46 protein-coding genes, 1 tRNA gene and 1 pseudogene are annotated in these 57671 nt (G+C 67.8%); 21 read left to right on the top strand and 27 right to left on the bottom strand.

Translation table 11 applies throughout. The features are described from left to right. Nucleotides 1-147: 147 nt before the first annotated feature. Nucleotides 148-951: a SapC family protein gene (locus tag MHA02_RS06080; RefSeq protein ID WP_147077585.1), complete on the bottom strand. Its 804-nt coding sequence runs from the start codon at nucleotides 949-951 to the stop codon at nucleotides 148-150. Nucleotides 952-1312: 361 nt separating this feature from the next. Further along, nucleotides 1313-1483: a hypothetical protein gene (locus MHA02_RS22050; RefSeq protein ID WP_170249052.1), complete on the bottom strand. Its 171-nt coding sequence runs from the start codon at nucleotides 1481-1483 to the stop codon at nucleotides 1313-1315. A gap of 350 nt (nucleotides 1484-1833) precedes the next feature. Between MHA02_RS22050 and MHA02_RS06075 the strand changes: the two genes are divergently transcribed. Then, nucleotides 1834-2841, top strand: coding sequence for a helix-turn-helix domain-containing protein (locus MHA02_RS06075; protein ID WP_174804651.1), 1008 nt, complete (start codon nucleotides 1834-1836; stop codon nucleotides 2839-2841). Nucleotides 2842-2853: 12 nt separating this feature from the next. Here the strand turns inward: MHA02_RS06075 and MHA02_RS06070 are convergent, their stop codons facing one another. The 5 genes from MHA02_RS06070 to MHA02_RS06050 form a co-directional block, all read right to left on the bottom strand. Beyond that, entirely contained in the window at nucleotides 2854-3774 is a 921-nt protein-coding gene (locus MHA02_RS06070; RefSeq protein ID WP_147077583.1) for a radical SAM protein, read from the bottom strand. Between the two features lie 80 nt (nucleotides 3775-3854). After that, on the bottom strand, nucleotides 3855-4730 hold the full coding sequence (locus tag MHA02_RS06065; RefSeq protein WP_147077581.1) for a hypothetical protein: 876 nt from the start codon (nucleotides 4728-4730) through the stop codon (nucleotides 3855-3857). Next, nucleotides 4727-7105 (bottom strand): tryptophan 7-halogenase, encoded by a 2379-nt coding sequence (locus MHA02_RS06060; protein ID WP_147077579.1) that lies wholly within the window; start codon nucleotides 7103-7105, stop codon nucleotides 4727-4729. Before MHA02_RS06060 ends, MHA02_RS06065 begins: the two co-directional genes overlap by 4 nt. Next, complete coding sequence (locus tag MHA02_RS06055; RefSeq protein WP_238180371.1) at nucleotides 7105-7764, bottom strand: AAA family ATPase; 660 nt, start codon at nucleotides 7762-7764, stop codon at nucleotides 7105-7107. The genes MHA02_RS06060 and MHA02_RS06055 overlap by 1 nt, the downstream gene beginning before the upstream one ends. Beyond that, on the bottom strand, nucleotides 7761-8813 hold the full coding sequence (locus tag MHA02_RS06050) for a methyltransferase (RefSeq protein ID WP_147077577.1): 1053 nt from the start codon (nucleotides 8811-8813) through the stop codon (nucleotides 7761-7763). The genes MHA02_RS06055 and MHA02_RS06050 overlap by 4 nt, the downstream gene beginning before the upstream one ends. A gap of 382 nt (nucleotides 8814-9195) precedes the next feature. Here MHA02_RS06050 and MHA02_RS06045 point away from each other — a divergent pair, with 382 nt between their 5' ends. From MHA02_RS06045 to MHA02_RS06025, 5 genes are read left to right on the top strand one after another with little or no spacing between them, the layout of a single operon-like run. After that, a complete protein-coding gene (locus MHA02_RS06045) occupies nucleotides 9196-9498 on the top strand; it encodes a DUF3467 domain-containing protein (RefSeq protein ID WP_147077575.1) in 303 nt (100 codons plus the stop codon). A 41-nt stretch (nucleotides 9499-9539) separates the two neighbouring features. After that, nucleotides 9540-11399 carry an efflux RND transporter periplasmic adaptor subunit gene (locus MHA02_RS06040; RefSeq protein ID WP_147077573.1) on the top strand — a complete coding sequence of 620 codons (1860 nt, stop codon included), beginning with the start codon at nucleotides 9540-9542 and terminating at the stop codon, nucleotides 11397-11399. 11 nt (nucleotides 11400-11410) lie between these two features. After that, complete coding sequence (locus MHA02_RS06035; RefSeq protein WP_147077571.1) at nucleotides 11411-13558, top strand: PqqD family peptide modification chaperone; 2148 nt, start codon at nucleotides 11411-11413, stop codon at nucleotides 13556-13558. Beyond that, on the top strand, nucleotides 13551-15578 hold the full coding sequence (locus MHA02_RS06030; protein WP_238180372.1) for a preprotein translocase subunit SecA: 2028 nt from the start codon (nucleotides 13551-13553) through the stop codon (nucleotides 15576-15578). Before MHA02_RS06035 ends, MHA02_RS06030 begins: the two co-directional genes overlap by 8 nt. Nucleotides 15579-15603: 25 nt before the next feature. Then, a complete protein-coding gene (locus tag MHA02_RS06025; protein WP_147077569.1) occupies nucleotides 15604-16479 on the top strand; it encodes an efflux RND transporter periplasmic adaptor subunit in 876 nt (291 codons plus the stop codon). Between the two features lie 73 nt (nucleotides 16480-16552). Here MHA02_RS06025 and MHA02_RS06020 read toward each other — a convergent pair. Then, a tRNA-His gene (locus tag MHA02_RS06020) sits at nucleotides 16553-16629 on the bottom strand. Nucleotides 16630-16789: 160 nt separating this feature from the next. On the opposite strand from MHA02_RS06020, the gene MHA02_RS06015 reads away from it, so the two are divergent. Genes MHA02_RS06015 through MHA02_RS06005 form a run of 3 tightly spaced genes read left to right on the top strand, consistent with a single transcriptional unit; the run spans nucleotide 16790 to nucleotide 20581 of the window. Next, the gene (locus MHA02_RS06015; RefSeq protein WP_147077567.1) at nucleotides 16790-18607 is read left to right on the top strand and encodes a chloride channel protein; all 1818 of its coding nucleotides are present in this window, start codon (nucleotides 16790-16792) and stop codon (nucleotides 18605-18607) included. Between the two features lie 58 nt (nucleotides 18608-18665). After that, a complete protein-coding gene (locus tag MHA02_RS06010; protein ID WP_147077565.1) occupies nucleotides 18666-19745 on the top strand; it encodes a tartrate dehydrogenase in 1080 nt (359 codons plus the stop codon). 11 nt (nucleotides 19746-19756) lie between these two features. Continuing rightward, a complete protein-coding gene (locus MHA02_RS06005) occupies nucleotides 19757-20581 on the top strand; it encodes a 3-oxoadipate:acetyl-CoA acetyltransferase (protein WP_147077564.1) in 825 nt (274 codons plus the stop codon). Nucleotides 20582-20609: 28 nt separating this feature from the next. Here the strand turns inward: MHA02_RS06005 and MHA02_RS06000 are convergent, their stop codons facing one another. Both MHA02_RS06000 and MHA02_RS05995 read right to left on the bottom strand, forming a co-directional pair. Further along, the gene (locus tag MHA02_RS06000; protein WP_147077562.1) at nucleotides 20610-21536 is read right to left on the bottom strand and encodes an oxidoreductase; all 927 of its coding nucleotides are present in this window, start codon (nucleotides 21534-21536) and stop codon (nucleotides 20610-20612) included. 48 nt (nucleotides 21537-21584) lie between these two features. Further along, nucleotides 21585-23042, bottom strand: coding sequence for a serine protease (locus tag MHA02_RS05995; RefSeq protein ID WP_147077560.1), 1458 nt, complete (start codon nucleotides 23040-23042; stop codon nucleotides 21585-21587). A gap of 269 nt (nucleotides 23043-23311) precedes the next feature. Between MHA02_RS05995 and MHA02_RS05990 the strand changes: the two genes are divergently transcribed. The 3 genes from MHA02_RS05990 to MHA02_RS05980 all read left to right on the top strand — a co-directional run bounded on the left by MHA02_RS05990 (nucleotide 23312) and on the right by MHA02_RS05980 (nucleotide 31587). After that, nucleotides 23312-28624 carry an alpha-2-macroglobulin family protein gene (locus MHA02_RS05990; protein ID WP_147077558.1) on the top strand — a complete coding sequence of 1771 codons (5313 nt, stop codon included), beginning with the start codon at nucleotides 23312-23314 and terminating at the stop codon, nucleotides 28622-28624. Nucleotides 28625-28789: 165 nt separating this feature from the next. Continuing rightward, the gene (pbpC, locus tag MHA02_RS05985) at nucleotides 28790-30919 is read left to right on the top strand and encodes a penicillin-binding protein 1C (protein ID WP_238180373.1); all 2130 of its coding nucleotides are present in this window, start codon (nucleotides 28790-28792) and stop codon (nucleotides 30917-30919) included. Between the two features lie 74 nt (nucleotides 30920-30993). Then, nucleotides 30994-31587, top strand: a complete 594-nt coding sequence (locus MHA02_RS05980) for a histidine phosphatase family protein (RefSeq protein WP_147077554.1) — start codon at nucleotides 30994-30996, stop codon at nucleotides 31585-31587. Nucleotides 31588-31594: 7 nt separating this feature from the next. Here the strand turns inward: MHA02_RS05980 and MHA02_RS05975 are convergent, their stop codons facing one another. Beyond that, a complete protein-coding gene (locus MHA02_RS05975; RefSeq protein WP_147077552.1) occupies nucleotides 31595-32308 on the bottom strand; it encodes a hypothetical protein in 714 nt (237 codons plus the stop codon). Nucleotides 32309-32668: 360 nt separating this feature from the next. Here MHA02_RS05975 and MHA02_RS05970 point away from each other — a divergent pair, with 360 nt between their 5' ends. Then, nucleotides 32669-33823 carry a hypothetical protein gene (locus tag MHA02_RS05970; RefSeq protein ID WP_147077551.1) on the top strand — a complete coding sequence of 385 codons (1155 nt, stop codon included), beginning with the start codon at nucleotides 32669-32671 and terminating at the stop codon, nucleotides 33821-33823. 6 nt (nucleotides 33824-33829) lie between these two features. Here the strand turns inward: MHA02_RS05970 and MHA02_RS22045 are convergent, their stop codons facing one another. The 11 genes from MHA02_RS22045 to MHA02_RS22040 all read right to left on the bottom strand — a co-directional run bounded on the left by MHA02_RS22045 (nucleotide 33830) and on the right by MHA02_RS22040 (nucleotide 43483). Next, a complete protein-coding gene (locus MHA02_RS22045; RefSeq protein ID WP_170249050.1) occupies nucleotides 33830-34003 on the bottom strand; it encodes a hypothetical protein in 174 nt (57 codons plus the stop codon). A 78-nt stretch (nucleotides 34004-34081) separates the two neighbouring features. After that, on the bottom strand, nucleotides 34082-34321 hold the full coding sequence (locus MHA02_RS05965; protein WP_147077550.1) for a hypothetical protein: 240 nt from the start codon (nucleotides 34319-34321) through the stop codon (nucleotides 34082-34084). A gap of 371 nt (nucleotides 34322-34692) precedes the next feature. Further along, nucleotides 34693-34947, bottom strand: a complete 255-nt coding sequence (locus MHA02_RS05960; protein WP_147077549.1) for a hypothetical protein — start codon at nucleotides 34945-34947, stop codon at nucleotides 34693-34695. 41 nt (nucleotides 34948-34988) lie between these two features. Beyond that, nucleotides 34989-35699, bottom strand: a complete 711-nt coding sequence (locus tag MHA02_RS05955; RefSeq protein ID WP_147077548.1) for a response regulator — start codon at nucleotides 35697-35699, stop codon at nucleotides 34989-34991. Beyond that, nucleotides 35696-38416 (bottom strand): DUF4118 domain-containing protein, encoded by a 2721-nt coding sequence (locus tag MHA02_RS05950; RefSeq protein ID WP_147077547.1) that lies wholly within the window; start codon nucleotides 38414-38416, stop codon nucleotides 35696-35698. The genes MHA02_RS05955 and MHA02_RS05950 overlap by 4 nt, the downstream gene beginning before the upstream one ends. A gap of 106 nt (nucleotides 38417-38522) precedes the next feature. After that, nucleotides 38523-39128, bottom strand: a complete 606-nt coding sequence (locus tag MHA02_RS05945) for a K(+)-transporting ATPase subunit C (protein WP_147077546.1) — start codon at nucleotides 39126-39128, stop codon at nucleotides 38523-38525. A 17-nt stretch (nucleotides 39129-39145) separates the two neighbouring features. Continuing rightward, entirely contained in the window at nucleotides 39146-41233 is a 2088-nt protein-coding gene (gene kdpB, locus MHA02_RS05940) for a potassium-transporting ATPase subunit KdpB (RefSeq protein WP_147077545.1), read from the bottom strand. Between the two features lie 61 nt (nucleotides 41234-41294). Further along, nucleotides 41295-41489, bottom strand: a complete 195-nt coding sequence (locus tag MHA02_RS05935) for a hypothetical protein (RefSeq protein ID WP_147077544.1) — start codon at nucleotides 41487-41489, stop codon at nucleotides 41295-41297. 1 nt (nucleotide 41490) lies between these two features. Further along, entirely contained in the window at nucleotides 41491-43206 is a 1716-nt protein-coding gene (kdpA, locus tag MHA02_RS05930) for a potassium-transporting ATPase subunit KdpA (protein ID WP_147077542.1), read from the bottom strand. A gap of 11 nt (nucleotides 43207-43217) precedes the next feature. Continuing rightward, nucleotides 43218-43307 (bottom strand): K(+)-transporting ATPase subunit F, encoded by a 90-nt coding sequence (locus MHA02_RS05925; RefSeq protein WP_147077540.1) that lies wholly within the window; start codon nucleotides 43305-43307, stop codon nucleotides 43218-43220. A gap of 11 nt (nucleotides 43308-43318) precedes the next feature. Further along, a complete protein-coding gene (locus tag MHA02_RS22040) occupies nucleotides 43319-43483 on the bottom strand; it encodes a hypothetical protein (RefSeq protein WP_170249048.1) in 165 nt (54 codons plus the stop codon). Between the two features lie 361 nt (nucleotides 43484-43844). Between MHA02_RS22040 and MHA02_RS05920 the strand changes: the two genes are divergently transcribed. From MHA02_RS05920 to MHA02_RS05905, 4 genes are read left to right on the top strand one after another with little or no spacing between them, the layout of a single operon-like run. Continuing rightward, the gene (locus MHA02_RS05920) at nucleotides 43845-44531 is read left to right on the top strand and encodes a hypothetical protein (RefSeq protein ID WP_147077538.1); all 687 of its coding nucleotides are present in this window, start codon (nucleotides 43845-43847) and stop codon (nucleotides 44529-44531) included. 10 nt (nucleotides 44532-44541) lie between these two features. Next, a complete protein-coding gene (locus tag MHA02_RS05915) occupies nucleotides 44542-45570 on the top strand; it encodes a hypothetical protein (protein ID WP_147077536.1) in 1029 nt (342 codons plus the stop codon). A gap of 19 nt (nucleotides 45571-45589) precedes the next feature. After that, entirely contained in the window at nucleotides 45590-47233 is a 1644-nt protein-coding gene (locus MHA02_RS05910) for a Dyp-type peroxidase (RefSeq protein ID WP_147077534.1), read from the top strand. Nucleotides 47234-47248: 15 nt separating this feature from the next. Further along, on the top strand, nucleotides 47249-48637 hold the full coding sequence (locus MHA02_RS05905) for a cytochrome P450 (protein WP_147077532.1): 1389 nt from the start codon (nucleotides 47249-47251) through the stop codon (nucleotides 48635-48637). A gap of 20 nt (nucleotides 48638-48657) precedes the next feature. Here MHA02_RS05905 and MHA02_RS05900 read toward each other — a convergent pair whose 3' ends face one another. After that, nucleotides 48658-49194: a type II secretion system F family protein gene (locus MHA02_RS05900; protein WP_280177961.1), complete on the bottom strand. Its 537-nt coding sequence runs from the start codon at nucleotides 49192-49194 to the stop codon at nucleotides 48658-48660. Nucleotides 49195-49252: 58 nt separating this feature from the next. Then, nucleotides 49253-50404, bottom strand: coding sequence for a GGDEF domain-containing protein (locus MHA02_RS05895; protein WP_147077530.1), 1152 nt, complete (start codon nucleotides 50402-50404; stop codon nucleotides 49253-49255). A 358-nt stretch (nucleotides 50405-50762) separates the two neighbouring features. On the opposite strand from MHA02_RS05895, the gene MHA02_RS05890 reads away from it, so the two are divergent. After that, the gene (locus MHA02_RS05890) at nucleotides 50763-51458 is read left to right on the top strand and encodes an OmpW/AlkL family protein (RefSeq protein ID WP_147077528.1); all 696 of its coding nucleotides are present in this window, start codon (nucleotides 50763-50765) and stop codon (nucleotides 51456-51458) included. Nucleotides 51459-51778: 320 nt separating this feature from the next. Here MHA02_RS05890 and MHA02_RS05885 read toward each other — a convergent pair whose 3' ends face one another. Together MHA02_RS05885 and MHA02_RS05880 are read right to left on the bottom strand one after the other, a co-directional pair. Beyond that, nucleotides 51779-53257: a methyl-accepting chemotaxis protein gene (locus tag MHA02_RS05885; protein ID WP_147077526.1), complete on the bottom strand. Its 1479-nt coding sequence runs from the start codon at nucleotides 53255-53257 to the stop codon at nucleotides 51779-51781. 251 nt (nucleotides 53258-53508) lie between these two features. After that, nucleotides 53509-54522, bottom strand: coding sequence for an HD-GYP domain-containing protein (locus MHA02_RS05880; RefSeq protein WP_244612403.1), 1014 nt, complete (start codon nucleotides 54520-54522; stop codon nucleotides 53509-53511). Nucleotides 54523-55514: 992 nt separating this feature from the next. Here MHA02_RS05880 and MHA02_RS05875 point away from each other — a divergent pair. Together MHA02_RS05875 and MHA02_RS22950 are read left to right on the top strand one after the other, a co-directional pair. Further along, nucleotides 55515-56513 carry a helix-turn-helix transcriptional regulator gene (locus tag MHA02_RS05875; RefSeq protein ID WP_170249046.1) on the top strand — a complete coding sequence of 333 codons (999 nt, stop codon included), beginning with the start codon at nucleotides 55515-55517 and terminating at the stop codon, nucleotides 56511-56513. A gap of 44 nt (nucleotides 56514-56557) precedes the next feature. Then, nucleotides 56558-56809 (top strand): DUF6894 family protein, encoded by a 252-nt coding sequence (locus MHA02_RS22950; protein WP_373866680.1) that lies wholly within the window; start codon nucleotides 56558-56560, stop codon nucleotides 56807-56809. Between the two features lie 103 nt (nucleotides 56810-56912). On the opposite strand, the pseudogene MHA02_RS05870 reads toward MHA02_RS22950, so the two are convergent. After that, nucleotides 56913-57314 (bottom strand): annotated as a pseudogene (locus MHA02_RS05870) (IS630 family transposase); the annotation flags it as partial. 50 nt (nucleotides 57315-57364) lie between these two features. Between MHA02_RS05870 and MHA02_RS05865 the strand changes: the two are divergent. Then, a partial coding sequence (locus MHA02_RS05865; protein WP_147077522.1) for a transposase occupies nucleotides 57365-57671 on the top strand: 307 nt, incomplete at its 3' end.

Genomic DNA, 57671 nt, shown 5'->3' with positions numbered 1-57671 from the left:
TTCGGCGCGCGCACATCAAGTGACCCGGCCGCCGTGGCACGGCCGGGTCGTCAAAGGTGGTCTGGAAGATCCGATCGGCGCCCGCTCGCGCGCGCCGATCGCCGTGGCGAGCTTCGCCCCCGTGTCGAGGACGAGGCCGACGCCGGATCAGGCGTTGCCGGTCGTCTCGAAATCGGCCGGAGAAGCCGGAGCCGTCTCGGCCTCCTGCGCAGCCGTTTCGACCGGCACGCCGATGCGCTCGGCGATCGGCGTGAGGTTCCGAAGCGAGGCGAGGTGCTGGTAGATCAGCTCCATCTCGTCGGCCTGCATCAGCTCCGCGAGCTTCTCGGCGGACAGCGCCTTGAGCCGGTCGCGGTTGACCACGCTGAATCCCGACAGCGTCGAGCGTTGGCCCGTGCGCAGGGTGAATTGCGCCTGCATGGATTCCAGCAGGTCGAACTCCTGCAGACGCTTCACGAACAGCTTGGTGCGCTGAAACTGCGTCTGGTAGGCCTGAAGGAAGCCGAGGACGTTCTGCAGATACTGCGTGCGGTCACCGTCGGCATCGAACAGGCGCTCGCCGCGGCCATCGTCGTTGCAGCCGGAAAAATCCTCGTCCACGCACAGCGTGAAGGTGGCGTCGGGGTCGTTCGCGTTGTCGCTGGAGAACACGAACGGATAGCGGCGCAGGAACGCCGGAACATAGGCGCCGGACCAAGAGCCCGCCTCGCTCACGTACAGGTTCTCGCCGTCCCGGATCCCGAGGAGCGCCACCGGGATGATCTCGTCGTCGGCGCCGCCGAACACGATCGTGTACTCGGCCCCGGCATTCGGGAACTCGGCGACCATCAGGGGCACGGAGTTGACGCCGCGGGCAAATTCGAAAGTCGCACCGGCCTTGACCGACCAGGAGCCGTGCCGCTGCCGGGTCACCGGTACTGCACGCTCGTAGATGAGAAGCTGCTTACTCATTCCAACCCCACGTTGCCACGCAAGTGCGCTTCCCGCATCTTTGCGATCCGCTGCATACCAGCAAGGGCCTGATTTGCGGAGAGATTGCACGCCTTTTCGATTGATCGAGCGTCTCAGTTTTCAGGTGGCGGAGTACGGACGATCGCGACCGCGTCCCGCCTGCAACAGCTGCCGAAAATGACCCGGCACAACCCACGCCCGACCACCTGAGCAAAGCCGCCGGCCACCGGCAGTCCTTCCAAAATACAGACGATTTTCCCGTACATCGACGGCACTTTTGGACGCCATCGGATCGCGCGCAATAGGCTTGAGACCGCTCAAATGACTCGATTTTCTCAGTCAAATTCAGTTAATCGATAATTCAATAAGCATTCACGTTTTTATCGAAAATCTGCGCCAGCTGAATGAACATCGCGCTGCGCTGAACATGAAATTTCAGCAATTTCCATTGAATATTTGCTTTTTCAAAAACAAAAAATGATCCCGCCATGGGGGCTGATTGAGGAAATTCATCGTCTTCGTGCGCCGACAATATCAAATCATGCCACTGATCGGGCGCATCTCATTCGATGTACATCGGAGATCATCGACTTTGCATAAAAGAGATTCTGAGCCTCTTGAAACCTGCAACGGTACCTTTAGCTTGATCGTCGATTCTGTCGTCAAGGCGTTGCATACGATCGATAAAACAGGGTCGGCCTCCATACTAAAGCTATCTTACAGTCCGGGGCAGCGGATGGTTCGGGCCGGCAAGTCGATCGACTGTGTTCCGACGTCACGCATCCTGCGGCGCGGGCACGGCGTGCCCGGCATCTGACCTTTCGAGACGCTGGCCGAGACGCCGAAGCATCCCCGTCGTACTTTTTTTAGAAGCCTCTTCGCGTGTCGATCCTCCAGCGCCTGGACTACCTTTCGACAGGTCTGCCGAACGAGAAAGCGTTCGAGATCTGGAAGGGCGTCGTCGGCGCCTTGTTCGAGCCGCGCGTCGTCCATCCGAACCAGCGCCTGCCGACCGGCTCCGCCAGCGGCGTCGTCATGGGTGATCTCATCGTCGCGCGCGTCGTCTTCGGGGCACAAAGTTTCCGGCGCGATCGCGACCTCATCGCCCGGACGCCGGACCACATCCTGTTCCACCTCTACAACGTCGGCGGCTTCAACGGCCTGATCAGCGGCCACCAAACCACGCTCTGGTCTTCGCAGGTGGCGATCATCGACCTCGGCTTCGAGGTGGACACGTTCGCCACCTCCTCGGATACGATCTCGCTCATCGTGCCGCGTGCGCTCCTGCCCGGCATCGCCGGCAGCCCCCTGCCGCCACGGCTCGATCCGGTGCGCAACCGGCTGCTGGCGGCGCATCTCACGGCTCTGCGTGAACGCAGCCTGTTCCTCGAAGAGCCGCAGGTCGAGGGCGTCGTCGCGCACACGGCCGACTTCCTGCAGGCGCTCCTCGATCCGGCGCGGGCGAAGGATCTCGTGGAGGAGCAGGAGTTCGAGACCTGCTACGTCGCCCTCGCCGAGCAGGCGATCCGCAACCATCTCGCCTCGCCCGACTTGTCGCCCGAACTGATCGCCAGCGAGATCGGCGTGTCGCGGGCCACCCTCTACCGGATGTTCGCTCCCCATGGCGGCATCATGCGCTCGGTCCAGGAGCGCCGCCTGCTTGGCGTCCGCGCGGCGCTGAGCGACCCGCTGGAGACGCGCCGCCTCTCCCGGCTCGCGACCGATTTCGGCTTTCGCGGCAAGGTCCATTTCAGTCGCAGCTTCCGCGCGCAGTTCGGCGTCACCGCGAGCGAGTTCCGGGCCGAGCAGGTGGCCTCGGCCCAGAACTCGGAGCGGACGGGCCTCGACGTTCTCAACTGGTGGTGGGACCGGCTCGGCGCCGCGCGCTGACGCAGGATGCGTTCAGGCGGACGTTCGCTGCCAGCGGCGGGAGATGGGACTCAGCAGGTCGGCTTCGAGGCCGAATTTTTCGATGTAGGCCGTGTTGAGCCCGAGGCATTCGCGGGAGGCGCAGGCGTCCCGATGCACGCATTGGTAGAAGCCGTTGCGTGCGAATTCCGTCCAGAAATCCGGATCGATGTGCAGCTCCGGCTGGCCGTTGACGAGGGCGTCGCCGAGGTCGCCGAGCAGGCATTCCGGAAAGTTCTTGACCTCGACCGCGCGTCCCTGCGCACGGGCGCGGGAAATGGCCTCTCGCAGGTACGGCAGCACGTCGCCGTGGCGCGGGACGAGACCCTTCTCGTCCCGCTCGGACATCGGGAAATAGACCCAGAACTCCATCTGGGTGAGGCGCCGGAGATGGCTCAGGCGATCGACGAGGTCTGGCAGGAGACGGTAACTCCGCTCCGTCACGACGGTGTTGGTGAGCGTCGCCACGCCCTCCATCGCATCGAGCGTCTCGAGGCCCCGCAGCGCCCGCTCGAACGATCCCGGCACCAGGGTCAGCGCATCGTGGGTCGCGGCGTCGCTGCCGGCGATCGAGACGAAGAACTCGTCGACACCGGCCTCGACGAGGCGGCGGCAATAGCTCGCCTGACCGAGATGCATGCCGTGGGTCTGGATGCGGACGTGCCGGAAGCCGCTCGCCCGCGCCCGGCGCGCCAGATCCGGCAGGTCGCGCCGCAGGGTGATCTCCGAGCCCGTGAGGATCAGCCCGATCCAGCGCTTCTCCCGCGCGTTGCGGGCCAGCAGTTCCTCGAAATGAGCATCCGATTCCGGCGCGAGCCGGTCCATCGTCCCCTCGATCATGCAGTGGACGCATTTGAGATTGCAGCGGAATTCCATCGTCAGGGAGACGTAGGCTGCGTGGTCGTAGCGTCCCATGACGTCTTTCGCTGCGAAGATGTTTTGCGCGGCGCTCGCCGGGAGCCGGGCGACGCTACCGATATCGCGGCCGGAAGGTCTCAAAGAAGGCCGTAATAGGCACTCTTCGTGACCGTCAGCTTTCCGTCGACAACGGCATAGTCGATTCCGAGATCGAAGAGCAGATGCGACAGGCGCCGGCGCTCCGCACGCACGAAGTCGCGGATCGCCGCCGGATAGGCGAGCCGGTCGAGGAAATACAGCAATCCGTCGACGTCGATCCGTGAGAAGTAGACGCCGTCGCAGAAGCGCTTGTTGGCGACGACGACGACACCGCAGCGCATCAGCTCGGGCCAGAGGATCGCGTCGAGGTCGAGGCCCGGCAGGTCGAGATGCGCCGAGCAGGCGGCCTTGGCCACGATGGCCTCGCGCTCGGTCGCCGTCTCGAAGAAGCTGTAGAGGTTGTCGAGGACGAGGCCCTGGGCGGTGAGGCCGTAGCACAAGCCGGAGGAGACGCTGCTGCCGGGATTGCCGAGATAGACGTTGAGCCGGTCGAGGCCGCGCTCGCCGCGCGCCAGGGCGTCGTCGAGGTCCAGCGAGAACATGAAGTAGGGGCGCGCGCCGGCATAATGCAGGCCGCAGGGGGCGAAGGGCGCGAGGATCGCGAGCACGCGCTCGATCGAGACGCTGCGCTCGAGCCGGGCATAGTCGTAGAAGTAGAACTCCCAGGTCGTGACGCCGCCGCGGAGCTTGGCGCCCCAGACGCTGTGGCCGGGACCGAGGCCGGCCCGCAGCGCGTCGCAGATCGCGAAGAGACGCGGGTGTGCGCCCGCCGCAGCCAGGGAGTGCCAGAGGAGGGTGGACTGGCGCAGGCGGCCGGCCGTGGGGCCGAGGGGTTCGTAGTCCCACAGGCAGTAATCGGCGTAGCGGTCGCCCGGCGCGGCGAATTCGAGGCGTGCCGGGTCGAGGCGGGTCATGAGCCCGCCATGCCGGAATAGACGGTAAGGAAGGGCTGTCCGTCGCGCCCGACGCCGCCGGCGACGTGCCCCAGGGCCTCGTCGCGGCGCTCGGCCAGGACCGTCGCGACCGCCTGGGGGGCGATGCCGAGATCGGCGAAGGCCGCCGCGAGCAGCGCCTCGGCGTCGGCCACGGCGAGGCCGCAGGCATAGAGGTTGAGGTCATACGACAGGCGCGGCCCCGGCTCCTCGCGAGCTTCGAGATAATGGACGGCGCCCCGCCCCTGATCCTGCGCCAGCCAGAGCAGGGTGCGGGCGAGGCCGACCACGCCCGAGCCCGCCCCGCCCCAATCCGCGCCCATCCGCTTCAGCCGGGCCTCGATCGCGTCGGGCTCGCGCACGCGCGGCCAATGGTAGAGCGTCACGACCGGAGGCGCCGCGTCGCGCGGGCTCCACTTGTAGGCGCGGTGGACGAGGAGCGGCTCGCCCTCGGTCTCGTCCTGGCGCCAGGCCGCATCGGAGCGGACCGACCATTCGACGTAGAGCTTGTAGAGGGCGCCGGAAGGACCCTCCTCGTAGCCGAGATGCAGCACGTCGGCCTCGCCGATCAGGCCGGCGGCCTCGGTGCGCTCCCGCTCCGGCAGGCCGAGCTTGGCCGCGAGCGTGTCCAGCGTCTGCCCGGGCTGCGGTCCGAGGCTCGTGCAGTGCAGGCTCACCAGGAAGCGCTCGACCTGGAGCCCGGCCGGCGTCGCCTTGACCGAGCGCTCGTAGCCGTAGGGCTGGCCGAGGCCGGCGACGAGGTCGGCCAGCCGCGCGCCGTCCGGCGTCCGGCGCAGGCTCGCCGGCCCGGAGGCGGTGCCGGCGGCCGCCGGCGCCACGCGGGCGGTCGGCTCGGGGGCCGGTACGGTCCCATGCAACGGTTCGAGGAGACGGCCATGCGGCGCCATCGCCTCGGCGACCTGCGCGGCGCGTGCCCGGATCTCGGCGAGGTAGCCGCCGAGTGCGCGCCCATCCGCGACGTCGACCGGGGCGAAGGCCCGGCGCGGCAGGAAGTCGGCCCCGGTGAAGAGCAGGTAGTAGTCGGTCTCGCCGAAGACCGCGTCCTCGCGCGGCACGACATGGCCGGCGACTTCGTAGAGGTCGAGACGGTCGGCGAGCCCCTCGGGAAGCATGGCGGCGCGGGCGGCAGCCCAGAGCGGCTCGGGCCGGCGGCCGAGCACGTAATGCGCGGCCAGCGCCTCGAGCGCGTCGTCGTGCAGGCGGTTCATCCGGGCGATGTAGGACCGGCGCAGGATTTCCGCCCCCTCCCCGCGCGGCAGGTGCTCGACGAAGGCTTCGAGGGCTACGAGGTCGAGATCGAGGCCGAAGCCCGCCAGCGGCTCGACGGCGCGGGCCGCCGCGCCGAGGGCGACGACGTTGCGCAGCCAGGGATTGCGGCGGCCGCTGCGCAGGCTGCGATGGACGATGCTCTCTCCCGGGCCGATCGCCGCCGTCAGGGCCGCATGCGCAGCCTCCGGCGTGGTCGCGTTGCCGTCATAGGCCAGCATGGCCTCGGTGCGGCCGGCGAGCGACAGGGACACGGTCCAGCCCTCGGGCCGCCCCACGTAGGTCGTGAAGGGCGAAGGATCCCGCGCGGGCGGCAGAGACAGGCTGACGAGGCTGTTGCAGGCAGCATCGCCCGCGATCCAGGCTTCGCCGAGCGTCCCGCCGATCAGCAGGGCCGCCGCGCCGGTGCAATCGAGGAAGACATCGCCCTCGACGCTGCCGCCGCCTTCGAGATCGAGGGCGCGGATGTTGCCGGAGAAGTCGCGGCTCGCCCCGAGTACACGTGCGGGCACGGCCCGAACGCCTTCCGAGAGCGCGATCTCGCGCAGGAAGCGAATCAGGGCGGTGCGGTCGAGATGATAGCCGTAGCTGCCGGCTTCGACGGTCGAGGATATGCCCGTCTCGGGCCGCGGACCACGTCCCGTCGCAGCCATCAGCGCCTGGGGCGAATAGTCGGCGTAGGCTCCTCCCGAGCCGCCCTCGTGGCGGTGCTTGAGCCAATAATGGAACAGGTCGCGCCCGTTCACGCGCGGGCCGCAGGGTCCGAACGGATGCCAGTGGCCCTGCCCCACCTCGAACCAGTCGTCGAAGCGGCTGGCGACCCGATAGGTCGCCGCGCAGCGGCGCATGAAGATCGCCTCGTCGATGCCGAGGCCGCGCAGGAAGCGGGTCAGGATGGGGCGCGTCGCCAGGCCGATGGGCGGCCCGGCCGGCGGAACCGGCCCGACCACCGTCACCGTCCAGCCGACCCGCCGCAGCATGCGCCGCAGGTAGGCGGCGGCGGTCCAGGCCGCGAGGCCGCCGCCGGCGATCACGAGGCGCGGCGGCGCGGTGCGCGATGGTCCCAGCATCAATGCGGCTCCGAAGGCGAGGCGGCCGGCGCCACGAGCGCTGTCAGGGCACCGAGGGCTTCCGCGAGGTGGTCGGCCAGCGTCCCGAGGCCGAGGATCTTGTCGGCCCCCGGCCGCACCCGGTCGCGCTGAAGCAGGTAGGTCGGGTGGAGCAGGGCGTCGTAGCGGCAGAGATAGGCGTCGAGGGCGTGCAGCAAGCCGGGGGCTCCCGACGGGTCGCGGCGCGCCTCTCCGGTGAAGCTGCGGAGCTTGCGCGCGAGCGCCACGTCGAGGGGCAGGTCGAGCCAGATCAGGTGGTCGATGAGCGGCCCGGTCCCGGCATGGGCGCGGCCGAGCAGGGTGTCGAACACGATGACGGGGCGGCCGGCGACCGTCCCGTTCAGGCGCAGCATGCGGCCGCCTTCGCGGTCCCGAACCGGCTCGCCGTTCCGGAGCCGCGCAAGGTCGGCGGCGAGGCCCGGCACCGGGATCTCGTCGAGGGGCGCGCCGCGCGCCATCCAGGCCGAGACACGCTCCGGCGGCCAGCCGGTGATTTCCTCGTAGGCATCGTAGGAGAGCACGGGCGCGCCGAGCCGTTCCGCCAGGGCGCGGGACAGCGTCGTCTTTCCGCTTCCCGGCGGCCCCGCGACGGCCACGACCAGCGCCGGCCTCGCGCTCACGATTCGCCCCCCGGCTTGCGGGCCACGATCAGGTGGAACGGCGTCTCGAGCCGGATGCGGTCGACGGCGATCTCGGGAAAGCCCTGCGCTCGTAGAATTTCGGTGTAGAGGCCGGCCTCGCGGAAAAACGGCTGGAAGACGAGGTCGGCGGCCTGGACGTAGCCGGCCGGGCGGTCGCGGAGCGGCACGGGCGTGCGTTCGTAGACGACGAGGCGTCCCCCCGGCGCCAGCGCCTGCGCGGCGCGGGCGAGGAGAGCGCAGGCTTCCTCCGGCGGCCAATCGTGCAGCACCGACTTGAAGGTGACGAGATCATGCCCTTCGGGCAGGGGATCGCGCCGCATGTCCCCCGGCTGGAACCTCACCCGCGCGGCTTCCGGCCGTCCCGACAGGTTCTCGCGGCCGAGGGCGCAGACCACCGGCAGGTCGAACACCGTGGCGGAGAGCCCCGTAGCGCGCCGGCAGGCCTGCGCGGCGAACTCGCCGCTGTTGCCGCCGAGATCGAGCAGGCGCCGGTGACCCGCGAGGTCGATCCGCTCGAGGCAGGGGCCGGCCTCGTAGCGCGTCAGGCAGGTCGTGTACGAAACCCAGCGCCGGGTGGCGGCCAGGTTGTCCGGGGTGACCTCGAAGCAGCGGTCGTAGCGGAACAGTTCGAAGGTGCGTGAGGCCGCCATGAAGGCCGGAAGATCCGCGATGAAGGCGGGAAAGCAGCGGCGCAGGTCCTCGGCGGCCGCCGCGGCGAAGCCGAGCTTCGCCGCGATCAGGTCGCGGTACGGCAGCACGGCGCGAAAAGCCGGGGTGAGCGCCAGCAGGCCGGGACCGGGCTCCTCCACGATGCCGCCCCCGACGAGAAGTCCGGCGAGGCAGTCGAACCGCGCGCGATCGAGACGAAGCCCGGCGGCCAGCGGATCGGCGGGGACCGTCGCCTGCCGGTCGAGACGGTCGATCAGACCTCTCTCGAACGCGAAGGTCAGGGCGTGGGCGACGACTTCGCTTTCGAGGAAGCGGTCGACCCGGGGAAAATTGGCCTGGTCCACGTGCGGTTCTGACATCTCGTCGGTCGATCCGCCGACCCCAGCGGCCGGCATCAGCGTGCGGAGAGACCGCTCGCACAGGAGCGCGGTCGCGGGCATGGCCTTCGCGACGGAACGCGAATTCTGAGACGCTGGATCAACGCAAAATCCTTGGAGACCACCACCCCTGCCACAATCCATTCGTGATCGAATCGCACAGAGCGTGCATGAGCTCCTACTGTGCTGTCTCGCCGACAGGCAAGGCAACGTGGATGTGCTAGGGGTCCGAGGCAAGCCGCCATTCCGATGGCGGCTTTATTCGTGAAACGTCTTGTCGAGGACTTCGGTCGTTCGCGCCCTGCAGCCCGTATCGGCCGGCGCGGATCTGAGTCCGAACGTATAGCGCCAGGGGGAAAGAGTCGTGAGCGAGAGCAACGAGGCCAAGGCAGGCGCGGCGGATCAGGTGCGGGCCATCGAGTGGCGCGAGACCGACATGGCGACCCAGTTCGCCAACGTCGTGAACGTTCAGGGGACCCGCGAACAGGTGGATCTGTTCTTCGGAACGAACCGGACCTGGAATCTTGCGGAGACGGCGAACGTCGTCGTCGACCTGTCGAACCGCATCATCCTCACGCCGCTGGCCGCCAAGCGCCTCCACTCGGTCCTCGGCGGCGTCCTGACCGAATACGAGAACCGTCACGGCCGCCTCGATCTCGACGCCTAAATCCGGAAGCAGAACGTCGTCACGAAGGGGGTCGAGGGGCGATGAGCGAGCGTTTGGCGGCGGAGATTGCGTCGACGGCCGGGCCGGCCGCGCGCCTGCCCCTGGTCGAGCCGGCGCTCTGGCAGGTTCTCCAGACCGCCCAGACCCTTCAGGCGGCGGCCGAAGCGTGGCTCATGCTCCAGGCGCCGATGCTGGGAGCGCCGCGTGCCAGCGTGCTGATCCCGGGGACCTCGGTCGGCCTCGCGCCCATCGCGGTGTATCCGATCCAGACCGAGTGCGAGGTCGGCCTGCGCGAGACGGCCGAGGCCGCGCTTCGCGAGAACCGGCCCGTCGTGCAGGCCATGGAGGACGGCGGCTCCGGCGCCTGGATCGCGCTGCCGGTCGCGCTGGACGGCGAGCGCTTCGCGGTGACGGCCTTCGCGATCGAGGGCCGCGACAAGGACGAGCTGCGCGGCGCGATCCGCCAGATCCAGTGGGGCAGCGCCTGGCTCGTCGCCAAGCAGGCCGAACTGATCGGACGCGGCAACCAGAAGACCCTGGCCCGCTCGTCGTCGGTCCTCGGACTGCTCGCCGGTGTCCTGGAGCAGTCGCGCTTCTCCGCCGCCTGCACCGCCGCCGTGACCGACCTCGCGATCGCCTTCGGCTGCCAGCGTGCCGCGATCGGGTTCATGCGGCGCGGCACCGCCCGGATCAAGGCGATCTCCCACTCCGCCCAGTTCGGCCGCGAGATGAACCTCGTGCGCCGGCTCGGCGCCTGCATGAACGAGGCGATCGACCAGCGCAGCCTGATCCTGTTCCCCGCCCCCGAGGGAGACGTCTACGTCACCACGGCGCACGAGGATCTGGCGCGCCTGCAGTACGGCGGCCGCGTGCTCACCGTGCCGATGCTGGTCGACGACCGCTTCGTCGGCGCGCTCACGCTGGAGCGGCCGGCCGACCAGCCCTTCAGCCTCGACACGATCGAACAGATCAACGCCTGTGCGGCGGCGATCGGCCCGGTCCTCGAAGAGAAGCGCCAGAACGACCGCTGGCTCGCCGCCAAGGCGGCCGAGTCGGTCATGGACGGCATGCGGCTCGTCGTCGGTCCGAACCGGACCGGGCTCAAGCTCGGCATCGCTGGCGTCCTCGCGGCCATCCTCGCCCTGTCGGCGATCAAGATCGACTATCGCGTGACCGCCGACGCCCGGATCGAGGGGCTGGTCCGGCGCTCCGTGGTGGCTTCGTATGACGGCTACCTGAAGACGGCCGAGCACCGGGCCGGCGACACGGTCCGCAAGGGCGATCTCCTCGCCGCGCTCGAAGATCGGGACCTCGCCCTGGAGCGCCTGCGCTGGGTGACCGAGCGCCAGCAGCGCACCTACGAATACGACAAGGCGCTCGCCACCCGCCAGCCGGCCACGATCAACGTGGTCAAGAGCCAGATCGATCAGGCGGACGCGCAGATCCGCCTCCTCGACGAGCAGCTGTCGCGCTCGAAGTTCCACGCGCCCTTCGACGGCCTGATCGTCTCGGGCGACCTCTCCCAGGCGATCGGCGGGGCGGTCAGCCGCGGTCAGGTCCTGTTCGAGATCGCGCCGCTGGACAGCTACCGGGTCGTGCTCAGCGTCGACGAGCGTCTCATCGCCGACCTGAGCGAGGGCCAGACCGGGCACGTGCTCGCCACCTCCCTGCCCGACCAGCCGCAGGCGCTCACTGTGCAGACGATCACCCCGGTGGCCGAGGCCAAGAACGGCCGTAACCTGTTCCGCGTCGAGGGCCGGATCACCGACGGCGCGACCCGGCTGCGGCCGGGCATGGAGGGCATCGCCAAAGTCGATGTGGACCGGCGCCTCCTCGTCTGGGTCTGGGCGCGGCCGATCGTCGACTGGCTGCGCCTGAGCCTCTGGCACTGGTGGCCGTGAGGACGTGAGGCATGTCCCAGTCGCTGTTCAGCCAATCCTGGTACCGGGTCGCGGCGCTCCGCCCGCGCCTACGCCGCCACGCCGAGATCCATCGCCAGAGCTTCCGCGGCGAGATCTGGTACGTCCTGCAGGACCACCAGACCGGGCGCTTCCACCGCCTCTCGCCTTCGGCCAACCTCATCCTCTGCCTGATGGACGGGCGCCGCACCCTGCAGGACATCTGGGAGCGGGCCGCACGCCGCAATGAGGACGACCCGCCGACCCAGGACGACACGATCCGCCTGATCTCGCAGCTCCACGGCTCGGACCTGCTCCAGGGCGACCTGCCGCCCGACCTCGCCGAACTCGCCGAACGCTCGGAATCGACGGCCCGGCGCACCCTGATGGCCCGGGTCAAGAACCCGCTGGCGCTGCGCTTCGCGCTGTTCGATCCCGACGCCCTCCTCGACCGCCTCGCGCCGTTCTACCGGCCGATCTTCTCGCTCTGGGGACTCGCGGTCTGGCTCGCGGTCGTCGTCGCCGGCCTCGTCGTCGCGGCCCTGCACTGGGGCGAGCTGACGGGCGACGTCGCGAACCAGATGCTCTCGGCGCAGAACGTCGCGCTGATGCTGTGCCTCTACCCCGTCATCAAGGCTCTGCACGAGACCGGACACGCCTGCGCCACGAAGGCCTGGGGCGGGGAGGTCCACGAAGTCGGGATGATGCTGCTCGTCCTGTTTCCGGCGCCCTATGTCGACGCGTCGAGCTCCGCCGCCTTCCCCAGCAAGTGGCAGCGGATGATGGTGGCCGCGGCCGGCATCTTCGTCGAGCTGTTTCTGGCGGGGGCCGCCGCCATCGTCTGGGCGCTGGCCGAGCCGGGCCTGGTGCGGGCGGCGGCCTTCAACGTGATGGTGATCGGCAGCATCTCGACGCTGCTGTTCAACGGCAACCCGCTGCTGCGCTTCGACGGATATTACATCTTCGCCGACCTGATCGAGATCCCCAATCTCGGCTCGCGGGCGAACCGCTACGTGTTCTACCTGATCGAGCGCTACGCCCTGAAGGTCGAGGGGACGAAGAGCCCGGTCACGGCCCAGGGCGAGCGGCCGTGGATGCTGTTCTACGCGGTGAGCGCGTTCGTCTACCGCACCACCGTCTCGATCGCGATCGCGAGCTTCATCGCGACCCAGTACTTCGTCTTCGGCGTGCTGCTCGCGCTGCTGGCGCTCTTCGGCATCGTCGTGACCCCGCTCGTGAAGGGCATCAAGTTCATCCTGTCGGACCCGAAGCTGAACGGGCGCCGCCGGCTGGCGATGACCGTCACGGGGACCGCGGCGCTCGCGGTGTTCGCGATGCTGTTCGTGATCCCGCTGCCCTACACGACGATGGCGCAGGGCGTCGTCTGGGTGCCCGACGACACGCAGATCCGCACCCGCACCGACGGGATCCTGACGAACCTCCTGGTCCAGCCGGGCCGGGACGCGCAGGCCGGCGAGGCTCTGGCCCAGCTCGAGGATCCGAGCCTCGACAGCCGCGTCGCGGTCCTGCAGGCGCAGCTCGCCGAGCTGCGCCTGCGCTATGACGCGGCGCGGCTCGGCGACCGCGTCCAGGCCCAGATCCTCCAGGAGCAGATCGCCAGCACCCAGGAGATCCTGCGCGTCTACAGCGAGCGTCAGGCCGGGCTCACGGTGCGCGCCGAGCATTCCGGGCGCCTGATCGTTCCGGGCGCCGTCGACCTCCCCGGGCGCTACCTGCGCCGCGGCGAGCGCATCGGCTACGTGCTGACCGCCGACGATCCCGTGGTTCGCGTGGTGGTGCCGCAGACGGACGTCGACCTGATCCGCAACCGCACCCAAGCCGTTGCCGCGCGTCTGGCCGAACGGCCCGAGGAGGTCCGCGTCGGCGCGATCCGCCGAGAGGTGCCGGGCGCCCAGCAGGAGATCCCGAGCCTCGCCCTTGCCACGCAGGGCGGCGGCACCATCGCCGTCGACGCGAGCAACCCGCAGAAGCCGATCGCGCTGCAGAGCATCTTCGTCTTCGACGTACAGCTCGCCGGCGGCCTGCCGTTCAACGTGCTCGGCGAGCGCGTCTATGTCCGCTTCGATCACGGGGCGGAGCCGGTGGCGTGGCGGGCGCTCCGCAGCCTCCGTCAGGTCTTCCTGAGCCAGTTCCGTGTCTGAGCCGCTCCTCGCCCCCTCGCTGGTCCCACAGGCCGAGGCCGCTTACCGGCTGCCGCAGGCCCGGGCCTATACCGAGCGCAAGCCCCTCAAGCCCGATCGTCTCGACCAGGCCGTGGCCCAGGTCGTCGGGCTGGTGCGCGCCGGCCTCGCGGGGGTGAGCGCGCGGCGGTACGGGCGCATCGCGAAGAACGCACTGGCGCAGGCGCAAGGGATCGCGGCGCTGTCCGACGCCGCACTCGACGCGCGGGTGCGCGGTCTCGCCGGCATCTTGCGCGGTCGCACGGCCTTTCGCGATGCCGACATCGCCGACGCCTTCGCCCTGATCCGCGAGGTCTCCGGCCGGGTCAGCGGCCAGCGCCATTACGGCGTGCAGATGATGGGCGCCGCCGCCCTGCTCGACGGACGCATCGCCCAGATGGCGACAGGGGAGGGCAAGACCCTGACGGCGACGCTCGCCGCGGGCGCCGCGGCGCTGGCCGGACTTCCCGTCCACGTCGTCACCGTCAACGACTACCTCGCCGAGCGCGACGCCGAGCTGATGCGTCCGCTCTACGCGGCGCTGGGCCTGACCGTCGGCGTCATCAAGGAGAAGCAGGAGTTGGCCGAGCGGGCGCAGGCCTATTCCTGCAACATCACCTACTGCACCAACAAGGATCTCGCCTTCGACTACCTGCGCGACCGCATTGCCCTCGGCCAGCGGGCGAGCGACGTCCGGCTGAAGCTGGAGAGCCTCTACGCCGCGGTGAGCCGGCTCGGGCAGCTGCGCCTGCGCGGCCTGTACTTCGCGATCGTGGACGAGGCCGACAGCGTGCTGATCGACGAGGCCCGCACGCCGCTGATCATCTCGGCGCAGGCCGGCTCGCAATTCGCCGACGACGTGCTGTCGCGGGCGATGGAGATCGCCAAGGCGCTGCTGAGCCCGCGCGACTACCTGATCGAAGCCTCCGAGCACCGGGTCGTCCTCACCGAGGCCGGCCGCGCGCAGATCGCCGAGCTGGTCTCGGGCGACGGGCAGGCGTGGCGCGGCCGGGTCACCCGCGAGGGGCTGGTGCGTCAGGCGCTGTCCGCGCTGCACCTGTTCCACCGGGACGAGCACTACATCCTGCGCGACGGCAAGATCGTGATCGTCGACGCCAATACCGGCCGTGTCATGCCGGACCGGACCTGGAGCGACGGCCTGCATCAGATGGTCGAGCACAAGGAGGGCTGCGCGCTGTCGAGCGCCCGCACGACCCTCGCCCGCATGACCTACCAGCGCTTCTTCCGGCGCTATGCCCGCCTCTCCGGCATGACCGGCACCACGCGCGGCGTCGCCGCCGAGTTCTGGACGGTCTACCGGCTGCCCGTGGTGCGGATTCCGACCCATCGGCCGCTCAAGCGCAAGCATCTCCCCGACGAGATGCTCCCCGACGAGGCGGCGAAATGGAAGCGGGTGACCCAGCGCATCGCCGAGTTGCACGCGCGGGGATGCCCGGTCCTCGTCGGCACGCGCTCGGTGGCAGCCTCGGCCCGGGCGAGCGCCAACCTGACCCAGGCCGGTCTGCCGCACACGGTGCTGAGCGCCGCCCAGGACAACGCCGAAGCCTCGATCGTCTCCGAAGCCGGCCAGCAGGGCCGCATCACGGTGGCGACGAACATGGCCGGGCGCGGCACCGACATCAAACTCGGCCCGGGGGTCGCCGAACGCGGCGGCCTGCACGTCATCATGGTCGAACGCCAGGATGCGCGCCGGATCGACGACCAGCTCGCCGGCCGCAGCGGCCGCCAGGGCGAGCCGGGCTGCTTCCAGGCGATCCTCTCCCTCGACGACCCGCTGCTTGCGGGGGGCTTCGTCAAGAGCGGTCTGGCCCGGCGCATCATGGCCCTGCTCGGTCCCGAGCGGGGCCAGGCCTTCGGCTGCCGCCTGCTCCGCTTCGCCCAGTTCCGGACCGAGCGCCTGCACGCGCGCATGCGCGCCGACCTTCTGCGATCCGATCAGATGCAGGATCGCATCCTGGCCTTCGCCGGACATTCCGAATGAGACGCCGCCGAATGAGGACCCCGTGATGACGTCTCGGCCCCTACGCCGCACGCAGCTCATCGCCCTCTCGCTCCTGGGAGCATGGTTGGCGGCGCCGGCCGGCGTCGCCGCGGCGCAGGAGACCCGCGTCGATTGCGTGGTCGAGCCCGCGCAGAAGCTGAAGATCGGCAGCGCCACGCTCGGCATCCTCAAGAGCGTGCCCGTGAACCGCGGCACCACCGTCAATGCCGGCGACGTCATCGCGCGGCTCGATTCAAGCGTCGAGGAGGCGAACGTCGCCCTCTCGCGGGCGCAGGCCGAATCCGTGGCCACCATCGAGGCCCAGGAGACCCGCGTCGAACTCTACAAGCGGCGCCTCGACCGCCAGAGCCGGCTCTCCAAGGGCATCGTCACCCAGGAGCGCCTCGATCAGGTCGAGGCCGATTACGAGATCGGCCGGCGCGACCTGCAGACCGAGATCCTCAAGCGCAAGCTCGCGGGGATCGAGCTGATGCGCGCCGAGGCCCAACTCGAACTGCGCATGATCCGCAGCCCGATCCGGGGCATCGTGACCGAGCGCCTGATGTCCGCGGGCGAATTCGTGCGCCAGGACAGCGCGATCTTCACCCTCGTCCAGCTCGATCCGCTCTATGTCGAGGCGTATCTGCCGGTCTCGCGCTGGAAGGAGATCAGCCTGGGGATGGCGACGACGGTCGAGCTCGACCAGCCGATCGGCGGCACCTACGAGGCCAAGGTCACGGTCGTGGACCACGTCTTCGACGCCGCGAGCGGCACCTTCGGCGTGCGCCTGGAACTGCCGAACCCGGATTTCAAGCTGCCGGGCGGCCAGCGCTGCAAGGTCGGCTTCCCTTCAGCCCAGAAGGGCCCCCTCGCGACGGCCGTGCCCCTCGGCGGGCGGTAAGGTGTTGAACCGCAGCCAAAATGCAAAAGGGGCCGGCGCAGCGCCAACCCCTTGCATCGTCACGACAATTGAATGGTACCACCGCCCCGGCTCGAACGGGGGACCTCTTGATCCACAATCAAGCGCTCTAACCAACTGAGCTACGGCGGCACTGCGGCAGCGTGTATCGTGCAGGCCGGCGCTTTTCAAGCGGTCGGATGACGGATCGCGGCTCCCCCGACTCCTGCGTTGAACGGCGGGGCGCAGCCCGGTAGGCCCTTCTCCATCGCCGCTCGCGCGGCCCGGCCGTGGAGGGGGAAAGCGCCCGTCGATGAAGCCACCCTCTCTCGGCGCTGCGCGGCGCTTGGTCCAGGCTCCGGAACGGCTGCGCGCGCTCGTGCGCGGCAGCGAGGCGGGGCTCGTCGTGCTCGCCGCACTGATCGGGGGCGTCGGCGGCCTTGCGGTCGTGGCGATGGGTGTCGTGACGCAGGTGCTGCGCGAGGCGCTCTACCACCTGCCGCATGGCAGCCGGCTCAGCGCCGTGACCGAATTGCCGGTGGAGCTCGCCTTGGCGGGGCCGGCCCTCGGTGGGGCGCTGCTCGGTCTGCTGGCGCTCGCCATGGCGCGGGGGCGAAAGGGACAGCCCCGCAGGGCGATGATCGATCCGATCGAGGCGAATGCGCTGCATGGCGGGCGGATGTCGCTGCGCGATTCCGTCACGTTGGCCGTCCAGAACGTGATCTCGAACGGTTGCGGCGCCTCGGTCGGGCTCGAAGCCGGCTACACGCAGATCGCCGGCGGCCTCGCCTCGCGGGCCGGCATCGCTTTCGGCCTGCGCCGCTCGGACCTGCGCACCCTGGTGGGCTGCGGCGCGGCCGCGGCGATCGCAGCCGCCTTCGGCTCGCCGCTCACCGGCGCCTTCTACGCCTACGAACTCATCATCGGCACCTACACCATCGCCACGCTCGCGCCGGTGGTGGTGGCGGCCTTCTGCGGCAGCCTCGTCGCGCAGGCCCTGGCGACGCAGGCGGCCTTCGTGGACGTGCGGGCCCTCGCCGGCAGCATGCGGCCCGGTATCACCGTGGCGAACACGTTGCCCTGTCTCGCCCTCGGCCTCGTCTGCGCCGGCCTCGGCGTGGCGGTCATGCGCGGCGTCACCCTGGTCGAGCAGGGTTTTCGCCGGACCGGCATGCCGGGCGCGCTGCGGCCGACCCTGGGCGGCCTCTGCGTCGGTGCGCTCGCCTTCGTCACGACGCCCCAGGTACTCTCGGGCGGGCACGGCGCCTTGCATTTCCACCTGTCCGATTCCGGGGCGAGCCTCGGTGCGGCGGCGCTCGCAGGCCTGTTCGTGGCCAAGGCGGCGGCCTCGGCCATCTCGATCGGCTCGGGATTTCGCGGCGGGCTGTTCTTCGCCTCGCTCTTCCTCGGGGCGCTCGCCGGCAAGATCTTCTACGTGCTGGCACCCGGCATCGACGCCATCGCCATGACGGCGACGGCCTATGCCATCGTCGGAATGGCCGCGCTGGCGGTCGCCATCGTCGGCGGCCCGCTGACGATGACCTTCCTGGCGCTCGAGATGACCGGCAGCTTCCCGCTGGCCGGCCTCGTGCTGGTCGCGGTCATCGCCTCCTCGCTGACCGTCCGAAAGACCTTCGGCTACTCCTTCGCGACCTGGCGCTTCCACCTGCGCGGCGAGAGCATCCGCAGCGCCCACGACATCGGCTGGATCCGCAACCTCACCGTCGGCGGCCTGATGCGCCGGGAGGTGCGGACCGTCCCCCTCGACACCCCCCTCGCCGTGTTTCTGCACGAGCACCCCCTCGGCTCGCCCTCGCGCGTGGTGACGACCGACGCCCGCGAGCGCTATGCCGGCATCGTGCTGGTGCCGGAGGCCCATGCCCATGCCGGCAACGGCGAGGACGGCCGCCTCGCCGACTTCGTGCGCAACGTCGACGACGTGCTGCTCGCCGACATGAACGCCAAGCAGGCCATGGCCACCTTCGACCGCACCGAGAGCGAGGCGCTGGTGGTGGTCGACGGCACGGTGAGCCGAAAGGTGATCGGCCTCCTCACCGAGAGCCATACGCTGCGCCGCTACAGCGACGCCCTCGACCGCCAGCGACAGGCGATGGTCGGCGAGACGTCTTGACCTCGGGCCGGCGTGCGGCACTTCCCGCGGGAACGGCACTCGCCCGCGGAGACCAGACATGGCCGGCACGGCACGCAGCTACCGCATCGCGGTGATCCCCGGCGACGGCATCGGTAAGGAGGTCGTGCCCGAGGGCGTACGCGTCCTCGAGGCTGCCGCGAAGCGGCACGGCTTCACCCTGAGCCAGGACTGGTTCGATTTCGCCTCCTGCGACTACTACGAAGCCCACGGCCGCATGATGCCGGAGGATTGGAAGGCGCGGATCGAAGGCCACGACGCGATCTTCTTCGGCGCCGTCGGCATGCCTGAGCGCGTGCCCGACCACATCTCGCTCTGGGGCTCGCTGATCCAGTTCCGGCGCGAGTTCGACCAGTACGCCAACCTGCGCCCCGTGCGCCTGATGCCGGGCGTCAAGAGCCCGCTCGCCGGCCGCGAGCCGGGCGACATCGATTTCTGGGTGGTCCGCGAGAACACCGAGGGCGAGTACTCGAATGCCGGCGGCCGCATGTTTGCCGGCACCGAGCGCGAATTCGCGATCCAGGAAACCGTGATGACGCGCCACGGCACCGACCGCATCCTGCGCTTCGCCTTCGACCTCGCGCAGTCGCGGCCGAAGAAGCATCTGACCTCGGCCACCAAGTCGAACGGCATCTCGATCACGATGCCGTTCTGGGACGAGCGCGTCCGCGCCGTCTCGTCCGACTATCCCGACGTGCGCTGGGACCAGTACCACATCGACATCCTCACCGCGCATTTCGTGCTGAACCCGGACCGCTTCGACGTCGTCGTCGCATCGAACCTGTTCGGCGACATCCTCTCGGATCTCGGCCCGGCCTGCACCGGTACGATCGGCATCGCGCCCTCGGGCAACATCAACCCCGAGCGGCACCATCCCTCGGTGTTCGAGCCGGTCCACGGCTCCGCCCCGGACATCGCCGGACAGGGCATCGCCAACCCGATCGGCCAGATCTGGTCGGGCGCGATGATGCTGGAGCATCTCGGCGAGAAGGACGCCGCCGCCGAGATCGTCTCGGCGATCGAGCGGGTGCTGAGCGAGCGCACGCTGCGGACGCGCGACCTCGGGGGGAATGCGGGGACGGCGGTGTGCGGGAAGGCCGTCGTCGAGGCGCTCGGATAGGAGATGAGCCGATGAGACCCGTCGTCGTCGCCGTCGCGATCACCGGTTCGGTGCCGCGCAAATCCGACAACCCGACGCTTCCGGTGACGCCGGCCGAGCAGATCGCGTCGACACAGGCTGCCTACGAGGCGGGCGCGGCGCTGGTGCACATCCATGTCCGCAACCCGGACGAGACGCCCTCCTCCGATCCGGATCTGTTTGCCGAGGTGCAGGCGGGAATCCGCGAAAACTGTCCAGGGATGATCGTGCAGTTCTCCACCGGCGGGCGCGGGCGCGATCCGGCTGCGCGGGGGCTCTCGCTCCGGCACCGGCCGGACATGGCCTCGCTCTCCACCGGCTCGGTGAACTTTCCGACGATCGTCTACGAGAACCCGGCGGCGCTGGTCACGGAACTGGCCGGGAGCATGAAGGCGCTGGGCGTGCGGCCCGAGATCGAGATCTTCGATCTGTCGCATCTGCACGGCGCGCGCCGGCTCGTCGATGCGGGCCTGATGGATGACCGTCCGCACGTGCAGTTCGTGATGGGCGTGCAGAACGCGCTGCCGGCGGAGGAGCGGCTGCTCGACATCCTTCTCGCCGAGACGAAGCGCATCCTGCCGAACGCGACATGGACCGCCGCCGGCATCGGCCGTCACCAGACCGCGGTGATGGGCTGGGCGCTGGAGCGCGGCGCCGACGGGATTCGCACGGGGCTGGAGGACAACATCCGGCTCACGAAGAGCCAGCTCGCGGACGGCAACGTCGATCTCGTACGGGTCGCCGTCGCCATCGCCGCGCGGAACGGCGCTCGGCCGGCGAGCTGTACCGAAGCGAGGGCCATGCTCGGCCTCGCCTGACTCGCCTCTCGATCGATCGCCCGGAGGCTCACGTCAGGAAATCCACTCCCGTCGACGCCTCGGACACCGTCCATAGCCGCCGCGCATCGGCCTCGTCGCGTGCATGCGGGAAGACCTGGGACAGGGCCGGCCACCCCCGCGCCTCCCAGATTCCGTCCGGGCCATAATAGCCCCCGCCTTCCGCCTTGGGCGCGGTGGCGGCGTAGAGGAGAGGCAGCGCGCCCCGCGCCGCGGATTGGCCCAGCAGGGCGAACAGCAGCCGTCCCGTCAGCCGCTGCACCGGGCTCGCCCCGCCGCCGCGGCGGATGATGGCGGTGCGGGTGATGCCGGGATGCACCGGGATGGCCCGCACCTCCGAGCCGGCCGCCCGTAGCCGCCAGTCGAGTTCGAGCCCGAACATCAGCATCGCGAGCTTCGACTGCCGGTAGGCGGAGCGCGCCGCGTAGGCCCGGAACTGCAGGTCGTCGAAGTTCAGCGTCCCGCGCTGGTGCGCGATGCTCGCCACCGGGACGATCCGCGAGGCCGGCCCGGGCCGGAAGCTCGGAAGCAGCAGACCGGTCAGGGCGAAATGTCCGAGGTAGTTCGTGGCGAGTTGCCGCTCGAACCCGTCCTCGGTCTCCTGTCGCTGCGGCAGCCAGGCGATGCCGGCATTCAGCAGCAGGATGTCGATGGGCCGCCCCTCCACCCGCCACGCCTCGGCGAAGGCGCGCACGGAGGACATGCTGGCGGTATCGAGCGGTTGGAATTCTAACGCAGCACCCGGATGCACCCGCCGGATCGCCGCCATGGCGCGCTGGGCCCGACCGGCATCGCGCGCCGCCAGCACCACCCGTGCCCCGGCTCCCGCGAGCGCCAGCACAGCTTCGTATCCGATGCCGCTCGTCGCGCCGGTGACGATCGCGAGCCGGCCGTCCTGCGCCGGGATGTCGGCCGTGGTCCATCGTCGTTCGGGCATGGAGCTCGCGCCGGAGGCTGATCGTGGGCGATCTTATCGATCGCCGCCCTATCGCCCGCAAGAAATCGCGACGACCGATCCCAGCACCGGGGCCGCCGCCGCGCCGAGGCTCGCCCCCTGCGGGTGCGCGGGCGCGAGCTCTCCGGGTGCCACGCCCGCCTGCGCCAGGAAGGCGGCGATGGTGCCGGCGGGGACGAGGGCGTGGCTCGTCGGCGGCATCACCCCGGCGATGAGACGCGGGGTGGCGGGGAATCGCGCGACGAGGCCGACGAGGCGGCCGGAACGGTCGAGGACCGGCGCGCCTCCGGCGCCGGGTTGAAGCGGGGCGAAGACGCTGCCGGCGCCGGCCGTGCCGGGAGCCACCGCCGCACCCTTCGCCTCGGCGCCGAGCACCACGAGGGCCTCGCCGGAGGCCGGTGCTTCGACGCGGATCGCGGGCGGCTGCGCACCCTGCGCGTGCTGGCCGCCCTCCAGCAGCGCGAGGGCGCCGGTTGGATCGCGAAGCGTCAGCCGTGCCGGAGCCCCGCCGATCAGCGGGCTCGGACAGGTTTCGAGCGCCGCTGCGGCAGTCAGGACCCGGCCATTGCCGAGGGCGAGGCCGGTGGCGACGGGACGCGCGACCGAGCCCGGAAGCGGCGGCGGGGCGAACGGCGCGGGCGCACCAGCGCCGGGCCTTGCGCCGCCGGGAGAGAGGGTCGCGCTCGGTGTGGCCTCGGGCGCCGGAGCCGCGTTCGGAAATGGCGAAAAACTGTTGGCGACGGCGATGACGAGCCGGTCGACCTCGGCCGTTAGAGTCTTGTCGTAGCTCATGGTGAAGCCGCGGATACCGTCCGCGCCGGCCGCGTGCCGGATGTAGAACCGGCCGGTCGGCGTCTCGCCGGTCACCACCAGAAAGTCCGGCTTCCTGACCTTGTAGGTCACCTTACGCTCCGGCGTCACGGCGGTCGCGCGCTCGAACAGGGCGTCGAGGTCGGTACCGCCCGGCGGCGAGGACGTCGTGTCGAGGGTCACGCGGCCGTCGGTGCTCTGCCAACGGGTGCCGCGCGGCAGCGGGCTCTTCCGTGCGAGCAGCTTCTCGGGCACGCCGATGACCGCGCCGCTCGCCGGATCGGCCTGGACGGTGAAGCGAAGGGACTTTCGCACCGCTTCGCCCGCGGCATCGAGAGCGGGGCGGTCCCGGACGGTCAGGATGCCAGTGGGCTCGACACCCTGCCGCCGCTGCCAGCCGACGATGCCCTCGTAGGTGCGGCGGCCGAAGGTGCCGGCGGTCACCGCGTTGTAGTCGCCGGTCCAGACCAGCGAATCCTGGATCGCCCGGCGCTGCGCCTCCGGCAGCGCCTCGAACGCCGCGCGGGCCGCCTCGTAGGCCGGGTCGGCCGCAGGCTGAGCCGGAGCGGGCGGCCTGGGTTTCGCCGTGGGCAACGCCGGCGCGGGTCCCTGCGCATGCGCGGCGGGCACCAGGAGCAAGCACCACCCGAGGACGGCCAAGCGAGCAGGCTGCATCATCGTCGTCGAGTCTCCCGGTGGGCTCATGTCGGGCCGGTACGCTGCCGCACCGGCCGGAGACAGATGCCATGGCCGAGCGGCAAGGGAAATCGCAGTGCGTCGCGCGATCGAAGTCCAGGCGATACGCGGCCTGAATGGTGCCGCGCACATTTATACCGAACCGGCATCCGCTCCAGCGAAGAGCGCTCGTGCGGCCGTTGCGGCCGGCAACGGCCGTGATAGCGTGCCGGCCCGCCGGTTCGGCGGCTCTGACGGGGTGGAACGTGCTGATGTCGCGAATGAACCTGTTGGGGCGCCGTCTCGGCGCGTGCGCGGTCCTCGCGCTTGTTGCCGCTCCGGCCTCGGCCCAGGCGCCGCGTCCTCCGGTTCCGGCCGCGCGAACCGCCACGGCTCCCGTTCCCAAATCCTATGTGAAGGAGCAGCTCGCCAGCCAGGGCGTGCGTCTCGAAAGCACACTCCGCAGCGAGGCTCCGGCGGGCGGCAAGACCGCCGCGCAGTGGCGCAAGGAGGCGGAGGCCGCGGCAGCCGACGAGTCCGAGAACGCCGACGCCGATGCGGAGATGAACGCCTATGCGGCGGCCGTCTCCGCCGATCCGTTCGACCCGCGCAACTGGCTCGGCTATGCCCGCACCGCCAACGCCGCGGGCGTCGACGAGGAAAACGGCGACTACGCCTCGCGCTCGAAGCTGAAGGAGCGTGCCCCGGCGGCCGCCTATCAGGCCTATCTCCGCGCGAAAAGCCCGGCGGACGAAGCCAAAGCCCTGTCCGACTTGGGCGATCTCTATGCCGCGCAGACCGAATGGCGGCCATCGCTCGACGCCTATCGCGCCAGCCTCGGCATCCGGGATGTTGCGGAGACCCGCGCGGCCTACGAAAAGCTGCGCGAAGAACACGGTTTTCGGATCACCGACTACAAGGTCGATTCGGACGCCGCCGCGCCGCGCGCCTGCTTCACCTTCTCGGAGCAACTCGCCCGCAAGACCGATTTTTCGCCGTTCGTCGCGGTCTCGGGCGCGGCCAATGCCGCGGTCACCGCCGAGGGCCAACAGGTCTGCGTCGACGGGCTCAAGCACGGCGAGCGCTACGCCTTCGTGGTGCGGCAGGGACTGCCGTCATCCGTCGGCGAAACACTGCTGAAATCAGCCGATTACGAGGTCTACGTCCGGGACCGCTCGCCGCAGGTGCGCTTCACCGGGCGCAACTACGTGCTGCCGCGGACCGGGCAATCCGGCGTGCCGCTGGTCTCGGTCAACGCCGCCAAAATCGACGTCGAGGTGCTGCGCATCGGCGACCGCGCGCTGCTGCCGGCGCTCCGCTCGGAGGAATTCCTGGGCCAGCTCAGCGGCTCGACGGCCAAGACCATCGCCGACGAGAAGGGCGTGCGGGTCTGGAAGGGCACGCTCGACACGGCCAAGGCCGAGGTCAACCGCGAGGCGATCACGGCATTTCCGGTGCTGGAGGCGGTCGGCAAGCTGGAGCCGGGGGTCTACCTCATGCTCGCGAAGCCCAGCGGCACCACCTCGCCGTCCGATGACGAGGGCGGCGGCTACGAGCAACAGGCGACGCAGTGGTTCGTGGTCTCGGATCTTGGCCTCACCGCCTTCAAGGGCCGCGACGGCGTCCACGTGCTGGCCCGTTCGCTCGCCTCGGCCGCGGCGGTCGCCAGCGCCGACATCCGGTTGATCGCCAGGAACAACGACGTGCTGGCCACCGCCAGGACCGACGCGAAGGGCCTCGCGAGCTTCCCGGCCGGCCTCGCACGCGGCGAGGGCGGATTGGCGCCGGGGATCGTGGTGGCGCAACTCGGCGACGATTACGGCTTCCTCGACCTCAACCAAGCCGCCTTCGACCTGTCCGACCGCGGCGTGAAGGGCCGCGCGGTGACGACCGGCGCCGAGGCATTCGTGTTTCCCGAGCGCGGGGTCTATCGCTCCGGCGAGACCGTGCAACTGACCGCGCTGCTGCGTGACCCACAGGGTGTCGCCATCGCCGGCCTGCCGCTGACGCTCGTGGTGAAGCGTCCCGACGGCGTCGAGTATCGCCGGGTTTCGGTGGCCGACGAGGGCCTCGGCGGCCGTTCGCTCTCCCTGCCGCTGATGGCGGGCGCCATGCGCGGGACATGGCGGGTCACCGCCTTCACTGACCCGAAGGCCCCGGCCGTCGGCGAGGCGAGCTGGCTCGTCGAGGATTACGTGCCCGAGCGGCTGGAGGTGAACCTCACGCCCGAGACGCCCGCCCTGAAGAAGGGCGAGGCGGCCAGGATCGACGTGGCGGCGCGCTACCTCTACGGCGCCCCAGGCTCGGGGCTGGAGGTTTCGGGCTCGGTCGCCGTGCAGGCGGCGACCGGCAGCGGCATCAAGGGCCTGGAGGGCTTCTCGATCGGTCTCGACGACGAGGCGGTGGAGGCGACGACGGCCGAGATCGGCGAGAAGGCGACGACGGACGCGCGCGGGCACGCCGTGGTGAGCGTCCCCGTGCAGGAGGTTGCGAGCCCGCGCCCGCTGGAGGCGAAGATCACGCTGAACGTCGGCGAGCCGGGTGGGCGGGCGCTGAGCCGCAGCGTCACCCTGCCGATCCTGCCGGCCGCGCCCGTGCTCGCCATCCGAAAGGGCTTCTCCGGCGACCTCGCCGAGGGCGCCCCCGCGAGCTTCGACGTGGTGATGGCAGCGCCCGACGGCCGTCGGCTCGCGCAGCCCGGCGTGAGCTGGTCCCTCGTCAAGGTCGAGAAGAACTACCAATGGTACCGCGAGGACGGCCGCTGGCAGTTCGAGCCCGTGAAATCGACCCGCAAGGCCGCCGACGGCCGCATCGACATCAGGGCGGACACGCCGGCCCGCATCACCGCGCCGGTGAGTTTCGGGAACTACCGGCTGGAGGCGACCGTCGCCGGTCAGCCGCTGGCGGCGGCGAGCGTGTCCTTCACCGTCGGCTGGGGCGGCGGCGAGAGCGCCGACGTGCCCGATCTGCTCGACCTCACCCTCGACAAGCCGGCCTACGCAGCCGGCGAGCGCCTGCGCGCGCGGCTCCAGCCGAAATTCGCCGGCACCGCGACGCTCGCCATCGTCGGCGACCGGCTGCACGAGGTGCTCGACGTCACGGTCGCGGAAGGCGGCTCGACGATCGAGATCCCGGTGAAGCCCGAGTGGGGCTCGGGCGCCTATCTCGTCGCCACCGCCTACCGCCCCCTCGACCAGGCCGCCAAGCGCATGCCGGGCCGGGCGCTCGGCCTGGCCTGGTTCTCCATCGACAGGGACAAGCGCGGTCTCTCGGTCGCGATCGGCGCGCCCGAAAAAACCCGGCCGCGCGAGACCCTGACGGTACCGGTGAAAATCGCCGGGCTTCAGGCCGGCGAGGAGGCGCGGGTGACGCTCGCTGCCGTCGACGTCGGCATCCTCAACCTCACCCGCTACGAGGCGCCGAACCCGTTCGCCTACTTCTTCGGCCAGAAGGCCCTCGGGCCGGAACTGCGCGACCTCTACGGCTACCTGATCGACGGCATGCAGGGCACGCTCGGCGCGATCCGCTCCGGCGGTGACGGCGGCGGCGGCGAACTCGCCGACACCCCGCCGACCCAGGCGCCGCTGGCGCTTTATTCGGGCGTGGTCACGGTCGGGCCCGACGGCACCGCGCAGGTGCCGCTCGCGCTGCCGGCCTTCAACGGCACCGCCCGGATCATGGCGACCGCCTGGACGAAGTCCCGTGTGGGTCAAGCCTCGGCCGACATGATCATCCGCGACCCGGTGGTGCTCACCGGCACGCTGCCGCGCTTCCTCAATGTCGGCGACCGCTCGCGCTTCTTCGTGGCGATCGACAACGTCGAGGGCGCAGCCGGTGACTACACCGTCGATCTCGATCTCACCGGACCCGTCGTGGTCGGCGGCGAGGCGGTGCATTCGACGATGACGCTGGCGGCCGGCGCCAAGGGCCAGCTCGTCATCCCGATCACGGCCGCCGGCCCCGGAATCGCCAAGCTCGACGTGAACCTGTCGGGCCCCGGTATCCAGGGCGTCGCCGGCCAGAGTTTTTCGTTGGCCATCGGTCCGGGCACGGGCGCGCTGGTGCGGCGGACCGTGCGGCCGCTGGAGCCGGGCGCCGGCCTCGAAATCACGAAAGAACTCCTGGCCGACATCCTGCCCGGCACCGGGTCCGTCTCGGTCTCGGCCAACCGGCTCGCCGGCATCGAGGTGCCGGCGCTGCTGCAGGCGCTCGACCGCTACCCCTATGGCTGCTCCGAGCAGACCGTGAGCCGCGCCCTGCCGCTGCTCTACGTCAACGCGCTCGCCGCCGCCGAGAAGCTCGGCCTCGACGGCAAGCTGGATGACCGGGTGCGCGAGGCGATCGAGCGCGTGCTGTCCCGCCAGGATTCGAGCGGCGCCTTCGGCCTGTGGTCGACGGAGAACGCCACCGACACCTGGCTCGACGCCTACGTGACCGACTTCCTCACCCGCGCCCGCGAGCGCGGCTTCGCGGTGCCTCAGGTCGCGTTCAACAACGCCCTCGACCGGCTGCGCAACACGGTCGCCAACGCCACCAAGGTCGAGAACGGCGGGATGGACCTCGCCTACGCGGCCTACGTGCTCGCCCGCAACGGCCGCCCGGTGATGGGCGACCTGCGCTACCTCGCTGACACCAAGCTCGCCGATTTCTCTACGCCCCTCGGCAAGGGCCAGCTTGCCGCCGCGCTGGCTTTGCTCGGGGACCGAGGGCGAGCGCAAAAAGCCTTCGATTCGGCGGTGAAGTCCCTGCAGACCGAGCGCGACAAGGGCGCCTACCGCACCGATTACGGCTCGCGCCTGCGCGACGGCGCCGGGCTGATCGCGCTGGCCGCCGAGACCGGCATGACCGGCGGCATGATCCAGCCGGTCTCGTCGATCCTCGGCGAGGAGCGCGCCAACGGGCGGCACACCAGCACCCAGGAGAACGCTTGGATGGTGCTCGCTGCCGAGAGCCTGTCGAAGGAGCCGGACGCCCTCGCGCTCAGCGTCGATGGAACGGTCTCCAAGGGACCCCTCGCCCGCCTGTTCAAGGCCCCGGCCCTCGACGCGAAGCCGGTGCGGATCGGCAACGAGGGCCGCGAGCCGGTGCAGCTCGTCGTCGGCGTCTCGGGCAACCCGATCGCGCCGGAGCCGGCGGAATCGCGCGGCTACACGGTGGAGCGCGGCTATTACCGGCTCGACGGCAGCGCGGTGGATGCCACCAAGCCGCTCCGCCAGAACGACCGCCTCGTCGTCGTGCTCAAGGTGACGGAGGCCAAGGCCAGTTCCGGCCGCCTGCTCCTCGTCGACCGCCTGCCCGCGGGTCTCGAGATCGACAACCCGAAGCTCCTCGACGCGGACGCGCTCACGGGCCTCGCCTTTGCCAAGAGCGACGTGCAGCCGAACCACACCGAGTTCCGCGACGATCGCTTCGTGGCCGCCTACGAGCGCGGCCCCGACCAATCCGCCTTCTTCTCGGCGGCCTACACGGTGCGCGTGGTCTCGCCCGGGACCTACGTGCATCCCGGCGCCACCATCGAGGACATGTACCGCCCCGAGCGCTTCGGACGCACGGCGTTCGGATCGATCGAGGTGGTGGCGAAGTAGGTGGGCGGGCGCGACGCCCGTAGCCCTCCCCCCTCTGCGGGGGAGGGTGCCCGCGGAGCGGGCGGGAGAGGGGAGCGACGCTTCCGGACAGGGCGCTCCCCTCTCCCGACCCTCGCTGACGCGAGGGCCACCCTCCCCCGCAGACGGGGGAGGGTTTTGGCGGCGGTGACTACAGCGCTCTGTTTCGCCGTCGCCCTCCCTTCGCTCGCCCTCTGGCACTTCGCCGCCACGCTCCCACCCCTCGACCTCACCCAGGCCTCCCTTCGCTCGACCGTCATCCTCGACCGAGACGGCCAGCTCCTGCGCCCCTTCGCCACCGCCGACGGTCGCTGGCGGCTGCCCGCGAATGCGGGCGACGTCGATCCGCGCTACCTCGCCATGCTCAAGGCCTACGAGGACCGCCGCTTCGACGACCATCCCGGCATCGACCCGGCCGCGACGCTTCGCGCCGCGTCGCAATGGCTCCGCCACCGAAAGATCGTCTCGGGCGGCTCGACGCTGTCGATGCAGGTCGCCCGGCTCGTCGAGCCCCGCTCCGAACGCTCGCTCGCGCAGAAGCTCCGGCAGATGGTGCGCGCGGTGGAACTCGAGCGCCGCCTCGGCAAGGCCGGCGTGCTCGACCTCTACCTGCAGCTCGCCCCCTATGGCGGCCCGGTGGAGGGCGTGCGGGCGGCAAGCCTCGCCTATCTCGGGCGCGAGCCGGCACGGCTGTCCATCGCCGAGAGTGCGCTGCTCGTCGCCCTGCCGCAGGCGCCGGAGGCGCGGCGACCGGACCGGTTTCCGGCGCAAGCCCGGCGCGCTCGAGACCGGGTGCTCGACATTGCGGTCGAGCGCGGCGTCATCGGCCGGGAGGAAGCCGAGACGGCCAAGGCCGAGCCGGTCCCCCGATCGCGAAAGACCTTCCCGATGCTGGCGGCCCATGCGGCCGAACAGGCGGTTGCCGCCGATCCGGTGGCGCGGGTTCAGCGGCTAACCCTCGACAAACGCCTGCAGGCGAGCCTCGAGACCCTGGCCGCCGAGCGCGCCACCGCCATCGGCCCGGCGCTCTCGGCGGCGATCCTGGCGATCGACAACCGCACCGGCGCGGTGCTCGCCCATGTCGGCAGCGCCGGCTATCTCGATGCGGCGCGCGCCGGCGCGGTCGACGCGACGCAGGCCGTGCGCTCGCCGGGCTCGGCGCTGAAGCCGTTCGTCTACGCGCTGGCTTTCGAGAACGGCGTCGCCCATCCCGAGACTCTGCTCGACGACCGTCCGGTGCGCTTCGCCGCCGCCTATGCCCCCGAAAACTTCGACCTCGGCTTCCACGGCACGGTGACCGCCCGCGCCGCCCTGCAACAATCGCTCAACGTGCCGGCGGTCGACCTGCTCGACGCGGTCGGCGCGGCCCGCTTCATCGCCCGCCTGCGCGGCGCGGGCGCGCAGATCCTGTTGCCGCGCGATACCGCGCCGGGCCTGCCGGTGGCGCTGGGCGGGCTCGGCATCACGCTCACCGACCTCGCGCGGCTCTATGCGGGGCTGGCGCGGGGTGGGGCGGTGCCGGATCTGGTGCGGCGGGTGCCGTCCCGTCCCGTCATTGCGAGCGGAGCGAGGCAATCCAGTGCCACATGCGCGACGGTCGACGCGTCGGCCCTGAATTGCTTCGCTCCGCTCGCAATGACGGAACGCACCATCGCCGACCCAGTCTCGGCTTGGTACGTCGCCGACATCCTGCGCGGCGCGCCTCCCCCAGAGAACGCGCTTTCAGGCCGGATCGCCTTCAAGACCGGCACCTCCTACGGCTATCGCGATGCCTGGGCGGTGGGCTTCGACCGGCGGGTGACCATCGCCGTCTGGATCGGCCGGCCGGACGGGGCCTCGGTGCCCGGCCTCGTTGGCCGTGTCTCGGCTGCGCCGGTCTTATTCGACGCCTTTTCGCGGTTCGGCGGCGAGCCGGAAACCCTGCCGCGCCCGCAAGACGCCCTCGTCGTTGCCACCGCCGGCCTGCCGCCGCCCCTGCGCCACATCCGCCGCGACGCGCCCAAGACGCTCGAAGCCACCCTCGGCGTACCGCTCAGGATCGCCTACCCGCCGGACGGCGCACGGGTCGATCTCGGCCTCAGCGAGGGTGCGCGGGCACAGCTCGCCCTCAAGGCGCTGGGCGGCCAGCCGCCGCTGACCTGGATGGTCGACGGCCTGCCCGTAGCGGAAGGCATGCGCCGGCAATCGGCGTGGAGCCCCGAGGGGGCGGGCTTCGCACGCATCTCGGTGCTGGACGCCTCGGGCGCCAGCGACAGCGTGGTGGTGCGGATCGAGTAGTTTTTGGTGGTGCGCGACACTGGGCTGCACCGGCGCGGCTGGCTCGCCGACCGCGCCGCCCGTACATGCAGGGCATGAGCCCGACCCGCATCGTTTGCATCCGCCACGGCGAATCCACCTTCAACGCGCATCACCGGGCCACCGGCCGCGACCCCGGCCATATCGATGCGCGGCTGTCGGAACTGGGCCACCGGCAGGCCGCCGAGGCCAGGACGGCTCTTCAGGCAATTCCGTTCGATCTCGTGGTGACCTCGCCCCTGACGCGGGCGCTGCAGACCACCGCCGGGATCTTTTCCGGGCACCCGTCGAAGCCGCGGATGCTGGTCGAGGTGCTGCACCGGGAGTGCCAGGAAAGCTCCTGCGACGTCGGCCGCGCGACCTCGATGCTGGCCGAGGAGTTTCCAGAGTTCGACGTCGGCCATCTGCCCGAGATCTGGTGGCACGCCGAGGACGCGATTCAGGCCGAGGGCTTTCCGACCGAGCCGCGCGACCTGTTCGACGCGCGCGTCGCCGGCTTCCGCGACTGGCTGCGGGCGCGGCCGGAGAAAACCATCGCCGTCGTCGGGCACTCGACCTTCTTCTATCACCTCACCGGGCGCTGGCTCGCCAACTGCGAGGCGATGGATCTCGATCTCACGGTGGAACCGCGTTTGCGCGCGTTCGGTTGAGAGCGGGTCACGCGGCGGCGCGAGCGGCGTCGAGACGGTCCCTGGCGCGGAGAAGGTCGATCTCGGGCGCCTGACGGCCGATCGCAAGAGCCTCGTCGAGAAGACCCACGGCCGTCGGCCAGATGCCATCGACGAAGGGCGCGGCGCCTTCCGCGACTTCCGCCGCGCAGCGTGCGTCTCCGAACGCTTTCACGGCGGCTGTGGCCGTCCGCGCGACGGCGGCGAGCCGCGCGCCCTGCACCCAGGCCCGCCGGCTGGAGGCGGCCTGGGCCAGGACGGCACCCTGGCTCTCGGCCGTGCGCGCCGCCGCCAGGGCCTCGGCCGTTCCCGATGAAGCCTCGCAGCGGACGGCGAGCGCAGGCAGTCCGGCCCGATCGAGCAACGGCGGCAGGATGCGGCGCACGCTCTCGACGGCGAGGAAGGTCGTTCGCGATGCCTCGATCCCGGGCGCGTCGGCCGTGCCGGAGAGACGCAGCACGAAGGCCATCAGCCTCGGCCGCTCGCCCTCCGGCATCGCGTCGTTCAAGCCGAGCGCATAGGCCGCCAGAGGGCGCGAAAAGCAGGGCGGACAGTCCTCGGTGGCCGTGATCGCCTTGTAGGGGAGCCCGGCCGCGACGATCGCCGCCTCGTTGATGCAGGTGCCCCCATCCGGCCCCGGGAAGGCATGCGAGCCGGCGAGCAGCCGCCAATTCAGGATGTGGTCGAAGGGGCCTGCGGTCACGGGCGTTCCTCTCGGGATCCGCCGAGAGACTGACAGCAGCGAGGATGTTTGGCGAGAGCGTCCGACGCCCGCCGCGATCGGCGCTGGGCAGGAAGGGCCTGTGCGGTTCGGTCCCGACCGCCTTCGCCGGCAGCCGGGTGGCGCGTTCGACCGCTTGCAGGGGGAGCCCGGCGCCGGCTTCGGCTCAGGGGGTGCCGCCGCAGAACGCCGCGCGACGTGGCTTCCTTCGTCCGGCGCCGGACGCAGACCCGAGTTCCGTTGCGAGCCGGCAAGCGCCGAGGATAGGATCGTCGGCGGCACGACCGGCATCGCCGAGAAAGGCCATCGGTCGGGTCGCGTCAGGTCATCCGGGTTTCATCAATGCTGTCGGCGGGGATCGAGGACGTATCGAAGACGGAAGACCGGCCCGATACGGACACCGCCGCCGCGATCAAGCAGATGATGCTGCAGTTCCAGGGCATCGGCGACAATTGCGAGTTCGGCCTCGTGCAGCGCTTCTGCGGCGCCGAGCCGCTCGGTCTGTTTCGGTTCAGCAGCGGCAGCATTCCCAATCTCGTCGAAGCGTTGGACAGTGATTTTCGATGGCTGGGATCGCCGGGGGACCTGGATATCTTTGCCGGACATGGCGACTGGCTCTGGTGCAGGAGCCTTCGGTACGCGTTCACCTACAACACCAACCATCGCGTCGGCGCGATCACGCAGGACGACCTGACCCGGAGCGAATACAAACGGATCGGGTACCTCAAGAGACGCCTGCTCGAAGACTTGGCCGAGGGTACACGGATCTTCGTGCGGAAGGGCCTTCCGGACGAGTCCTTCGACGCCTTCATGAGTCTCGCCACCGCGATCCGGCGGCACGGCCCTTCCGTCGTTCTCCGCGTCGAGGAGACGGCGGATCCAGCCCGCGTCGGCAGCGTCGCGTGGCGATCGCCCGGCATTCTGCAGGGCTATGTACGTCGGTTCTCGCCCTACGAAGGCGGCATGCGGATCGATCTGGAACCCTGGGTCGAGCTCTGCCGGAATGCGTATGGCCTCGCCACAGGCGGCCGGCCGGCTCCGGCGCGAACATCGATCTCGGCCCCGATCCGCTTGCCGGACAAGACGGATCGCCACGTCACGCGGCGCTCGCCCGATCGCTTCACCCCGTTCTCGATCGACATCGATCCCAAAACCATCGTGCCGGAGGCGATCACCGTCTTCTCGGCCTGGATCTGGATCCCGAGCGGATTTCAGGCCGATCAGGTTTTCGGGCTCGTCAAAGCCTCGGACGTCTACCAGCGGCTGGCCCATCGGGACGCCGATCTCGGCCTTTGCGACGCGTGGCAGCGGATCTGGATCTCGGCCCGGATCCCGTCCGGGTGTTCCCGGCTCGTGGTCGGTCTCGGCGTGACGGGCGACCCGGGCCAGCGCTTCTGGTCGACGGATTGGCGCCTCGGCGAAGGCCCGGTTCCGCCGCCGGCGCCGCCGCCGTCGGTGACGATCCGGCGGGGCATCCTGGACTGGCTCGGGCGCTGACGGGCGTCAGCCCTGCTCGTCGGGTCCCGTCGAACTCGGCTCGATCTCGTCGGCGGTGTAGCCCTCCAGCCAGTCGAGGCTCGCTTGCGAGCCGGCTGGATGAGGGTTGTCGGTGTCCGGCTTGTTCGCGGCCTTGGCCGCCTTGCCTTCGTCGTAGATCGCTTGGGATGAGACGGCCATGGCGATGTCCTCCTGTTGTGGAGGACAAACGCCGGGCGCCGGGCCGGTTCCGGATAGCCCGGAACGCCAAGTCTCCGGCTACAGGGGTACGCGGCCGCGCCGCTCGCGGGCATCGTCATCGAGCGCGGGAATGCCGGCGAGCACGCGCAGGGGATAGGTGTGCAGGATCCGGCCCCTGTAAGGGCGAGCCTCGCAGCCGATGCAGAAAGCCAGGGACCAGCGCGTCATCAGGGCGCGATAGCCGGTATTGATGGCGTCCTGCCGTTTGCGGCCTTCGCGCGCGGCAGCCCTGATCTCGGCGGCTCTTTCGTCGCTCACCGCCTCGCGTTGCTCCTGCGTAACGGAGGATGGCGGTTTGCCGTCCTGCGCGAGGCAGGGCCCGGCCGCCCCGACAAGGATGAGCACGACGCCGACCGAATTTCGCATTGGATGCTCCTGAACTGTTCAGTGAGCATTCCCCCATTCGGATGAGTACGGTCGCGAGAATTGTAAAGTTTCAAATAGTCGGGACGATTTTTGGGTACGCCGCGAATGTCCACAATGTTCGTACGCGGATATCGCATCCCACGGCCGCCCATTCTCGACGACGCGGATGCCGAAAGATCGATCGAAGAAGCGCAGCGAGCTCCCGAGGATCTGCGGTTGGCCGATAGGTCCGGCCCCACGAAATCGCCGGGCGGAGACGGCTGCTACTGCGGACCCGTGAACGCAGCCGGAAGCTCCGCAGGCAGCGCATCCTTGATGCAGGTGCCGACGCGTTTCGCCACGGCGCGCGACGGAAAGATTGCGTGCGACCCATCGATGGGCGATTCGCCGATGCCCCGATAGATCGTCCAGGCCCAAAGCCGGTCGCCTCGGCTGGCCTGCACAACCTCGACGCGCAGATGCGGAGGTGATTGCGTGATCATCCGAACGCTATCGCATGCGCGGACGAAATCACCCATGCGGCCGATGGACCGTGGGGCCTGCGCCGAACGCCGGGCACTCAAGCGGAAGACGTCGCCGGCGGATCGTCCGGCGCCTTCAGCCGGTAGCCGACCCCCGTTTCGGTGAGCAGGATGCGCGGCCGTTCCGGGTCGGCCTCCAGCTTCTGGCGGAGTTGGCGCATGTAGACCCGCAGGTATTGCGGATCTGACGAGGTCGAGACCCGGCTGAGCAGTTGGGAATGGGTCAGCACCTTGCCGGCATGCTGCACCAGGATGCGCAGGAAGTCGTATTCGCGCGGCGTCAGCTTCACCTCCGCATCGTTCACCCGCACGATCCGGCGCACGAGATCGACGGTGAGGCCGTCGACCTTGAAGATCGCGCGCTCGCCTTGCGTCGCGAGCTGGTGACGGAGCGCAGCCCGCAGGCGCGCCAGCAGCTCGGCCATGCCGAAGGGTTTCGTGACGTAGTCGTCGGCGCCGAGATCGAGCGCCTGGACCTTGCCCGGCTCGTCGTCGCGGCTCGACAGCACCACCACCGGCAGGTCGGGCTTTCGCTCGCGGATGGCACGGAGAAGATCGTGGCCGCGCATGTCGGGCAGGCCGAGATCGAGGATGACGAGATCGACCGTCTCGGCCGCCAGCGCGTCGAGCGCGGCCTTGGCCGTCCCGGCCTCGAGCATGGCGTAGCCCTGCGTCGCCAGCCCCATGCGCAGGAGTTTTCGGATCGGAGGCTCGTCGTCGATGACGAGGATCGTGGCGGTGGCTGTCATGCTGCGATGTCCGAGGCAGTCCGCCCGGCCGCCGGGACCGGCAGTGTCAAGGAAAACACCGCGCCGCTGCGGTCGCGGCGATTGGCGGCAGTGAGGCGGCCGGCCATGGCTTCGACGAATCCGCGGGCGATGGCGAGGCCGAGGCCGGTGCCGGCGCGGACCCGGTCGCCCTTCCGCGCCCGGTAGAACTTTTCGAAGATCCTTTCGGAATCTTCCTCGGGCAGGCCGTCGCCCTCGTCGAGGAGGTCGATGCGGAGCACCGCGCCGTCGCGGCGGGCGCGCACCGTCACGGTCGAGCCTTCGGGGGCGTATTTCGCGGCGTTGTCGAGGAGGTTCACCAGCACCTGCTCGAACAGCACCGGGTCGAGGGCGACCGGCGGCAGTTCGGGCGCGAGGTCGACGGCGATGCGGTGACCGCACAGGATCTTGTCCGTGCGCCGGAGGGCCGTGGCGATGGTCTCGGCGACGTCCTGGCGCGAGAGGTTCGGGGCCACGGCGCCGGCCTCCAGCCGCGTCATGTCGAGCAAGTTGGCGATGAAGCGGTTGAGCCGCTCCGATTCCGTGACGATGGTCGCCAGCAGATCGGCCTTCGAATCGCGCGGCAGGGCCTCGTCGAGGTCGCGCAGGGTCGTGGCCGCGCCGAGCACGGAGGCGAGCGGCGTGCGCAGGTCGTGCGAGATCGAGGTCAGCAGCGCCTGGCGCAACCGGTCGGTCTCGGCCGCGCGCTCGGCCCGGTCGAGGTCTTCGACGAGCCGAACCCGCTCGATGGCGAGCGCCCCCATGTCGGTCAACGCATCGAGCAGCCGGCGGCCCTCCGGCGTCAGCAACGAACCCGGGGCGTCCGAATCGAGGCCGATCACGCCGAGCGTGCCGCGCCCGGTGCGCATCGGCAGGAAGAGCCGCCGGGCGCCGGGCAGGGTGTCGGCGCCGCGGCCCGCGGGCCGATCGTTGTCGAAGGCCCAACGCGCGGCGGCGAGGTCGGCTTCGTCGAGACGGTCCTCGGGTGGGTAGCCGGCGCGCACCGCCACGGTTCCGTCCTCCGGCAGCACCAGCACGACGCGCACGCGCAGCATCGCGGCGACCTGGGCGGCGGTGGCCCAGAGCACGTCGTCGAGAGTGCCGCAGCCGGAGAGCTTGCGGCTGAAGCCGTAGAGCCGCTCGGTCGCCAGCGCCCGCGCCTGCGAGACCACCGCCTGCCGGCGGGCGCGTGCGGCGAGGTTCGAGACCAGCACGGCGACGAGCGTGAACAGCAGGAAGGCGGCGATGTTGGTCGGGTCGGCGATGGTGAAGGTGTAGAGCGGCGGCAGGAAGAAGAAGTTGTAGGCGAGCGAGGCCGAGACCACCGACGCGAGCGACGGCCCGAGCCCGAGCCGCACGGCCACCGCCACGACCGCGGTGAGCAGGATGAGATCGGCGTTCTCGATGCCGAGCAGCGGCTGCAGGAGCAGCGCGACCCCGAGGGCCGCGCTCGAGGCGAGCAGTGCGAGGGCATAGGGCAGCGGCGCCCAGGCGGCGCCGGCCGGCGCGGTGGCGACGCCGCGGCGCGGCGCCGGATCGGCCTGCCCCGCCTCCCCGCTGATGACGTGGACGCTGATGCTGCCGCTGCCGCGCACGAGTTCGTGGACGATCGAGCCGTTGATGAGTTCGAACAGCCGCGAGCGCTCCGACTTGCCGACCACGATGTGGATCGTGTTGGAGGCGCGGGCATGGGCCAGGATGTCCTCGGCGATGCGCCGGCCACCGGGCAGCGTCACCGGCTCGCCGCCGAGCCGGTCGGCCAGCCGCAGGGCCTCGGCGATGCGGTCGCGCGCCGCCTCGCTCAACGATGCGCTGCGCGGGCCCTCGACGGTGAGCGCGGTCCAGGGCGCGTGCAGCCGGTCGGCGAGGCGCTTGGCGTAGCGCACGAGGCCCGGCGCGCGCGGATCCTCGCTGACGCAGACCAGCACGCGCTCCCCCGCCCCCCAGGGGCCGGAGATTGCGTTGGCCCGCATGTGGCTCAGGAGTTCATCGTCGACCCGGTCGGCGGTGCGGCGTAGCGCCAGCTCGCGCAGAGCCGTGAGATTGCCCCGCGAGAAGTAGTGCAGCAGCGCCCGCTCGGCGTTCTGCGGTACGTAGACCTTGCCGTCCCTGAGCCGCTGGATCAGGTCGTCGGGGTTGAGGTCCACCACCTCGATGTCGTCGGCCCGGTCGAGGATGCCGTCGGGCACGGTTTCGCGCACGCGGATGCGGGTGATCTGCGCCACCACGTCGTTGAGGCTGTCGACGTGCTGGATGTTCAGCGTGGTGTGGACGTCGATGCCGGCATCCAGGAGCTCTTCGACATCCTGAAAGCGCTTGGGGTGGCGGCTGCCGGGCGCGTTGGTGTGGGCGAGCTCGTCGACGAGCGCCAGGGCCGGGCGGCGGGCGAGCAGCGCGTCGAGGTCCATCTCCTCGAGCTCTGTGCCGTGATAGGCGATCCGCCGCCGCGGCAGCACGTCCAAGCCCTCGACCAGGGCCTCGGTCTCGGCCCGGCCGTGCGTCTCGACGATCCCCACCACCACGTCTGTGCCGGCCTTGGCCCGGGCACGGCCGACGGTGAGCATCTCGTAGGTCTTGCCGACGCCCGGCGCCGCGCCGAGGAAAATCTTCAGCCGGCCGCGCGGGCTCTCCTCTCGGCGCGCCGCATCGAGCAGCGCGTCGGGCGAGGGGCGGCTGGGGTCTCTCCGCTCGTCCGGCATGGGGTCATCTTATATCAGTTGCCTTCGACCGTGACCGGTCGAAGGCGTCCGCCGCACGCGCGGCGGCGCGCAGTCGCGCGCGCCGACTGTCGTCGGAATCGGCAGCTTATTTCCGGACGAGGTCGTCCAGCGCCAGATTGAGCGCCAGCACGTTGACCCGCGGTTCGCCCAGAAGCCCGAGCCAGCGGCCCTGGATCCGACCGGCGACGAGGTCTGCGAGCTTTTCGTCCGACAGGCCGCGCGCCTTCGCCACCCGCGGGATCTGGAAGCGGGCCGCCTCCGGCGAGATGTCGGGATCGAGGCCCGAGCCGCTGGTGGTGACGAGATCGGTCGGCACCGGCTGCCCGGGGTTCTCGGCCTCCAGCGCCGCGACGTCGGTCCTGAGGCGTTCACTCAGAGCGGCGCTGGTCGGCCCGAGATTGGCGCCGCCGGAATTCGCGGCGTTGTAGGGCGCCGGAACGGTCTTCGCCGCATCCGCCGGATCGGGCGCCACCGTCGCCGAGGGGCGGCCGTGGAAGTAGCGCGCGCTGGTAAAGCTTTGGCCGATCAGACCGGAGCCGATCGTCGTGCCGTCACGCTGGATCAGACTGCCGGCAGCTTTTTCAGGAAGGAGCACCCCGGCGATCCCGGTGATCGCGAGGGGATAAGCGAGCCCGGTGGTCAGCGTCAGCGCGAGGAAAAGCACGAGGGCGGGGCGAAGTTGGGAGAGCATGGCGGGACTCGATGGGTTCAAGCGAGGTGAAGCGCGCTGACGGTGAGGTCGATCGCCTTGATGCCGGCGAAGGGCACCACGAGGCCGCCGAGACCGTAGATCAGGAGATTCCGCCGCAGCAGCGAGGCGGCGCCGACCGCGCGGTAGGACACGCCCTTGAGCGCCAGCGGGATCAGGAAGACGATCACCAGCGCGTTGAAGATGATGGCCGACAGGATCGCGCTCTGCGGAGAGGCCAACCCCATCACGTTGAGCGCCTGGAGCTGCGGATACAGCGTCAGGAACATCGCCGGAATGATCGCGAAGTACTTCGCGACGTCGTTGGCGATGGAGAAGGTGGTCAGCGCGCCGCGCGTCATCAGCAGTTGCTTGCCGATGCCGACGATCTCGATGAGCTTGGTCGGGTCGGAGTCGAGGTCGACCATGTTGCCGGCCTCGCGGGCGGCCACCGTACCGGTGTTCATGGCGACGCCGACATCGGCCTGGGCGAGGGCCGGCGCGTCGTTGGTGCCGTCGCCGCACATGGCGACGAGCTTTCCTTCAGCCTGCTCCTTGCGGATCAGCTCAAGCTTGTCCTCGGGCGTGGCCTGGGCGAGAAAATCGTCGACGCCGGCTTCGGCCGCGATGGCGGCGGCGGTCATCGGGTTGTCGCCGGTGATCATCACCGTGCGGATGCCCATCCGGCGCAATTCCAAAAAACGCTCGCGGATGCCGCCCTTCACGATGTCCTTGAGATAGATGACGCCGAGGAGCCGGCCGTCGCGGGCCACCGCCAGCGGCGTGCCGCCGGCCTTGGCGATCTCTTCCGCGATGGCACGGGTCTCGCCGACGGCCTCGGAGACGTCGTCGGGGTGATAGGCGAGCGCGGCGTTGCCGTGCGTCACCGTCGGCGGCGTGCCGACCGAGGCGATCACCGAATCGACCGCCCCTTTGCGGATCGACGAGCCGTCGAGGTCGACGCCCGACATGCGCGACTGGGCCGTGAACGGCACGAAGGTGGCATTGAGCCCGGCCATGTCGCGTGCCCGGATGCCGTAGCGCTCCTTGGCAAGCACCACGATCGAGCGGCCCTCCGGCGTCTCGTCGGCGAGGGAGGCGAGCTGCGCCGCATCGGCCAGATCCTGCTCGGAGACGCCGCGTACCGGGCGAAACTCGGTGGCCTGGCGGTTGCCCAGCGTGATGGTGCCGGTCTTGTCGAGGAGCAGCGTGTCGACGTCGCCCGCGGCCTCGACGGCGCGGCCGGACATGGCGAGCACGTTGAAGCGCACCAGCCGGTCCATGCCGGCGATGCCGATAGCCGAGAGCAGCGCGCCGATGGTGGTCGGGATCAGCGTCACGAACAGGGCGACCAGCACGATCAGGGGGATCGAGCCGCCTGCATAGCTGGCAAAGCTCGGGATCGAGGCGACCGCGAACACGAAGACTATGGTCAGGCCGGCGAGCAGGATGTTCAGCGCGATCTCGTTCGGCGTCTTCTGGCGCGCGGCACCCTCCACCAGCGCGATCATGCGGTCGACGAAGGTCGATCCAGCTGCAGCCGTGATCCGCACACGGATCTCGTCGGAGATCACCTGCGTTCCGCCGGTCACCGCCGAGCGGTCGCCGCCGGATTCGCGGATGACGGGGGCGGATTCGCCGGTGATGGCCGCCTCGTTCACCGAGGCGACGCCCTGGATGACCTCGCCGTCGGAGGGGATCAAGTCGCCGGCCTCGACCAGCACCACGTCGCCGACCTTGAGGAGCGTGCCAGCCACGGTCTCGAAGTCGCGGCCCGCCCCCGTCAGGCGTTTCGCCGTCATCTCGGTGCGCGTGCGCCTCAAGGAGTCGGCCTGCGCCTTGCCGCGGCCCTCGGCCAGCGCCTCGGCGAAGTTCGCGAAGACCAGCGTGAACCAGAGCCAGAGGATGATCTGCCCTGAGAACAGCAGGTCCGCCCCGCCGGTGACGACGTCCCGCGCGAACAGCACCGTGGTGAGTGCCGCGACCACCTCCACCGTGAACATCACGGGGTTCCTGATCATCGCGCGCGGGTCGAGCTTCTGGAGCGAGCCGATCAGCGCCGGCCCGACCAGGGCGGGGCTGAATAGGGAGGAGGACCGGGGAGCCATCGCGAACAATCCAACGGGTGAGAGACGGGGCCGCAGCGCCGGGCACGCGCGGCGTCAGTTGTCAGGGCGCGAGAATCGACAGGCCGGCGAACATCGCCACGGCGCCGAGCAGGCAGACGCTGAGGACGGCGAGGATCAGGTCGGAGACCCGCACCGGCGGTATCTCGACGGCACGGGCTCGGACCGCGGGGCGCGGCCTGTGGAGGCGCAGGCCCTGGGCGGAGGAAACACGGGGCGGCGGCACGACGTGACGCATCTCAGCCTCCCGTCGCGAAGGTCTGGCCGGCGGCGCCGGCGAGATGCTCGACGATCGGGCCGAGCGCGAGCGACGGGAAGAACGTCAAGCCGCCCACGATCAGGATGACGCCGACGAGGAGCCCGACGAACAGCCCGCCATGCGTCGGGAAGGTGCCGGCCGAGGCCGGCAGCGTGGCCTTGCCGGCTAACGATCCCGCGATGGCGAGCGCCGGGATGATCACGAAGAACCGGCCCACAAGCATGCCGAAGCCGAGGGTGGTGTTGTAGAACGGCGTGTTGCCGGTGAGCCCGCCGAAGGCCGAGCCGTTGTTCGCCGCCGCCGAGGTGAAGGCGTAGAGGATCTCTGAGAACCCGTGTGGGCCGGCATTGGCGGGTCCGGCGAGGCCGGCGGCCAGCACCGTCGCCAGCGCGGTGAAGCCCAGCATCATCAGCGGCAGGCAGAGCACGGCGAGCATCGCCATCTTGACCTCGCGCGCCTCGATCTTCTTGCCGAGATATTCGGGCGTGCGCCCGACCATCAGCCCAGCCACGAAGATCGCGATGATGACGAAGACCAGCATGCCGTAGAGGCCGGCGCCGACGCCGCCGACGATGATCTCGCCGAGCTGCATGTTGATCATCGGGATCAGTCCGCCCAGCGCCGTGAAGGCGTCGTGCATGGCGTTGACTGCGCCGCAGGAGGCGGCGGTCGTCACCACAGCGAACAGCGCGGAGGCGACGATGCCGAAGCGGATTTCCTTGCCCTCGAGGTTGCCACCCGGCAGGCCGAGGGCGTTCAGCACCGGGCTGCCGGCGCTCTCGGCCCAGTAGGTGACGGTGACGCCGGCGAGGAACAGCACGGTCATGGCGCCGAGGATGGCCCAGCCCTGGCGCTCGTCGCCGACCTTGCGGCCGAAGACGTTGGTCATCGCGGCGCCGAGCGCGAAGATCGAGACCATCTGCACGAAGTTCGAGAGCGCGGTGGGATTCTCGAAGGGATGCGCGGCGTTGGCGTTGAAGAAGCCGCCACCGTTGGTGCCGAGCATCTTGATGGCGACCTGGCTGGCGACGGGGCCGACCGCGATGGTCTGCTTCGCACCTTCCAGGGTCGTTGCCTCGACGTAGTCGCCGAGCGTCTGCGGCATGCCCTGGAAGACCAGGAACAGGGCGTAGACCACGCAGAGCGGCAGCAGCACGTAGAGGGTACAGCGGGTCAGATCGACCCAGAACGATCCCACCGTCTTGGCCGACGACCGCGAAAAACCACGGATCAGCGCCATCGCCAGCGCGATGCCGGTGGCGGCCGACAGAAAGTTCTGGTGGGTCAGGCCGAGCATCTGGGAGAGGTACGACAGCGTGCTCTCGCCGCCGTAGTTCTGCCAGTTGGTGTTGGTGACGAAGCTCGCCGACGTGTTGAAGGCGAGATCGGGCGCCACCGCACCCTGCCCCGCCGGGTTGAAGGGTAGCACCGCCTGGAAGCGCAGCAATGCATAGAGCGCCAAGAAGCCCAGGATGTGGAAGGCGAGCATGGCGAGGCCGTAGCCGAGCCAGCCCTGCTCCTGGCGCGCGTCGATGCCGGCGAGCCTGTAGAGGCCGTCTTCGACCGGGACGAGCACGGGCGAGAGCAGCGTGCGCTCACCGTCGAAGACGCGGGCCATGTAGGCACCGAGGGGCTTCACCAGCGCCAGCACCGTCGCGCAGAACAGCGCGATCTGGATCCAACCGTTGAGGGTCATGATGTCGTCCTTCAGAACCGCTCGGGCCGGACGAGGGCGTAGGCGAGATAGGCGAGGAGGCCGGCGGTCACGAGGGCGCCGAGCATGAGGTCGAGGGTCACGCGGGCCTCCCTCAGAGCCGTTGGCAGAGGATCGCGTAGCCGGCCGCGACGCCGAAGAAGGCGAGGCCGGCACTGACGAAGACGATGTCGAGCATGATGGCGTGTCCGGCGGACGAAGCTGTGCGGGCCGCGACCGGGCGGCCCTGCCTCGCACCGACTCGTGCCGGGAAGCGCATCAGGATTCGAGACAGCGGTGACCGCCGCCGCATAAGGATCGCGTGAGGATCGGGCCGGCGACGGCAGCGGATCGATCCTGATATCGATCCGCTGCCCCTCACCTATAATTTCAGAAAAGTCCTGTGAAATTCAATATATATGTCGTTCACATAGCCGCCTATGTCGACACATAGTTCTTTATATAATTTCAAATGAATTCTAAATTTTAGAAATTGCGGCTATAGAGTCGTTTATTAGGATATAATATACAGATATGCACAATAAATTTGATAATATTCTTACGAAAATGATATCTTTCGGCAGCCTATCAGCGTCGGCGATCCTGTCATAAGTTCCGGTCTCGGAATCAGGGAGGCGCCCATGTCGAACGTGGCCGGCAAAGCCTACGGCATGAACGTCATCACACCGATGCCGCCCTGGAAGACCTGGATCAACCAGTTCCTGTTCATGGTGGCGCGCGGCCTGCCGGGTTTCCTGTCCGGACTGCTCGGGCTCTCGCTGATCCACTTCGCCCGCTGGGTGATGATCCGGCGCGACCAGTGGCCCGACCTCGGCCAGGGCAAGCCGCGTCTCGCCAACGACTACATGCTGTTCGTCAGCAACTTCAACGGCACCTGGGACCAGTATATCGACGCATTCTCGGACGGCATCCCGAACGGCCTCGACCTGTTCTGGTATTCGAGCAGCAAGTTTCCGCACTCGATCCCGATCACGCCGTTCAAGAACTACATCGGCGCCAATCAGATCGATACGACCTACTATTACAATGCCACTCCCGGCTCGGCGCAGCGCGACATCAAGTCGGCCCTGCGGGTGGCCGCGGCGTTGAAGGACCTTGCCGCGTGGCATGGCGGCCCCGGGGGTAATCCGGAGCGCTTCGCCCGGGCCTATCGCGAGGCACTGACCGGGACGGACGGCAAGCCCGGCATCCAGAACCATTTCGGCTCGCCGGGCTTCGCGCCGGTGGCCAGCACCGACACGGACGACGCCGACCGTCACCGAGAGCCGTTCATCCGCGGCCGCAAGCCGAACCCGCCCTTCCGATAGGAGCCGCCGGATGCCGAACTTCGATGGCGGCCACTACTTCCTCACCGTGCTGGCGCCGGTGCGCACCGACGTGCTCGTCGCCGACGACGGGCAGACCTGCTCGCCGGTGAGCGCGCTGCACCGGGCGCTCTACGTGCTGCCCACCGCCCTGCAATCGCCGGCGACGACGAAGATCGGGATCAACAGCCCGTTCTCGCGCAACACCCGCACGCATTTCGCGCGCTTCGCCATCCTGACCGACGTGGTGTTCAACGGGCGCACCGAGCGCAACGCCCTGGAGGTGGCCTTGCGCGGGCCGAACCCGGCGGTCGCCGAGCCGGTCGACAAGCTGCCCTGCCCCTACCTCGTCTTCGTCGCCGATTTCGACGCGCGCTCCGGGGACGAGAGCGAGCTGCGCGCCTATCTCGACGAGCTCTGGCGGACGATGGGGAAGGAGCTGAAGTCGATCTTCTCCGCCTGTTACGGCTTCGAGGGCATCGATGACAGCCGCGGCTTCCAGGACTACGTGCTGCGCTGCCAGATCGAGACGACGATGCCGTTCAACGATTACTGGGTCGGCGCGCCGCAGGTCCCGTCGTTGCGGCAGAACTGGCTGATCGGGCCGGCGGCGGTGTCCGCTGTCGTGTTCCTGGGGGCACTGGTGCTGGCGATCCTCCACGTCGGCGGCCTGCCCTGGCTCGCGATCGCGACGATCGGCTTCGTGGCGCTCGTGGCGAGCCTGTTCGTCGCCTACCTCACGGTGATGCGGAACGGAGCGGTGCCGTTCCCGACGGCGCCGCATTCCGACCTGCCCTCGGTGTTGAAGGCGCTCTACCTGCAGCAGGCCTTCACCCGGTTCGCACTCGCCAACCAGGGTGTCGACGCCGCCACGCTGCACGCGGCCTTCGGGCGCTTCATCGACGAGCACCGGCCCGACGACCCGAGCGGGCCGACCCAGGCGGCGGGCGTCGTCACGACCCTCGGCCCCACACCGGTCGCCCCCTACAACACCCAGACCGCGGCGCCTCCGGCCGGAGCGCTCCGCTCCGGGCGGTCCTGACAGCGAAAGGGACCGCAGCATGACGCGTGCGCTCGATCTCGCCGACATCCAGGGCAACATCCTGCGTGCCTACGGCCGTCAGGGCTTTCCGAAGGCGCGCTACATCTTCCTGCACATCGCCGATGCGCAGAAGGGCCGCGACTTCGTCGACCGCATCCGCCCCTCGATCACCACGGCAGTGAAATGGGACGACAGCCGGGCACATTACCCGAAGGGCGGCCATGTCGAGATCCCGCGCCCGAGCGTGACGATCAACATCGCCTTCACCTTCTTCGGCCTCTACGCCCTCGGGCTGCCGACGCGGACGCTGAGCGAACTGCCGGACGAGTTCATCCAGGGCATGGGCGCGCGTACCGCGATCCTCGGCGACCGCGGTCCCGATCCGGACAAGCCCTGGGCCTGGGACCCGATCTGGGAGGGCGCCACCGGCGACCGCCGGGTCCACGCGCTCGTCCAGCTCAACGCCGCGATGAATCCGGACGGCACGCCCGTCGCCGACCTCGAACGGGCGACGCAATGGCTGCGCGACCAATGCGCAGCGGTGGGCGGCGTCTCGATCCTCCCCGGCAACGGCCGCGACGGCGGCCTCGACTACCAGGACGCCTCGGCGATCATGGCGTCCGGCCCGGAGGGCACACCCGAACCGACCTCCAAGGAGCCGTTCGGCTTCACCGACGGCTTCGGCGATCCGGTCTTCGAGGGCCAGTACGACGCGGTGATGGAGCCGATCCGGTCGATCGGCGGCGGGGCGATCACGCCCGAGAGGACTTGGCGGCCGCTGGCCACCGGCGAGTTTCTGCTCGGCTATCCGGACGAGGCCCAGGAGCTGTCGAGCGCGGGCACGCCCTTCGACCTCACCCGCAACGGCACCTTCATGGCCTACCGCAAGCTGTCCCAGGACGTGGACGGTTTTTGCGGGGCGATGACGCGTTATGCCGAGACCTACGCCCGGATCATGGAGATCCCGCAGGCCGAGGCGGAAGAGACCGTCCGCGCCAAGATCGCCGGGCGCTGGTCGGACGGCATCCCGCTGATGGCCGCCCCGACCTACGCCGAGTACAAGGCCTTCAAGGCCAAGGCGCAGTCGAAAGAGGCGAGCGCGAAGACCAAGACGGCGTTGAGCCTGGAGGCCGGCCACCGCAAGCAGCAGGACGACCCCCTCGCCGCCCAGCTCGTCGACTTCATGTACGACGGCGACCCCGAGGGCCTGCGCTGCCCGCTCGGCGCGCATCTGCGCCGCGCCAACCCGCGCGACATGCTCGACCCGACCTACAAGCCCGGCGAGCCGTCGACCTCGAACGGCTCGGTGCTGAACAACCGCCGCCGGATCCTTCGCCGCGGCCTGCCCTACGCCGAGGGGGGCGAACAGGGCATCGTTTTCCTGGCGATCTGCGCGAGCCTGTTTCGCCAGTTCGAGTTCGTCCAGCAGCAATGGATGAATTACGGGCTCGATTTCGGCGCCGGCAGCGACACCTGCCCACTGATCGGCAATCACGGCGAGGACGCCAAGTTCGTCATCGCCGCCGACCAGAGGACCGGCAAGCCGCCCTTCTTCGCCGACCGCCTGCCGCAATTCGTCGAGATGCGCGGCGGCGAATACTTCTTCATCCCGAGCATGACCGCTTTGCGGATGATCGGCATGGGCGTCGTCGACCCGACCTGACCGCGGAGGCCGTCGATGTCCCTCGTGGCCAACCTGTTTCGCGCGCTCGCTGTGCGGCTCGGCGCGCTGATGGCGGCGCTCGGTGCCCTGGCGCGGCTCGCCGTCATCGGGGGGCGTGCCGCCTCCTCCGGCACCGGCACGGTCGGCGACCGGCTGAAGGGCGCGCTGAGCGAACCGGCGGCGCAGCGCCTCGCCTTCACGGCCCTGCGGGGGCTGCTGCCGAACCTGCTCATCGGCACCCGATTCATCACGTCGTACGAGAACACCGGGACCGCGATCGTCACCCGGTTCGGCGACGTGAAGGAGGTTCTGGCGCGCGACGGCGACTTCGCCGTCGTCTACGGCCCCCGCATGCGGATGATCACCGGGGGCCGGGACTTCTTCCTCGGCATCGACGACACGCCGGACTACACCCGCGACGTCTCGGTGATGCGGCTCGCCATGCGCCGCGAGGACGTCGAGAGCGTGGTCCGGCCGTTCGCCGCCCGCCGCGCGGCCGAACGTGTCGCCGACACACCCGGCCGGATCGATGTGCCGGCAGAATTGAGCCTGCGCGTCCCGGCCGAGCTCGTGGGCAGCTATTTCGGCACCCCCGGCCCCTCCCGGCAGGACATGATCGACTGGACCACGATCCTGTTCTGGTACCTGTTCATCGATCTCAACGCCGATCCGGACGTCGACGCCCGCGCGGTGGAGGCGGCAGGGCGGTTGCGGGCCTATCTCGACGCGACCATCGCCCGCCGGAAGGCCGGATCGCCCGAGCCCCGCGACGACGTCCTCGGCCGCTGCCTCGCGCTCCAGGCCTCGGGCACGCCGGGCACCGACGACCTTGCGATCCGCAACAATCTGGTCGGCCTTCTGATTGGCGCCGTGCCGACGACCTCCAAAGCCGCCTGCCAGGCCCTCGACCAACTGCTCGACCGCCCCGACGCTCTCGCCAGCGCCCAGCGTGCCGCCCGCGCGAACGACGACGCGGCGCTCGCCGCCCACGTCTTCGAGGCGCTGCGCTTCAACCCGGTGAACCCGCTGATCTATCGGCGCGCCCGGCGGGAGGCGACGATCGCCCGCGCGACGCTTCGCGCGCTCACGGTACCGGCCGGGACCATGGTGCTCGCGGCCAATCTGTCTGCGATGTTCGACCCATTGAAGCTCGCGGCCCCCGAAGAATTCCGCACCGACCGCCCCTGGGACGATTACATCCTGTGGGGTGACGGCCTCCACACCTGCTTCGGGGCACAGGTCAACCACGCCCTGATCCCGACGATCCTGAAGCCGCTGCTGCAAAAGCCCTGTCTCCGGCGCGCTGCCGGACCCGCCGGCCGGATCGATCCCGGCAAGACACCCTTTCCCGTGCATTTCGTCGTGGAGTTCGATGCCGGCCCGGACATGGAGGCGATTCCATGAGCGTCTGGCCGCCGCGAGCCTCACGCCTGATCACATTCGTGCTGCCGCACAAGAACGGCGCTCCCCTGCCGGCCCTCGCCGAGATGCCGCCGGCGTTGAAGGCAGTCGTCGCGGAGATGCGGGCATCGCCGGCCGGGCAGCACGCCCTCCGCGTCTACCGGAGCACCGAGGGCGGCTGCCGTGCGGATCGCGAAGGGGGGTTGCTGGCCGGTGCCCTCGAACAGGGGCGCCAGCGCCGGCACCAGTACGCCGACGATCATCGCCACCGTGCCGATCGCCATCAGGACGAGGAGGCCCGGATAGGTCATCGCCGAGACGAGGTGGCGGCGCACGGCATCGCGCCGCTCGATCGAGCCGGTGAGCGATGCGAGCACGTCGACGAGGGTGCCCGTCGCCTCGCCGGCCCGCATGATGTCCACCATGTCCTGCGGGAAGGCCTGGGGATGGGCCGCCATCGCCCGCGACAGCGAGGCCCCGCCAACCACCCGCTCCAGAACATCGATGCGAGCGGGTCTCCACAGGGTGACCTTCGTCCGTCGCCTGCTCGAACAGGCCACTGATCCCGGGCCAGTTCAGGACAACCCTATCCGGCCTGTGCGCCGAGCATCGGCGCGGTCACCGTCCGAGACGAACGCAGTTCCGTCCCTGCGCCTTCGCATCGTAAAGCGCGGCGTCGGCTATTTTCGTCACATCTTCGAAGCGCGCGCCACCCTGGAGCATCATGGCAGCCCCGATGCTGACCGTCGCCGTCAACGCCCCCGTCGGAAGGGGAAAGGATCGCTCTGCAATATTCGACCTCAATCGCTCGGCGACTTCGAGGAGCTCCCGCTGATTGACGCCCGGAAGCACGACGAGGAACTCCTCGCCACCCCAGCGAGCGAGGATGTCGGGCGAACGAAGGGCCGCTTTCGTCCGGGCCGCGAACGCGTTCAGGACGAGATCGCCGCACTCGTGCCCATACTGGTCGTTAATGGACTTGAAGTGATCGATATCCAGGATCAGCACACCTCCCATGGGCAGCGAGTCCGATCCCCGGAAGTAACGGCGCAGCATCGTCTGCAGGCCCCGTCGATTGAACAGCCCCGTGAGCGGATCCGTCTCGGCGAGGCGCAAGAGTGTGCGGTTGGCGCGCTCGGCGGCCATCGCGACATATCCGAGATAGACGAAGACCCCCGTGACCTGATCCATGATCATCGAGCTGCGCGCACTCTCGGCCGAGGCAATCGGCAGGTCGGTGCCGATGAGGATCCCGATCGAGAGGACGAACACGAGCGCATAGAACCCGAACGCCACGGACTCGATGTATTGCGACCAGAGCCTTTCGGCCCCGGCCGTCACGCGAACGGTCTCATACGTGGCGAGAACTGCCACCACGCAGCAGCAGGCAAAAATCGCCGCGATCGACAGCCGGGTGGAGAGGCCGAGGCCAAGTAGGGCCGGATAGAGGATGCCCGGAAGAGCGATGAGAGCAACGCTCAGCCCAACATTGATGCGCCTTCCAAAGAATTCGCGGAGTCCTGTCCAAGAAAGTACTAGACTTGCACTATACAGCCAGTAGGTTATCATCGTAATTGGAACGGGTGGCAAAGTGTCGGGCGACACGCTCATCATGATGAGCGATCCCGCCATCGACGTCCCCATGGCGCCCATCCAATGCCAGAGGTAAGCCTGCCGACTTTGGCTGAGGGCCATAACAAGGAACACGATGACGTAGGCGCACCGGCTGGCCGCGCTGGCGAAGTGAAGCGTGTTAAGGTCCAGAGCCATGAACGACACTTACAACAAGAACGCTTAATTTATTATTTAATTTCGCTCAATAGATATACCGTCGTTAACACACCTTTCTGAAGTCAAGCCAACCGTTCGCCCGATTTTTTACGGCCTGAAATATCAACGGTTGAGATTCCTCGTTCATGGCATCTCTAAGCGCGAATTATAAAAATCTTATCTGTATCGAGTCATAATAAATCTCTCCGAACTACATTTTTATAAAATCCATTCAATCGTAAATCTTTGAGAACCTTGTTCCGGTTTGCTGCATAAGAAGCAACCGAACGCGTCGCTGACTTTGGAACCCGAATTCAGGAAACCTATCGTGTCGCACAGACCTCCGAGATATGTTCCCATGTCGGCATTTACCTTTCCCCTGGCGTTGGTTTGTGTCGGCCTTCCTGCGTTTGGTCTGAGTGCGCACGCCACGCGAGCGGCGGAGCCTTTCTCTCTGGTTGAAGCAGACGCGAAATCCGTCGGAATGGACGCGGGCTTGCAGGCAGGGGACTGGCTCGTCCGCGGCCGTCTCAGTGGGTCGATCCCCACGCAACGGCGCTCTCACATTGATCTCATCGGAGGGAAGATCGACACCCCCGCTGCCATCCTCCCGGACTTCGATGTCTCGTATTTTCTGACGGATCACGTCGCCATCGAAGGCCAAGCTGGTGCGGTTCGAACTCGCCCGGCCATCCGGAACTCGCTGGTGGGCGACATCGCGATCGGATCGATCTGGAACGCAGCCGCAATGGGGATCGTACAGTACCACTTTCTGCCGATCGCACGCCTCAATCCATATTTGGGGGTTGGTGTCGCCGCGACGACACCCCTCGCCATCGAGCCGGCCAGGGGCATCCCGGATTTCAAATTGAAGTCCCAGGCCAGCCCTGTGCTCCAGGCCGGCTTCGATTATCGCATCACCGGCAATTGGTTCGCAAACGCAATGGTAAAATACGTCTTCCTTCCGCGGTCGGCCTACGAGCTCGGAGGTGTGAAGGTAACGGCCGAGATGAACATGCTCATTGTCGGAGCCGGCCTCGGCTACCGGTTCTGAACGGCGGCGTACAAGATACAGGACGGCTCGATCTACCGGCTCAGGCACGCCGAGCCCATGACCCGTCCGTAGAAAACGTCGACCCTTCCAAGGGAACAACGCGATCGCCCCGCAGGCCAACCGCGAAACAACGACGAAGAAACGGCCTCGCTCACACGAGGCCGTTTTGATGTGCGCCTTGGTGCATAAATCCGGAGTGCCGGACGGTTTCGAGTGGTCGTTCAATCAGCGCCCCACATCGTGTAAAAGCTCGGCAGGCTCCCTGCTACAGTTCAAGAATCTCACCTGTACATTTCTGCTTCTTGTTGATGTCTACGACTTCAGCCCACTGAGCGTGAAGCCTCGCGCACTTTGCGCGTCGCCTGATCGACCTGCTCGCTCGCCAGAGCGATGGCGTCCATGCCGGTCGCGATCGTGCTCACCCCGTGCGACGCCGTCTGCATGCTGCCCGACATCTCCTGCGTTACGGCGGATTGCTCTTCCACGGCAGCCGCGATCGAACCCGACACATCGTTCAGTGTACGAATGGTCGATTGGATCGTGTCGATGGCCACCACGGCTTCCCGTGTCGCCGATTGAGTCGCCGCGATCTGATCTCGGATCTGGTCCGTCGCCTTGGCCGTTTGCTCCGCCAGCGCCTTAACCTCGGCAGCCACGACGGCAAAGCCCTTGCCTGCTGCGCCTGCCCGCGCCGCCTCGATCGTGGCGTTGAGTGCCAGGAGGTTCGTCGGAGCAGCAATTCCCTGAATCAAGGCGACGACGTCGCCGATCTGGGCCGCTTGTCCGCTCAAACCCTGCACGATCGCTCCGGTGCGTTGTGCTTGCTCTACGGCTTCCCCGGCAATCTTCGCGGCATAGCTCACCTGCTGGCTGATTTCGCTCACCGACGCCGAGAGCTCTTCAGCACCCGATGCCACGCATTGGATCTCGCTCGAGACGCGCCCGACAGTGCCGGCGGCCTCCGTGGTCTGCCGGGTCACGTCGCTGACCGCAACGCCGATGGCATCGAGATCGAGACCGATCTCTTTCTGCGCGTCCGCGCGGCGATGCCGGTCTCGCACCTGATCCGTGATGTCGGTTGCAAATTTCACCACCTTGATCGGCTTGCCATCCGCATCGGCAATCGGATTGTAGGTGGCTCGTATCCAGATCTCGCGGCCACCCTTGCCGATGCGTCGGTACTCGGCCGACTTGAACTCGCCCCGGCCCAAGCTCGCCCAGAATTGGCGATAGGCTTCGCTATTCCGCTCCCGTTCGTCCACGAACATGCCATGGTGGCGGTCTGTTATCTCCTCGAGCCGGTAGCCGAGCGTGTCGAGGAAGTTCTTGTTGGCCGTCAGGACAGTGCCGTCGAGGGCAAACGCGATGACGGCCTGCGACCGGTCTAGCGCTGCGATCTGCCCATCCAGATCGAGACTACGGAGCTTCTGCGCCGTGATGTCCGACGCGAACTTGATAACTTTGACCGCCTTGCCTGCCCGATCGAACACAGGATTGTACGAAGCCTGAATCCAGATCTCCCGCCCCCCTTTTGCGATCCGCTTGAACTCGGCTGATTGGAACTCGCCGCGGCGCAGGGTTTCCCAGAACTCAGCGTAGGCCGCACTCTGGCTATAGACCAGATCGACGAAGAGCTTGTGATGCTGCCCCGTGATCTCATTGAGGGTGTAGCCAGTGGCCGCCAGGAAATTTGAATTTGCAGTCAGGATTGTGCCGTCGAGTTTAAACTCGATGATTGCCTGGGAGCGATTCAAGGCAGCGATTTTAGCTTTTGTCTTATCAAGACCAAAGTCGAGCATAGCATATCCTTTTTGGGGAGATTTTTATCACGTGTCTTATCGAGGCTTACATCGAGCTTGACAGAATTTCACGTATAAACCGACAGAACGTACGCGTCTATATTGAAGCTTTTATCAGTTTGATTTTGTGTTCCACAACTCAGCAGTTCGAAACGATATGAAATACCGAATTACTGCATGGAATTGATAAGACGGCATTTTTATAGGGTAATATTTTTGTTCCAGTCCTGAAAAACACCCAGTTTTCTATACTATGCAGTAGCTGCAATGTATTCATGCCGCTTCGCTTTACCCTCGATCGATATCGCGAAGGCCTCGACGAGTGCCGGTTCGAGCTTGCCTGTCATCCCGCGCAGGATTTGCAATGCTTCCGTCTGCGGCATCGGTGGTCGATAGGGTCGTCGCTCCGTCAGCGCCGCGTAAATGTCGCAGATCGTCAGTAGACGAACCGTATCACCGATCTGATCGCCACGGAGACCGTCCGGATATCCAGAGCCGTCAAGCATCTCGTGATGATGTCGCGCGACCGCGAGCATAATTGGATCGGCAGATCCAGCCGCGACTAGGATTTCGTGACCGAGCGCTGCATGATCCCGCATCGTTGCCATCTCGCTCGAATTGAGCTTGCCAGGCTTGTTCAGAACCGAAAGAGGGATTAGCGCTTTACCGACATCGTGTATCAGCCCGGCGCGGATCATTGTCGCCCGCTCCGAGGACGACAAGCCGAGGTGAATAGCAAAGTGTGCTGCATAGCCCGCAACGAGAAGGCAGTGTCGTAAAGTGGTGTCGTCGTGCGCTTGTATGAGCGTAATCCACCGGTTCAGTCCTCCTTCCTGTACGGCGGCGAGAAGCGGACCAACGGCTTCGTCGACAGTTTTCATGTCCAGCGATCCGGACCGGGCCGCTGCGAAAATCTCACTGAAGAGCGAACCGACCAATTCGAAATTGTATTCGACGAGCAAATCCGTCGTGGTTTTTCCAGGAGCGATCAAACGGAACAGGCTTGCAACGATTGTTCGCGGCTCAATGGCAAGAGCCGAGAAGCAGGCCATAATGCCGAGGTTTCCCGTTTCCCGCAGCACGGCATCCGTTCCGGTCCGTGTGAGGTAAATCAACGGTATACGACGGTCGCCGCGCCTCGCGGCCAACCTGCGAAGGCAACGGATCGCATTCGGACGCTCCAAGGCGAGATCTGCGATGACACCGATGACGGACTCAAGGTTCAACCACTGCTCATCGACACCGGCGACGCGACAGCGGGCCATCATTCGGACAGCGTCACACAGTGCGTGACCTCAATCAAACCTATCAGTAAGTACAACGACAGCCGAGCTTGACATCGATCCGACCCACTCTGGGCATTCAAGGAATGGCCTTCATATAGAAAGTGCCACAACATCAATCTTTTGGAGCTATAGCTTCTTTCACCTCGATTTCAAGCAATTAGGTAGTCAATCTTAATGTAGCTTTTTCTCACATTTTGTCTAGTTTCGCATCAATCAGGTTGCTCGATTTATTAAATAACTAGTCCGCAATTCTGACTTAAATTACAGATAAGATAATATATTATTGACCATTATGCAATAAAACCTGAGTATTAATTTCTGCGGGCTGAAAGATATCCATTGTCGTTAACTTGAATATCATAGTGCATCCGACTTGTGCCGTAATCCGCTCAAGGCTGTTTGCGATGTTTTTCCGACGCATCTAGAAATAGTCTTGCGCATTCTCAGGCTCTGAAAATTCTGCCGAATTTTGCCGATGCAACGTGCTAGGCTCGTGTTTTTATTCCGCTCGATTAGCAAGGCATATGGGTCGCGATGACGGTATCGCACTCTCGCGAATCTGGCCGATATGACGGCCACAATCCGCGATTGGGTACGGAAATCATACAAGTCAGAAAGAGCCCGGCGATCGCTTGCGAGCACCTCGACCTGATCGACGTCGCACGAGACCGATATGTCCTACCGGCTGCAGATCATTCCGATCCAATGGCGCGTTGACGAAACTTCTTCATGTATTCCCTCTCACCGCACAACTTTATAGATCGCCAAGGTTTTCAAAATCCTAATACGCATTTCGCGCAAAAATGATAGCAATATACGCAATATTTATAGGCTCGTTACCGCTTTTGATGTTGAGTTAAATCTCCTGTGGGACTTGCGTCACCGCGTCTGGTCCTGCAATGTATCCGCCACAATGTCGCCTGCCGGTCGAAAGGCGTAAATTATTCACGGGGCGGCAGTTGAATATGATAATGGGCAAGGACCGGCACGATGAAAACTCGTGGCGGCCCCAGTCCCGGTTTTCTGTGAGTATTAATTCCGCGCGCCAGCTCCGTAATTTCAATGACATCGGGGGCATTGCAGTTAACTTCGATATTTTGAATAGAGCTAAACCTGATATCAATATTCACGGAACTCAAAGCGATCTGCTTAGTTTGTGGGAGACACGTTCGGGCAGTGGCTTTATAACTCAACCTAAATTTTCCGCGGACCTTTTAACTGTGCGCTTCATTACAAGCGGCCACATCGTTTATTCGCACCGGAACGGAGATATACTGGGGTCCATAACGCACGCTACGCTGGCCACCTTCGAAGGCATAAAAGACGTTTGCGCACCTAGGGCGATCAACTCGATCAGCGGAACGATCCCGGTGAAAACTCTCATCGCTGCAAACAGGGCGTTGACAGGCAGCGACCACGCAGACTTACCCTCGCTTTCACCGGTAGCGGAAATGGCCAATCCCGGCATGATGGCTCTATTCTGCACCGTCAAGTTGATAATGAGTCGATTGGGCGACTCATTACAACCATCAGATATGCTATTACCGCTCATACAGGAAATTATGAGCTATCAGCTATTATCGGCGTGGCCAAGACTTGATAGTAAAGAATCATATGAACCGGCCGATGCGCCATCACATCCGGTAAAATTGGCAGTCGATTATATTAGAGCAAATTTATCAAGCGAGCTGAGCTTAGCTTATATTGCATCTGTAGCCGGCATTAGCGTTCGATCGCTGCAAGATAAATTTAAGAAAGAAACAGGTCAGACGCCCATCCAGTTTATCATTGACCAGCGTTTAGAGCGCACTCATCGCGATCTACTCTCAGTTGCCAAGGCGGAATGGTCAATCGCCGATATAGCTAGACTCTGGGGCTTCGTCCACATGAGTGACTTTGGGCAGCGTTACCGCAGGTTATACGGCTGTTCTCCTTCCGACACGCGCCGTGAGGCACCGATTAGTCGCTGAGAGGGATACCCTTTCAGATTATCGACCGAAGACATTGAAGTAGAATGGAAATGCCAAAGTACTTTTTCGACACCAAGGATGATCTCGATTACCGGGATCATATTGGCTGCGAATTCCAGAATCAGGCAACGCTGAGGCGCGGCGCCTTGAAGGCGGTTACCGGACTGCTAGCGGCAGGAGGTGACAAAGATGGAAGCTATTCCGTTGTCTTAAAAGTTCGGGATGAGCACGATAAGATCGTTCTCGTCGTCCGATCGGTCTGCCAGTTAGAGATTCCAAGCCAATCGCTTTGTTGAGCTTCGGGTACAAATAGATCCGACATAGATTTTTTTGATTTTTTTGAATGGAGCGTCTGCAACATTGTTAATACCATACCCTGTAAACTAGAGCGTTTTTGGTTTAATTTGGGTCGTATCCTGCGGCAGCGAAGAAGTTGGCGCATTCGTCGGGTGTGACGGTGTCGATGAGCCGTCCGATGGCCGACCACAGTGCCTCGACGGTCCGCTCGGCCGCCTTGCGCAGCAACGCCTTGAGCTTGGAGAAGGCCATCTCGATCGGATTGAAGTCGGGGCTGTAGGGCGGAAGGAATAGCAACCACGCCCCAGCCGCTTCGATGGCCGCGCGCACGGCTGGTCCCTTGTGGCTGCCGAGGTTGTCCATCACGACAACGTCGCCGGGCATGAGTTACGGCACCAGCACCCGATCGACATAAGCCTGGAAGGCCTGCCGGTTGATCGGCCCGTCCAATACGAAGGGAGCGGTGATCCCCGACAGGCGCAAGCCTGCCACGAAGGTCGTGGTTGAACCGCTCCGGGTTTCCCGGAGGCTCCGACTCTTGCGAGGATGGAGCCATGACGAAGCGAAGCAGACCCTTTTCGCCTGAAGTTCGCGAGCGCGCGGTCCGGATGGTATTCGACCACGAGGACGAGCACGGCTCGCAATATGCGGCGATCCGCTCGATCGCTTCCAAGATCGGCTGTTCGGGCGAGACGCTGCGGAACTGGGTCCGGCAAGCCGAGCGGGACCAGGGCCAGCGGGCTGGACCAACGACGGAGGAGCGGGAGCGGATCAAGGCGCTGGAGCGCAAGAACCGCGAACTCCGGCAGGCCAACGAGATCCTGAGGAAGGCGTCGGCCTATTTTGCGATGGCGGAGCTCA

The organism is Methylobacterium haplocladii (genome assembly GCF_007992175.1).
GTDB classification, from domain to species: domain Bacteria; phylum Pseudomonadota; class Alphaproteobacteria; order Rhizobiales; family Beijerinckiaceae; genus Methylobacterium; species Methylobacterium haplocladii.
This window is presented reverse-complemented; position numbering and strand designations above follow the sequence as displayed.

Bases quoted from the DNA above. Each gene is read 5' to 3' on its own strand.
- MHA02_RS06080 (WP_147077585.1), bottom strand. From the start codon at position 951: ATGAGTAAGCAGCTTCTCATCTACGAGCGTGCAGTACCGGTGACCCGG.
- MHA02_RS06070 (WP_147077583.1), bottom strand. From the start codon at position 3,774: ATGGGACGCTACGACCACGCAGCCTACGTCTCCCTGACGATGGAATTC.
- MHA02_RS06065 (WP_147077581.1), bottom strand. From the start codon at position 4,730: ATGACCCGCCTCGACCCGGCACGCCTCGAATTCGCCGCGCCGGGCGAC.
- MHA02_RS06060 (WP_147077579.1), bottom strand. From the start codon at position 7,105: ATGCTGGGACCATCGCGCACCGCGCCGCCGCGCCTCGTGATCGCCGGC.
- MHA02_RS06050 (WP_147077577.1), bottom strand. From the start codon at position 8,813: ATGTCAGAACCGCACGTGGACCAGGCCAATTTTCCCCGGGTCGACCGC.
- MHA02_RS06040 (WP_147077573.1), top strand. From the start codon at position 9,540: ATGAGCGAGCGTTTGGCGGCGGAGATTGCGTCGACGGCCGGGCCGGCC.
- MHA02_RS06035 (WP_147077571.1), top strand. From the start codon at position 11,411: ATGTCCCAGTCGCTGTTCAGCCAATCCTGGTACCGGGTCGCGGCGCTC.
- MHA02_RS06025 (WP_147077569.1), top strand. From the start codon at position 15,604: ATGACGTCTCGGCCCCTACGCCGCACGCAGCTCATCGCCCTCTCGCTC.
- MHA02_RS06015 (WP_147077567.1), top strand. From the start codon at position 16,790: ATGAAGCCACCCTCTCTCGGCGCTGCGCGGCGCTTGGTCCAGGCTCCG.
- MHA02_RS06010 (WP_147077565.1), top strand. From the start codon at position 18,666: ATGGCCGGCACGGCACGCAGCTACCGCATCGCGGTGATCCCCGGCGAC.
- MHA02_RS06005 (WP_147077564.1), top strand. From the start codon at position 19,757: ATGAGACCCGTCGTCGTCGCCGTCGCGATCACCGGTTCGGTGCCGCGC.
- MHA02_RS06000 (WP_147077562.1), bottom strand. From the start codon at position 21,536: ATGCCCGAACGACGATGGACCACGGCCGACATCCCGGCGCAGGACGGC.
- MHA02_RS05995 (WP_147077560.1), bottom strand. From the start codon at position 23,042: ATGATGCAGCCTGCTCGCTTGGCCGTCCTCGGGTGGTGCTTGCTCCTG.
- MHA02_RS05990 (WP_147077558.1), top strand. From the start codon at position 23,312: ATGTCGCGAATGAACCTGTTGGGGCGCCGTCTCGGCGCGTGCGCGGTC.
- MHA02_RS05980 (WP_147077554.1), top strand. From the start codon at position 30,994: ATGAGCCCGACCCGCATCGTTTGCATCCGCCACGGCGAATCCACCTTC.
- MHA02_RS05970 (WP_147077551.1), top strand. From the start codon at position 32,669: ATGCTGTCGGCGGGGATCGAGGACGTATCGAAGACGGAAGACCGGCCC.
- MHA02_RS22045 (WP_170249050.1), bottom strand. From the start codon at position 34,003: ATGGCCGTCTCATCCCAAGCGATCTACGACGAAGGCAAGGCGGCCAAG.
- MHA02_RS05960 (WP_147077549.1), bottom strand. From the start codon at position 34,947: ATGGGTGATTTCGTCCGCGCATGCGATAGCGTTCGGATGATCACGCAA.
- MHA02_RS05955 (WP_147077548.1), bottom strand. From the start codon at position 35,699: ATGACAGCCACCGCCACGATCCTCGTCATCGACGACGAGCCTCCGATC.
- MHA02_RS05950 (WP_147077547.1), bottom strand. From the start codon at position 38,416: ATGCCGGACGAGCGGAGAGACCCCAGCCGCCCCTCGCCCGACGCGCTG.
- MHA02_RS05945 (WP_147077546.1), bottom strand. From the start codon at position 39,128: ATGCTCTCCCAACTTCGCCCCGCCCTCGTGCTTTTCCTCGCGCTGACG.
- kdpB (WP_147077545.1), bottom strand. From the start codon at position 41,233: ATGGCTCCCCGGTCCTCCTCCCTATTCAGCCCCGCCCTGGTCGGGCCG.
- MHA02_RS05935 (WP_147077544.1), bottom strand. From the start codon at position 41,489: ATGCGTCACGTCGTGCCGCCGCCCCGTGTTTCCTCCGCCCAGGGCCTG.
- kdpA (WP_147077542.1), bottom strand. From the start codon at position 43,206: ATGACCCTCAACGGTTGGATCCAGATCGCGCTGTTCTGCGCGACGGTG.
- MHA02_RS22040 (WP_170249048.1), bottom strand. From the start codon at position 43,483: ATGCGCTTCCCGGCACGAGTCGGTGCGAGGCAGGGCCGCCCGGTCGCG.
- MHA02_RS05920 (WP_147077538.1), top strand. From the start codon at position 43,845: ATGTCGAACGTGGCCGGCAAAGCCTACGGCATGAACGTCATCACACCG.
- MHA02_RS05915 (WP_147077536.1), top strand. From the start codon at position 44,542: ATGCCGAACTTCGATGGCGGCCACTACTTCCTCACCGTGCTGGCGCCG.
- MHA02_RS05910 (WP_147077534.1), top strand. From the start codon at position 45,590: ATGACGCGTGCGCTCGATCTCGCCGACATCCAGGGCAACATCCTGCGT.
- MHA02_RS05905 (WP_147077532.1), top strand. From the start codon at position 47,249: ATGTCCCTCGTGGCCAACCTGTTTCGCGCGCTCGCTGTGCGGCTCGGC.
- MHA02_RS05895 (WP_147077530.1), bottom strand. From the start codon at position 50,404: ATGGCTCTGGACCTTAACACGCTTCACTTCGCCAGCGCGGCCAGCCGG.
- MHA02_RS05890 (WP_147077528.1), top strand. From the start codon at position 50,763: ATGTCGGCATTTACCTTTCCCCTGGCGTTGGTTTGTGTCGGCCTTCCT.
- MHA02_RS05885 (WP_147077526.1), bottom strand. From the start codon at position 53,257: ATGCTCGACTTTGGTCTTGATAAGACAAAAGCTAAAATCGCTGCCTTG.
- MHA02_RS05880 (WP_244612403.1), bottom strand. From the start codon at position 54,522: ATGGCCCGCTGTCGCGTCGCCGGTGTCGATGAGCAGTGGTTGAACCTT.
- MHA02_RS05875 (WP_170249046.1), top strand. From the start codon at position 55,515: ATGGGCAAGGACCGGCACGATGAAAACTCGTGGCGGCCCCAGTCCCGG.
- MHA02_RS22950 (WP_373866680.1), top strand. From the start codon at position 56,558: ATGGAAATGCCAAAGTACTTTTTCGACACCAAGGATGATCTCGATTAC.